Origin of the sequence: Polymorphospora sp. NPDC050346 (assembly GCF_040655695.1) — a bacterium.
GTDB classification, from domain to species: Bacteria; Actinomycetota; Actinomycetes; order Mycobacteriales; family Micromonosporaceae; genus Polymorphospora; species Polymorphospora lycopeni.
The window spans coordinates 5154-61600 of sequence record NZ_JBFAKM010000031.1 but is presented as its reverse complement, the minus strand read 5'-3'; the positions used below and the strand labels follow the sequence as shown (position 1 = coordinate 61600).

Here is a 56447-nt window from a genome sequence, read left to right as displayed (position 1 = left end):
CTGACCAGCGGGCCGAGCAGCTCCAGGCCCGCAGGGTCCTGGTCGACTACCTCGCCGGGCTGCGCCGCGGTGTCGAGGTCGACAGCGATCCACGCTGGAGCGTGGTCGACGGCATGGTCGACCTGGCCACCGCGCTGGCCACCCGGGCCGCCGACGCGGCGAAGCCACGCCAGGCGTAGGCAGCGCGCGGGCCTAGTCGGTGACCATCACCAGTCGCGTCGCCGGGTCGTCGCCGAACTGTGCCCACAGCAGGGTCAGTTGACGGCGGCGGTAGCCGACAACCTCCTGGTGAGGGGTGTCGGCGACCCTGCCGGCCGACCAGGCTTCGGCCGCGTCACGGCTTGCCCGCGCCAGGTCGGCGACCACGGTGGACAAGCCCGGGACGGGCTCGGCGTACCAGCTCGATACCGCCCGGCTTCGGGCCATGAGCTGGCTGGCGACGTGCGGCCAGTCGTCCCAGGCCCTGCGGGCCGAGGTCGCCCAGACCACCAGGTTCGTCCCCGGCCGAGGGCCCCGGCGACTCGCCGCCGAGGTCGCCAGCACGTTCCAGGCGGGATCGACGACCCATGCCGGCACGGCGATCGCGGCCACCATGCGGGCCAGGTGGTCCGGGTCGGCGGGGACGGGAGCCTGACGAGGCGGGTCGGTCAGCCTGGCCAGGTGCCGCCGGCCGGCGGTGTCGAGATCCAGCGCCGTGCCGATCGCGGCCATCGTCACCGGCCAGGCGACCCGGCCGGCCTCTACCGCCTGCAGGGCGCGCACGGTGATCCCGGCCCGCAGCGCGGTCTCCGCCTGGGTCCAGCCAGCGGCCCGCCGGACGGCGGCGACCCATCCCCCGGCCGGACTCGGGCACCCGCCGGGTCTAGGCGACACAGGCGGGGCAGACATCGGCGGCGGCGACATCGAGCGTCGGTGGCGTGTAGCCCGGCGGCGGCAGGAACGCGACAGCGCGGCGGCCGTCCGCAGGAGACGCCGAGACCAGGACCACCATGTCCAGCGGTACGCCGGGGTGGTCGAGACCGGAGCCGGGTGGGCGGACCATCCGTCGAGCGGTGGGCGGCTCGTCGACGACCCGGCTGGACGACCACTGGGCGGCGAACTCGGGGTTCTTGTGCAGCTCGCGGATCAGCCCGACCAGGTCGTGGTCCGGCGGCAGCGCCGCGTACAGGTCACGTAGGCGACTGACGGCGGCTGAGGCGTGCCATTCCCAGTCGGTGAACGCGTGCCGGGCATGACGCCCATTGAAGATCCACTTCGCGATGTTGCGATCCAGGGGCGGCAGAGTCGAGAAGTCGACGAACCAGAGGGCCACGGCCTGGTTGGCGGCCAGCACGTTCCAGGCGGCGTCGGTGACATAGGCCGGTCCGGGCAGCAGGTCACACAGACGTGCCAGACCGGGATCGGTGTCGACGACGTAACCCGCGGCCGGGCGGGCGGTTCCGGTCGCGGCCAGCCATAGCGCGCGCTGCTCCCGCTCGTCCAGCCGCAGCACCTGGGACACCGCGTCGAGCAGGCCGGGGCTCGGCGTTCGCCGACCCAGCTCCAGGTCCTGGTAGGCGCGTAGGGAGTAGCGAGCGGCGATCGCAACGTCCTCCTGGGTCAAGCCCTTGCCGCGCTGCCGATACAGGCGGTCGGGCAGGCCAACCTCGGCCCGGGTCACCCGGCGCCGCCATCCCCGCAGCAGCCGGCGAGTCAACTCGGGGTCCATGATCACACCTCCGATGGGGTGGATCGTACGCAACATCGCTTCACGTTTTGGTCATTCGTGCAGGTAGGAAGCCTGGCGACCGGCTGATCCACGCGTCAGGGTGATCGCTGACCCACTCAGAGCCACGGGGGGCGGGAGTTGGGTCCGGTGCGGGTGGCCGCCCTCGTCAAGAGGTCCGCACCGGACTCGACCCCCGCAAGGCTCGATTCCGCCGGCGCTGCGCGCCGGTTCGGCGTCTCGGCTACATGACCACCGCGTCCGCCCACAGCGGACCGGTCTCGCCTGCGCCGATGTCCACCCTCAACGAAGAGGAAGGCACATCCGATGATCACTTACACCGGCGCCATGGGCACCTGCGCGGGCGTCGGCCTGCTCCTGCTGGTCGGGCTCGGCTACCGACTCGTGTGGCGGCCCGGACCACTGCCCGGCTGGGAGGGCTGGGCCCTGTCGCTGGGCAGCCTGGGCGCGATCAGCACCGCGCTCGGCCTGCACATGACCCTCACCTGGCCCCTGACGCTGGAGGGTGAGGTCTACAAGAACTTCGTGTTCGGCGAGCCCATCCTGATCCTGGGCGTGCTGCTGCTGGCTGCCGCCCGCTGGGTCTGGCGGCGCGGGCCCGAACTGGCCGAGGGCGTCGACGGCCTGGTCGACGTCGTCTACGCCGCCTGCCGCCCCGTCGCGGTCATCATCCTCGTGCAGGGCGCGGTGCTGGCGTCCAACCTGGTCGGCGCCGTCAACTACAAGATCTTCTCTACCGCGCCGGTTCAGGAACCGATCTTCGGCACCTGGCCCGAGCCGGTCGTCTCGATCGGCCTGTATGCGATCGTGCTGGCCCTGCCCGCACTGGGGGCGCTGCTGCTGCCGGTCGGCGTGTGGCTGCGTAGCCGGCCGGTGCTGGCCACGGCCGGGGCGGCTTGGGTCGCGGCGGGCGTCGGCCTGACCCTCGCCGGGGTCGTCGTCTACGGCGCACACATCGCCATGGATTTCAATTTCCGCAGCTAAACGACGTCGGGCCACCCCGGAAGCTCCGGGGTGGCCCGACAACACGCCGCGATCAGGACGGTGGAGGTGGGACCAGGCGGTGCAGTGGGAAGGTGGCAGTCGACTCGTCGGGGAACCGCACCAGGGCGGTGACGCTGCCGGTCTCGGCGTTGCTGTCGGTCTGGACGATGGTGACCCGGGGACCGCTGTCGGGCAGGTCGACCTCGTCGCCGCTCCGGGGCCAGATCGTGTACGTGTCCGGGGTCGGCAGGGCCACCATGCGGTAGCTCATGTCGGTGACCCAGGCGCCCCGCTTGGTCAGCACCAGGCCACCGATCTCGATCGTCTCGTACCGGTGCCACACGTGCAGCACGTCCAGCGAGACCCCGGCGCGCAGCGGTTCCATGGTGTGGGTGGACTTGGCGCCGGCTCCGGGGTGGACGGTGATCCGGTCGCCGTATTGCGGCGTGCGCGGGGCCTCCGTCGGGACATCCTCGAGCCGGCCGGCCGCGCAGCCCTGCGGGCACCGGCCGCCGTCGCCGGGCGTCACCGCCTTGCCCGAGTACGCGCACCAGTCGCCGTCGTCGTTGCTGTGGCTGTTCCAGATCATCTTGGCTGCTCCGTTCGGGGGATGGCTCCCCGTGCCGGTGGCCGGCACGGGGAGCCGGGGATTCGGTCAGGCGGCGACGGGCAGCGCGGTCAGGACCCCGAAGTTGTCGGGGCGGAAGTCGTAGCCGTCCACGCGGGCGGCGGTGGCGTACAGGTGGAGGCCGAGGTCGTGCAGCCGCTGGTACTCGGAGTAGTACCGGATCCACTCCTGGCCCGAGACGACGCTGCCGTACTGGCCGGTGTAGTAGTCGCCGAGCGCGGCCAGTGCCGCCTCGCCGAGGCCGCCGGGCTCGTTGGTGCCGAACAGCCGGCGCTCGGCCGCCGCGATGGCGTCCTCCACGCCGGCGGCGTTGAACTCGCGCCAGGAGTGGCGCAGCTCCAGCGCCGCCAGGATCAGCACGACTCCCGGCGAGCTGGCGTAGCCCAACTGGAACGAGCACCGGTCGTGGCACGAGGCCGAGCGGTGGGCACCGCAGCAGACGCAGCGGTCCATGTGGTCGAGGATCCGAGGCAGACCGGGGATAAGCTGGGGCATTGGACACCTTTCATCAGGGGCAGTCCGCTTCGGGCTCGGCTGGTGTGGCTTCACCGGCCGGGCCCTTCCTTACCCCTCTATCGTACAGAAAAGGGTACAGAAAAGGCTACCCCTGGCGCACCCTTTCTTGGACCCTTTTCTGTACGATGGGGGCATGAACGACAACGACACTCGCCGTCGCCCCGAGGTCGCCGCCGGGATGGCCGCCGCCCGCGCGCTGGGGGTACATGTCGGCCGGCCACGGGTACCGGTGCCGGCCGGGGCCGTCAGGGCCGACGAGCTGCGCACGCAGGGCCTGTCCTACGCCGCCATCGCCGCGATCCTCGACCGCGAGCAGGTACCAACCCCATCGGGCCGGGGGCGGTGGTCGAAGAGGTCGGTCCAGTACGTGATCGATCGCTTGCGGGGGCAGTCCCCCGCCTGACTGCGGCCCCCGACCTCGGCGCCGACCACCACAACCACCCACCACCCGCAACCCCCAACACAAGGGCAAGCCGACCCGGACCACAGGCGCCCCAAGGGCGCCGAGGACCGGAAGCGGCGCGGCAGCCGGGGCGCCCCACACACGACGAACACCAACCACACCCGCGCCCCGCAAGGCCGCAACCACCCACCCGGGCGCCCCACACCCCACGAACACCAACCACACCCGCGCCCGCACCACCGCAACCGCCTACCAGGCCAGCCGGCCGGTCACCGTGCGTATTTGCTCTGGTGCGGGCCCGCGACTGCTTACTACGGTGTACGCCTCACCGGATCATGGGGGACCACAATGAGCGAGACGGTTGTCGACGCCCAGCCCACGGAACTGCCCGAGATCATCGAGCACCTGCAAGAGCAAATCGACCTCTTGACGAAGGTGCTGGAGAACCACCAGAACCTGTTCGAGCGGCTGCGGCAACGCGGCGTGCTCATCGCCGCTGACGAGGACGGGGACCGCTGATGGCCCCCGAGGCACCGCGGCTGGCGGCCGCGGGTGAACGCGTCGCCACGTCCGTCGACCGGGCCGCTGCGCTACGCGACCGGTCGGCGTCACTGGCCCGCCAGGTCGCCGGGCGGACCGAGGCACGGCCCGACGGTGGCCGCGAACGGTTGTACGCGGCGCACGTCGTCGCCGCCCGCTTCTACCGGGTGGCTTTGGCCAGCGAGGCCGGTTCCGGAGCGGTCGGGTATCTCGCCCACCGTGGGGTGCCGGCCGACGGGCCATGGGTGGTCGGCTACGCGCCGGACCGGCCAGCCGGGCTGGTCAACGAACTGCGCCGAAACGGGTTCACCGACGCCGAGATCCGCGCGTCGGGGCTGGCGGCCACCGGCCGCGGCGGCACGCTGGTCGACCGGTTCCGTGACCGGGTGGTGGTCGGCATCCGCGACCAGCGGCGGCCGGACACCCCAGTGGTCGCGTGGTCGGGGTACGCGCCGCCGGGCGCGGCCGCCGACGTCGACGAGTACGTCACCAGCCCGGCGACCTGGATCTACGAGCCGGGCGAGGTGCTGTTCGGGGTCGCCGAGCAGTCGGAGCGGACCGGTGGTCCGGCCACCGTGGCGGTCGACCCGTTGCAGGCGATCGCGCTATCGGCCGCCAGCGTCGACGACGCCGTGCCGCCGCTGGTCGTGGCGCCGGCCGGACCGACACTGACCCCTGGGCAGGTCGCCGCGCTGACCGCCGTCATCGACACCGGCGCCGGCGTCGACTTCCGGCTCGGCTCGGGTGAGTCCGGCCGGCGGGCCGCCGAACGCGCCCACCACCTGCTGCACCCTGCGGTCGCGTGCCACCCGACCCGGCCCGGCCGGGTGTGGGCGGTCCGAGGCGGGACGTCGGAACGGCGGCCGCTGGTCGAGGTAATCGTGGCCGCGAAGGCACGGTGGGCCGCCGCCCGCATCCGCACCGCTGACGGTCGCGCCTCGGCGGCGCGTACCGCGCTGGCGATGCTGGTCGGGCAGCCGGCACAGGTGGTCAACCGGCTGACGTCCTACGTCGCCCGGGTCCTGGACCTACCCGTCCCATCGGCACCCGAGCCCGAACCCGCGCCCGCCACGACACCACCAGCACCAGCGCCCGAGGTGCTGGCCGGCGCCGCCACACCACACGGCCCTCCGCAGCAGCGCGACGACCCCGACACCACCAGCACGCCACCCGAAGACCTTCCCCCGCCGCCACCACCGCAGGCACCCAGGCAGGCTGCGGCCAGTCCGGCCCAGCAGTCACTGTTCGACGTCGACGCAGGGCCCGACGAGACGGCCGAAACGTCGTACCTGCCCGAGATCCTTGGTCCTGCGGTCCACACCGACGGCGTGGTCACGACCTTCGTCATCGAGCCCGGCCAGCCGCACCGCGACGAGCAGTCCGGGCCAACGCAACAGGAGATCGACGATGAACCAGTACGCAGTGCAGGCCCGCAACCACTGGGAGAGGACCGCCCCGGACCGGCTGGCGGAACTCGAGAACCCGGAGGCGTACTTCGCCGAACTGGGCAAGGAAGCAGCGGCGGCGATCGAGCACCTGGCCCGGGAACTGGCCGGACCGAGCCCGGACGGGGAGGGCTACATGGCCAGGCTGCGCCGGCTGAACTCGGCGCAGATGACGGCCCGCGACCAGGTAATGAGGACGATGGTCCTGGCGCCGCCGCCAGCGACGTCGACGGAGTAGATGATTCGGCGGAATCGCCGCCCCCGTTCGACGGTGGTGGCCTGGTCGCGTCGACCGTCAACTTCCGCCCGACAGGGCAGGCCGATCTGGCCCCCACCGGGGTCAATGCCCGCATCGACGCGAACCTGGCGGCGATCCGGACGCTGCAAGCCCAGCAGGCCGAGCAGCGTCCGGCGACGCCCGACGACCAGCGTGTCTACGCCCGCTGGTCGGGGTGGGGCGCCACCCCACAGTTGTTCGACGACCGGCCGCAGCACCGCGAGCAGTACGCCGCACAGCGCGCCGAACTCGTAGCCCTGATCGGCGAGGACGGTTTCCGGGCCGCCCGGCGCACGACCCTCAACGCCCACTACACCGACGCCGCCCTCGTGCAGCCGATCTGGCTCGCGCTGGCCGGACTGGGCTTCACCGGAGAACTCGGCCGCCGGCGGATGCTGGAGCCCGGCTGCGGCAGCGGGAACTTCATCGGCTTCGCCCCGCCGGGCGTCCGACCGGTCGGGGTCGAACTGGACCCGATGACGGCCGCGATCGCCACGGCGTTGTACCCCAGCGCGGAGATCCGGAGCGAGTCGTTCGCCGACACCCGGATGCCCGACGGCACCGTCGACCTGGTGATCGGCAACGTCCCGTTCGGCAACTACCGGCTCGCCGACCCGGTCGACAACCCCGGACGCCGGCAGCCGATCCACAACCACTTCATCCTCAAGGCGCTGCGGGCCACCCGGGTCGGCGGCCTGGTCGCGCTGATCACCTCCCGGTACACCCTCGACGGCTCCGACGAGGTCCACCAGGACGCCCGGGAGCGGATGGCGGCCATGGCCGACCTGGTCGGCGCGATCCGGCTGCCGACCGACGCGCACGCCGCCGCAGCCGGCACCGAGGTCGTCACCGACCTTCTGATCCTGCGCCGACGCACCGAAGACCCCCCGGAGCAGACGCCGGACTGGGTCCGGGTCCGGCAGATCGAGCTGCCCTTCCAGGACCACACCGAGACGTTCCACATCAACGAACACTTCGCCGCCAACCCGGGCATGGTGTGCGGACAGACAGTCGCCGTCAGCGGCCGCCACGGGCCCGTCCTCGCGGTCACCGGCGACGGCCCGGCCGCCGCGGCGTTGACCGCCCGCCTGGACCAGGTCGTGGACTCCGCCGTCGCCGCCCGTCTGACGATGACCGACCCGGCCCCCGGCCGGGACGAGGTCGTCTTCCACGGCCCGCTGGACACCCCCACGGAGGGCATGTTCGTCGACAAGGGCGACGGCACGTTCACCCAGGTCATCGACGGCATCGTCCGTTCCCACGCACCGGCCAAGACCCAGGTCGCCGAACTGCGTGCCCTGATCGGGCTGCGGACCACGGTGCTGGAGCTGCTCGACGAGGAAGCCGCGAACGCGGCCGACACCCCGCGCATGCAGCACCTGCGCGAAGAACTCAACCGCCGCTACGACGCGTATGTCGCCGCGAACGGCCGCATCAACCGCTTCAAGATCGCCGAAGGTACCCGCACCGACCCGGAGACCGGCGAGGTCACGATCACCGAGCGGCGCAACTACCCCCGACTCGGCGGTTTCCGCGATGACCCGTACTGGCCGTACGTCGCCGCACTGGAGAAGTTCGACGACGAGACGCAGGAAGCCAGCAAGGCGGACATCTTCGACGGCCGGGTGGTGGAGCCGGCGACCCCGGTCGACCAGGTCGACTCTCCCGAGGACGCCGTGGTCGTCTGCTGGGACACCCACAACGAGATCCGGCTGCCCGAGATCGCCCGACTGCTCGGCCTGGACAGCACCGACCAGGCCCGGCAGGCGATCGACAGCCTGGTCTTCGAGGAGCCCGGCACCGGCGCGCTGATCCGCCGCGCCGACTACCTGTCCGGCAACGTACGCCGCAAGCTACGCGACGCCGAGCAGGCCGCCGAGCAGGACCCACGGTTCCAGGCCAACGTCACCGCGCTGCGGCCGGTCATCCCCCGCGACCGAACCCCGGCCGAGATCGGCGCCCGGCTCGGCTCCCCGTGGGTCCCGGCCGGCGACGTCCAGCAGTGGGTCCGTGAAATCCTCGAAGACACCGGCGTCACCGTCACCAGCCTCGGCGCCCGCTGGGCCGTCAAGGGCGGCAGCCGCACCGGCGTGCTCGCCCGCACCGTCTACGGCACCGAGGCCCGCTGCGCCCAAGACCTGATCACCAACATGCTCAACAGCCAGACGGTCGAGGTCACCATGACCGTCGGCAAAGGCGACAGCAAACGCACCGTCAAGGACCCCGAGGGCACCGCGCTCGCGCAGGCCAAGGCCATGCAGCTCGACCAGCACTTCCGGTCGTGGCTGTGGGAGGACCCGGACCGCGCCGAACGGCTGTCGGCCGCCTACAACGACAAGTTCAACGCCCGCGTGCCCCGCTCGTTCGCCGGCGACCGGGCCACCGCGCCCGGCATGTCCTCCGCCTACGAACTGCACCCCCACCAGCACGCGGCGATCGCCCGGATCCGCAACAGCGCCGGCGTCGGCCTCTACCACGGCACCGGCGCCGGCAAGACCCTGGAAATGATCGTCGGCGGCATGGAACTACGCCGCCTCGGCCTGGTCAACAAACCCTGCTACGTCGTACCCAAGGCGGTCCTCGGCCACTTCCAGCGCGAGTTTTTGCACGCGTACCCGAGGGCGCGGCTGCTGGCCGCCGACACCGAGGACCTGCGGGGCGAGAAGCGGCGACGGTTCGTCGCTCGATGCTCGACCGGCACCTGGGACGCGATCATCATCAGCCACGACGCGTTCAAGGTCATCCCGGTCAGCCGCGAGGTCCGGGTCGCATACCTCAACCGACAGCAGGAACGGCTCCAGGCGCACCTGAACAACGCCGAGGGCGCCGACCGGCACACCGTCAAGGACATCGAGAAGCAGGTCGCCGACCTCGAAGAACGGATCAAGGCCGAGCTGGAGAGTCCGTCCGATCCCGGCGTGGAGTTCGAGCGCACCGGCATCGACATGCTGTTCGTCGACGAGGCCCACGTCTACAAGAACCTGCGGGTGATCAGCGCCATCCAGGAGCTGTCGCACCACGGCAACCAGATCACCGGCGACCTGGACATGAAGCTCCAATACCTGCGGCGCACCGGAGCCAAGCGGGTCGTGGTCATGGCCACCGCGACCCCGTGGGACAACTCCCCGGCCGAGGTCCTGACCGCGATGAAGTACATCGCCCCCGAACTCCTCGAAGACATGGGCATCCAGGAGGACGACCAGTTCCTGGCCACGTTCGTGCAGGCCCGCCGCCGGGTCGAGATGACTGCCGACGGCAGCCGATTCCAGAGTCGCACCCGCTACGCCCGCTTCGTCAACATTCAGGACCTGAAGCAGGCGACCTACGTGTTCGCCGACGTCGTACTCAAGCAGCACCTGAACCTTGACGAACCGACGATCGTCGGCGGCCGGCAGGAGATCCTGTCCGTGCCCTCCTCCCCCGACCTGGCGATGTACCTGAATACCCTGGCCGGCCGGGCCCGCGGCGTCACCAGCGGCAAGCCCGACTTGAAGGTCAACGCCAAGGGTGAGCTGCGCAAGGACAACATCCTGTGGATCTCCAACGATGGGCGAATGGCGTCACTGGATCTGCGTCTGGTCGGCCGGAGTACCAGCGACCCACAGAAGATCGACGTGGTCGCCGACCGAATGGCCCAGCTCTGGCACGCCCACAAGGACGACCGCTACTTCCTCGACGACGGAACCGAGGAACCCCGCCGGGGCAGCCTGATCCTCGGCTTCTGCGACCTCGGCGTACCGAAGGCAGCTTGGAACGTCTACGACGCGCTACGCGACGAACTCGTCGCCCGCGACGTACCCGCCGACATGATCCGATTCGCGCAGCACGCCAAGAACCGCCGCGACCGCGAGCAACTGCAACGCGACGCCCGCGAAGGCAAAATCGGCATCCTGCTCGGCAGCCGGCAAGGACTGGGCACCGGCGTCAACGTCCAGCGGCGGGTCATCGCCGTCGTACAGATCGACCCAACCTGGAAGCTCACCCCACTGACCCAGAGCCTCGGCCGCGGCCAGCGGCAGGGCAACGCCAACCCCGCCATCCACCACATCCTCACGGTCACCGAGAAGTCCTACGACCCGTTCTTCTGGCAAAAGGTCGACGACAAGGCCCGCTGGACCAACCAACTGCTCGACCCGACGGACACCACGACCAACGTCATCGAACTCGACGAGGACAGCGACAACGGCCAGATCAACCCGGCGGTGATGTTCGCCGTCGGCGCCGGCAGACCCGAACTGCTCCAGCTCCAAGCCCTCGAACAGGTCGTCGCCGAACTCAGCCAGGAACAACGGATCTGGTACGACGAGCAGTTCACTCTCAAGGCCAGCATCGCCCAGAACCAATACCGGGCCGACGACATCGCCGACCGGATAACACAGGCCGACGCCGTCCTGCCCAAGATGGTCGACGTCAGCGGCGACGCGTTCGCCATGACCGTGAGCGGCGCCCGCTACGACAAACGCACCGACGCCGGCCAGGCCCTAATCGACACGCTGAAGCAGGCCGCGAACTGGACCGCACAACAGGCGACGCTCGGCGAGATCGGCAACATCCCACTCACCGGCACACTGAGCCGGCCGACAATCGGCGCCGCCTACGTCACCCTCACCCTCACCGCCGTACCGGCCGGTTTCATCACCATCGACATGCCCGACCTGAAGGACGAAACCCCGGTCGGACTGATCCGCCGGTTGGAAAACCGGCTGGCCGCCGTGGCCACCGACCGCGCGAAAGAAGTCGAACGCCTTGACCGGATCCGCGCCAACATCGACCGAGCCCGCAACCGCATCGGCCTGCCGTACCCACAGGAGCAGGCACTACAGGACAGCGTCCAGCGGCTCGAACAACTCCAGAAAGAGCTGACCAGCGAGGATTCCACGGCAGCGCAAGGTCAGGAGGACCACCCGGCCGCCGACGAACCCACGGCGCAAGGCCAGGAGGACCACCCGGACGCCGACGAACCTACGGCGGTCACCGAACACGGCGGCACCCCGGCCGCCAACGACGTCGACACCGACGTCGACACCGAGCCCGCCACCAGTGACGAGCCTGACCCGGCCGACACAGACACCACCCCAACGGCCGTACCCGTCGACGTGGCGCAGGTGCCGGCCGTCGCGTTGCCGGCGGTGCTGCAACCGTTCGTGGACGGCGTCGACCAGGTCCGCGCGACCGCCCTCTCGAACGCCGACCTGCTCCAGATCGTGCGCGTCAACGTCCCCGACAACGCCCGGCTCGCCGTCGAGCCCCGGATCGAAGACCACATGGCCGACCTCTACGACGATCCGGACTCCGCAGCGGTGGCCAAGGCCTTCTTCGCCACCGACGCCGGTTTCCGGACCGCCCTGGTCGACCGCATCATGGCCGACCTGACCCACGCCGTTCACGGCACGCCACCAGCGGCGATCACCACAGAAGAACCCGCCACCCCGATGGCAGTGCCGCCAGCGGCACCGCCATCGAACACGCCAGCAATTCCGCCAGCCGAAATGCTGGCGACACCCCCGCCGGACGAACCAGCTCTTCGGGCCAGCGACGAAACCCCGCCGGTCGACGCCGGCCCGCCGCCGGACCAAGACGGCACCGACGCGCCGGCACCGCTCGATCCGGCGATCGCCGCCACCATCCGACTCCTGACCGACGTCGGGCCGTCGGTGACCTCGGAGTTCGACGGCGGCACCCCGTACACCAGCCGCAACCGGATCCGCGGTCCGCTGCGCTCGGTCAAGACCGCCTGCAACCAGCTCCTGCGGGTACGACAGTGGCGGCCGGGCACGTCACCGCTGAACACGCTGATCGACGACTTCAAGCGCGTCAGCATCGACGACACCGCTCCTGAGGAACTGCTGCGCCAGTCAGTCCTGCTCGCCCGCGAGGCACGGGCCCTGCGGGACCAGCGCTGGCACCCGGGCGTCGATCCGTCCCTGGCCATGCTCAACGAGCTGGCCCGCATCTCCTCCGGCTTCGCCGCCGACCTGGTCGCCACCGCCCTCAAGCGCGGCCGGTGGGAACGGGTCTTCGGCCGCCTCGGCCCGAACCTGCACGCCAACCCGGACACCTACGCCCAGATGGCGGCAGCAGCGGCCGCGTCGCAACTCGCCGCCGGACCGGCGTCGCCGGTGGTGGCCGACCAACTGCCCTTCGACGCCGGACCTGACCGGGCCGGGCAGGACCTGGCCACCACGACGTCGGACCTCGCCGGGCCGGCGGCCGACGAACCGGTCGCCGATGTCGAGACGGCAGCACAAGGCGCCCCTGCAACCCACACCCACTACGCCAGCTTCGCCGAGCACGACCGGGCAGCCGGCTGCGCCGACCAGCTCGGCCGCGAACTGTCGCAGCAGCCGGCCGCGACGATGCTCGACCCGCACACCGAGCTGGGCTGGGTCCTCACCGTCGCGCACCCGCACCCCGGCAGCGACGAACTCCTGCAAGACATCCGGTACGAGGTCGAACAGATCGTCGAACGGCACGGCGGCGCGTACGACTGGAGCGACGGCGCCGAGTTGCCCCCGAACGACGAGGCCCTGGTGGACTACACCTTGGCCGAAGTCCAGCACCGGGCGCGGCAGGCCGAACAGCCACAGCCGGCGACGGTCACACAGCCGGACGACCCGGAGCTCGAACCGGACGACGTCGACAGCGGGGACGACGATTCCACGGCATCGGCGGCGGAGCCGGTCGACCCGGCCGCCGAGTTCGAGACGCCGGCGCCGACCGGCCATTGGACGGACCAGATCGTTGTCGAGGAAGCCGGCAACACCGTCACCGTCACCGGCACCACCGGCGCACCCCGCGAGCAGGGGCTACGGGACCTGCTCAAGCAGCATCGGTTCCGGTTCACCGACGGCACCTGGACCTTCCGCGGCCGGCGCCGAAGCACCGTGCTCGGGGACCTGGACGACTGGCGGACGAAGGAGCTGGCCGCCACCGCGCCAAAGCCGGCCGGCGGCGGGCACCGGCCCACCGAGCAGCAGCAGAAGGTGGTCGACGCCTACCTCGCCGGCCAGGACATCGCCGTCGCCGCCCTGGCCGGGACCGGCAAGACCTCCACCCTGGTCATGCTCGCCGCCGCCCGCACCGACAAGCGGATCGCATACGTCGCGTTCAACCGGTCGATCGCTGACGAGGCCCGAGAGAAGTTCGGCCGCAACGTCACCGCGAAGACGTCGCACGGCTTCGCCCGCGCCGGCCTACAGAACACCCCGCTGCGGACCAAGGTCGGCACCGCCGGCCCCTGGCACCCCGGCGCCCGATTCCCCGAACAGTGGGCTCGGATCCTGGGCATCGAGGACGTCGACGAGTTCCCGGCGGACAGCCTCGCCCACGCGGTCAAGGCAACCCTGCGCGCCTTCCGGCAGAGCGACCACGACACGGTCGGCCGCCAGCATCTGCCGGCACGCTTCCGCGAGCCCGGCGCCGAAGCCGTGGCCACCGCCGTCATCGGCCACGCCCGTGCCGCCTGGGCCGACATCAACGACCCGGACGGCAAGCTGCACTTCGACCACGACGACTACCTGAAGATCTGGGCCCTGACCAGGCCCCGACTGCCGTATGACGTGATCTTCTTCGATGAGGCGCAGGACATCAACCCAGTCCTCGCGCGGGTCATCCAGGACCAGCCGGTCCAGACGATCGTCGTCGGCGACTCCAACCAGTCGATCTACGGCTTCCGGGGCGCGGTCGACGCACTGAGCCGCTGGCCCGCCGACGTCGAGCTGCCGCTGACCCAGAGCTGGCGGTTCGGGACCGCCGTCGCCGACGTCGGCAACCAGTTCCTCGGCCTGCTCGGCTCGAAGTGGACGCTGACCGGCAACCCGGCGCTGCCCACCACGATCGGTCAGGTCGACGACCCGGACGCGGTCCTGGTCCGCACCAACGCCGGGGCCGTCGCCGCGGTGTTCGACGCGTTCGACGCCGGCCGGGCCGTCGCGTTGGTCGGTGGCGGCAGCGCCATCGAGGACATCGCCAAGGCCGCACTCGCCCTGCAGAACGGCCAGCCGACCAAGCACCCCGAACTCGCCAACTTCGCCAACTGGTCCGAGGTACGCGAGTACGTCGAGTCCGACGAGCACGCCCAGGCCCTGCGCTCGTTCGTCCGGCTCATCGACCGGCGGGGAGCACAAGCCCTGCTCAACATGGTCGACCAGCTCACCGACGAGGGCGCCACGCACCCCAACGGCGAACCGGCCTACGACGTCATCGTCTCCACGGTCCACAAGGCCAAGGGGCTGGAGTGGGCGAACGTCCGCATCGGCGACGACTTCCCGGCACCCGACACCGACCCCGACACCGGCAAGGTACGACTGCCAGCCGCCGAGGAACTCCGGCTCGCCTACGTCGCCGTCACCCGGGCCAGGGGACGCCTCGAACTGAACTCGCTGGGCTGGATCACCAGCCTCGACCCCGCCGACGTCGAACCGTCGGACCAGCACGAACACCACCGACCCCCGCAGACCCTGACCGCCCTGGCACAGGCCGTACCGGCCGACGCCGAACCGTTGCCGGCCTGGCTGACACCGGCCCGGCACGCCCAGCTCGTCAAGACGATCCACGACTACGCGCCCCGCTACACCGCCGCGAACACCAACGGGGCCATCAACTCCCCCGCCCGCTACGTCGCCGAGGTCCACGTACCCGGTGGAGCCAGCCGCGACGAGTGGAACTGGATCGCCGACTACATCCGCCGTCACCCCGAGGTCGCCGACGGTAAACCGCTGACCGACGACGAACTCAAGGCCCGCGACCGAGCCGAATCCGGCGTCCGGTCCCAACGCGCCATCGAGGCGTTCAACGCCGGCGACACCGACACCGTGCTCGCCATCATCGACCAGGCCGAACCGCTCTACGGCCACGTCGAGCCGTGGGCCGACTTCCGCACCTCCGTGATCGCGAAAGACGGCGTCTTCCAGCCCCAACAGCCCGCTCCGGGCGACGTTCCACAGCAACGCGACCAGCCCCCGGTCCAGGCCGCAGCCACGCCACCGGAGTCGCCGTTCACCGCCGTGGAACAGGCCCTGATCCGCAACGCGGTCTCCGACTACGCCGGCGGCTACTACGGCGGCGTGCTGGGATTCGGCGCCGACGAAACCGCCCGCTACACCAGCGAGGGCCACCTGCACGGCCTGGTCCGAGAACACGGCCTAGGCCCGGTGTGGGAGGCGGTAGCCACCGTCATCGCCGCCGACCCCACCGTCCTCGAACGCGGCCCAGACGAACGCGACCAGTTCCGCGCCGAACGGGAGGCCCGAGCCGACCGGCTGGCCCTCGACGCCCTGGCCGCGGTCAAGGTCGGCGAGTACGACCTGGCTGGTCGACTCGTCGACCAGGCCGAGCTGATTGACCCCCTCTACCGCCCCGGCAGGGGCGAGCACCGGCCGTACGGAGTGACCTGGAAAGAGGTCCGCGAACTGTTCAACCATCGCCGTGAACAGCAGCGTCTCAACTCCGGTCAGATCGTCGAGCCGTGGCCTCCCGGTACTCCATCCGACCGGCACGAGGCCGAACGGGCGGCCACCGTAGCCGCCCTCGCCTTCCCATCCCGCCACACCAGCACCCCGGCGACCGCTCCAGCAACCGGCGTACACCGGCCAAACGCAACGGACACTGAACGCGGCGACGCCCGCTGACCTGGCTACCGACCGCCCTGCTCCGGGGCCGCGCCTGCCGTACGACCCACGGCAGGCGCGGCCCCGCCTGACGTTTGCTGCGCGCTGGACGTTCCGCCAGCGGCGGCTGCGGCGACCGCCTCGGCCGTGGGCACCGGATACGCCACCGCAGCCGCATCGGTTCTGGTCTGCGTAGCCGACGGCCCGGGACCGCCCTGCTCGTCGACAACGGCCTCCTCCGGCGACGCCTTGGCCGTGGTCGACGCTTTCGGCCGGGCCGACGCCGTCGCCTTGGTCGCGGCAGCGGCGGCCGGCGCCTGGGCCGTCCCCAGGTCGACCACCCCGCCCACTGCGTCCTCGACCGACCGGTATGCGAAAGCTGCCGGGGTGTGCGCCCGGTCGACGAACTCGGGCACGGCCCGCAGCAGCGGCTCGACGTCGTTACCGGCGTCCTCCAGTTCCCCGAGCAGGTGCACCAGCGCGCCCCACGCCTTGCAACCGATGACCCGCTCGGCCCGGTCGGCTGACCACACGGTCCGCACGTGCGCGGCGGCGCGGTCAGCCCGTTCAGCCTGCTCGCGGGCCGCTTCCGCCGCTCGCTCGGCACGCTCGTCGCGCTGCTCGACGATCTCCCCTTCGACCACCGCTCCCGGCTCGGCCATCCCCGGGTCAGCCTCGGGCGCGGGCCCGGCCGGCGGCCGCGGCGGCGCACCGGTCGACCGGCCCGGCTCGCTGGCGGCCGCCTTCGCCGCAGCCCGGTCGGCGGCGGCCCGGTCCAGCGCGTCTGACAGCCACGCGATGTCGTCCGGGGTCGGCTGCCGACCGGCGGTCGGGTCGACCCGCACGCCACGCTCGGCGAGTCGGTCGACCATCACATCCCGGGCCGCGGCGGCCCTCGGGTCGACGTCGCACCACTCCCTCGCGGCCCGCCACACCCGGGCGATGTCCTCCGCCCCGGCGGTCCGCCACCACTGCGGCCGCATCGCCTCCCGCCACACCATCGCGTCAGCCTGGTGCCGCATCCGGGCCTGCTCCCGCAGCACTCGGGCCTGCTGCTCCCGCCGCTGGGCCACCGCCTGGTCCTGGTGGGCCTGGTCGCGGGCCGCCTCCCGCAACGCGGCGATACGAAGCTCCACGATCACGAGCGCAAGCTGCGTCGCTGACTGGATCATCGCCACCATCACGCCGGACATCCGCTGCCGGGCCTCGTCTACCTCGGTCATCTGCCCTCCCGCTCGTCGACCGCGATCGGCCGGGTCTCGACCGGCCTGCCTACGTCCTGTCGCCACCGCAGCGGCTCGCCCACCTGGGTGGTCGTCACCGTTGCCGCCTGCCGAAGCAGCGGCATCACCCGCTGCGCCGCCACCCGGGCGGCACCGGCGGCGTGCACCTGCTGCTGCGCCTCGCGCAGCCTGGCCAGCGCCACGATCAGCCGAGACGCGGCCACCACCAGCGCCACGATCACCGCCGTCTCCACGCTGTGCCGCGCCACCCCAGCCACCGTCATCGCGTCCGCGATCCGCCCCAACTCCTGCGCGATCGGACTGTCCACCGGTGGCGGCGGGTCACGCCGTGGCGGCGCGGCCGCCCGCGCCAGGATGTCCGCCGCCCGCGACACCGGCCCAGACCCGGCCGGCTCGGCGACCACCGCCGTCGCCGCCAGGGTGTCCGCGCACGCCCGCGCGATCGCCGCCCACTGCGGCGAGTCCGGCGGCACCGCCTCCAGGCGCCGCACAACGTCGTCGAGCGCAGCCGCCGACGCCCGCCACACCTCAATCCGGCGCGGACCCGCCAGCGCCAGACGCTCGCGCGGCTCGACCGCCGCCCACTCGGCCGGAGACAGCCGCGGCCCGTCCGGCCACCGCTGCCGCACCCGGTGCAGGCTCAGGTCACCGTCGAGCAGCCGCCCGGACAGCCAGCGCGGCTTGCCGCCCGACGAGGGTGGCATCGACACCGCGTACCCGACCGTCACCTGCGGATCGTCCTTGTGCTTGCGTGCCGCAACCCGCAACCCGGCAGCCTTCATCCGGGCGATCCATTCCCTTTCCGAACGGGCGCCAGCCAGCGCCGCCCGCACCTCCCGACGCAACGCCTCGCGGTCCGTGACCGGCTTGCCGGCACGGCGGGCCTGGTCGACCTCCGGGCGGCTCGCACCCCGTCTGCGGGTCGCACCCACCCGGCCCGGAGAGTCCTTCCGTAGCCCGAACTCCGTCTCCAGTTCGTCACAGACCTGCTGCGACTGCCGCCATTCGCCACGCAGGTACACCGGCGCACCATCCTCGGTCGCCCGGGTGACGACCAGGTGGATATGGTCGTTTCCGCTGACCGACTGGCCGTGGTGGACCGCGATCCACCGACACCCGGCCCGGTCGCCGTCACCAGCGAACCCCATCTTCTCGACGTACCGGTGCGCGATCCGGCCCCACTCCTCATCAGAGATCGGCCGCTCATCGGACCTGACCGACAACGACACCTGCAACACGTAGTCGCGTAGCCCTCGCTCGCCGAGCGCCGTCTGTGGGGCGTCCAGCCGAGCCGCCAGGTCCGCCAGATCCCATCGTGTTGGATCGTCAGGATGCTGCGGCGGCGCCAACACCGACGGGTCGTCGTAGCCGGCCACAATCCGCGGATTCTCGTGTTCGTCCGACTTTCCTGGCCCCCACAGGTACTCCAGCAGCCCTCGGGTACGGGTGCCTTTGGTGACGTTCGGGTTCACCGGCGCTGCACCGCAGCCAGCGCCTCGTCGACGGCCGTGGTCACTCGTCGGATGTAGTCCGCGATCGCCGGCAGTTCGTCCACCGGCTGCCCCAGCGAGTGCAGCTTGGCGACTGCCTGGTTGAGATTGGTGCACGCCCCACGTAGCTGCCGATGGATACCCATCAGCTCCAGCAGCAGCATCCGACGCTGCTCATCCACACCCGGCTCATCCTCCACAACCGGGCCGGAACCGGTCTCCGAACCGGCCTCACCGATCGCACCGACCTGCCACGCCGACGGCCGCAGACTCGCCATCGCCACATACGCAGCCGGCGCCAAGCGAGCCGCCGCCGCGTACGCGAGTACCTTCCCCAACTCCTCTTTCGAGTACCAGGCGGTGACCCGCTCATCCCTCGGCACCGCGCTCCGGGGACGACGGCGAGCCCGTCCCGCCGTAGGCTGCACAGCTCCCCGACGCAGCCCTTCAGACCCACCCATGCTTCCTCCCACGAAGCGCAGCGACCCGCCGTATCGGCGCCTAACTCGGAGTTACCTTTTAGCTTGCTCCCGCGCCGGAGGCGCGGATTCGGCCCGCAAGCACCGACGTTGGCTCAACATGAAACCGCCTCGTGCAGCCGCCACGAACGCGGCGGCACGGACGGCGGTAGCCACCCGCCACCTGGTGCCGGCCCGACGAACCGGGACGCACCGACGGCGGGCAACAACCCACCCCGAAGGCGGGCGGCCGGACACGGTAGCCGGCCCTGCGCCGCCCGGCGTCAAGGGCGCTGCGCGTCGCTACGCGATGGGCCTTCGGCCCACCCTGGACACCGGTCGACCAGGCCGGCTGGCTCCTACGGCGCCCCCACCCCGGGGGGCCGGGGGTGGACATAGGGGCTCCCCCTTCTCGATCTTCGCGAGTACGCTCAGCCGCCATACGCGCACAACCCGCAACACCCCACGGGAGGCAGACATGGCTGGGCAGACCGCGCGAGGCACACGACAGCAGGTAGAGCGAGCCGCGCTGGACCTGCTGCGCGACAAGACCGCGCTGGTCGGGCAAGCCGCCACCGACCAGCACGCCTGGCAAGAACTCGCCGGCAAGACCGCCGACGCTCTCGACACCTACGCCGCCAGCTACACGACCGCGCTCGACGGCGGCTGGACCGCCGAGGAACTCGACAAGCTCGGCCTGAAGACACCCCCGAACCAGGGCACCAACCGGCGGCGCCGGACCCCTCGGCAGCCGGGCCCGGACGACGTCGACGAGCCGGCCGTCGACACCACCGCCTAGCGCGTCCGGCCGGGCCGTGGACCGTCCGTGGGGCGCGGCCCGGCCGGCGCCGGTCACCACCGGCCCTGCCCCAACGGAGCACCCTGGGCACGCATCCACGGGACCGGGTCGACGGAGTTTGCCGACGTCGCGTTGTACGGGCCCGGCGGCACATTCAGGTGCACCTCGAAGTGCAGGTGCGGGCCCGACGAGTTGCCGCTGGAGCCGACGAAACCGATGACCGCGCCAGCGGCGACCTGGTCGCCGATCCGCACCTCCGGGCGCTGGATCATGTGGCAGTACCGGGTCACGATGTTGCCCGGATGCCGGATGTCGACGTACCAGCCGCAGCCGCCCACCTGCGGAGAACCGTCACGGTCACAGGTGCCCGTCGACGAGTCGCACTTGACCTGCTCGACCAGGCCGACCGACGCGGCCCGGATCGGGTCACCACGCACATCGGAGCGGGCCAGGTCCACGCCGGCGTGCATCCTGCCGCCACGCGGACCGTAGTTGCTGGTCACCAGCGCCCGCACCGGCTGCACCCACCCGCCGGGGCCGACCGGCACCGGCCCCAGATCACCGACACCGCACGGCGCCGTCGGAGCACCACCACCGATCACATCGATGTCCGGCAGGCCAAGCACGTGCGCGGCGAGCTGCTCCGCAGCCTCCTCCCACTTCTGGTACGCCTCCGGATACGCGCTGCGCTGCACCGCTTGCGCCGCAGCGGTCAGCCGCATCCGCTCCCACCCGTCAACACGGACCAGCGACTCGTAGAACTTGGCGGCGGCGTACGACGGCGTCATCCGTTCCCGCACGCTCCCCCAGCTCGGCCGCTGCTGGAACAGGCCGACCGAGTCGTGGTCCTGGCCGACGCCGTCGTGCGGGAGCGACAGCGACTCCGGTACCGACGAGTTGGCGAGGTTCTTCAGGGTCGACTCCTGCATCGCCGTCGCCAGGGCGATCACGAACCCGCGCGGTGGTACCTGGCGTTGCCGGCCGACCGACACGATCGTCGCCGCGTGCGTCACCTGGGTCGACGACCACTCGCCGACACCGGGCACCTCGCCGTCCGGATCGGAACCCACCTGGCACGACGCCGCCTCGGCCTGCCACGCGCCGAACATGGCCACCGGCACACCGACCACCGACCCGCACAGCAGCAGCACCGCGGCGACAATCGCCACCGCCAACGACACCCGCCCCCGGGTCATCGGACCGACCGAACGAAGTCGTTGCCCGTCACCAACCACCGACCATCGACGACCCCGACGGTCACCATCAACGAGCCGGCGTCCGTGGCGACCTCGAGCACCGCGACCCCGTCGGTCGGACCCGACTGAAGCACCGGGTCACCGGTCACCCGCGAGGCCGGAACCGCGGCCGGGTCGACGGTGCGGAGCAGCTCGGCAAACGTCGCCTCGCACCACCGCGACACCTCCTGCCACCAGCCGTCCGCCGGCACCGCCGGCCGCGCCCACGCCGCCGCGAACCCGGCTACCACCGGTAACGCCTGCTCGATCGGTGGCACCGGCCCAGCCGGCACATCGTGGTCGTCGGTTCCGGGTTCTTCCGTCGCTGGCGAAACCGGTTGGGCCGTCGCCGTCGGATACACCGGACCAGCCCCCGCCGGATCCACAGTGTCCGGGCCGGAACCCCCGCTACAGCCGGCCAAAGCGGCAACGACGAACGTCGCCAACACCACGCGAAATCCGGCCGTACGCAGCCGTGCAGACATGCACATACCTCCCCCGTACCGCCGTGACCAGCGGAGACAACACCATAGATCTCTGGGCACAGTCAGTGCTACTGTCTGCACTCGCTGATGACCTTGACGGGGAGAGGGCATCTGATGACACGCCGTAACACGGCGAACGACACCCGACAGCCACCGATCCGACGCCATGACGTCGGCGATCACATGCTGCCCTTCATGCCGATTCCACGGCATCACCTCGATGGCGGGTGGCCCGCGTTGTGGTGGGTCGGGTGCCACGGTGGAGCGGGCGTGACCACCCTGGCACAGCAGACCGGGATCGGCGTCGACCTCGGCACCGCCGCGTGGCCGACCGTCGAGCAGGACATGCCGCTCGCCTCGGTCGTGCTGGTCTGCCGGGCCACCGCCCATGGCACGTGGGCCGCGACCGGGGCGGTCGAGCAGTGGCGCCGCCGCGTCACCGGCTCCCAGGTCCGACTGCTCGGCGTCGTCGCCGTCGCCGCCTCCCAGAAGCGGCCGCCGCGCATCGCCACCGAACGCCTGCAACTGCTCGCCGGCTGGGCGCCGAACGTGTGGCACATCGGCTGGACCGAAGCGCTGCTCGCGGCCGACCACCCCACCGACATCGGCGCGCACCCTCCCGACGTCGAGCACCTGCGCCACACACTCGCCGGCGCAGTCCACGCACCCCTGGAGACACGATGATCGACGTACTCGCGCAACTCGCCGCCGTACCCGACCCCGGCGGCGGCGTCGCCCCGCCCGGCGTCGAGGGCAACGTGCTGCTGATCCTGCAATGGATCGCGTGGCTGGCCACCGCCGCCTGCGTCGGCGGCCTCATCGTCACCGCGGCCCGGATGGCGATCGCGCACCGCCGCGGCGACGACACCCACATCGGGCAACTCGGCTGGATCGCCGGCGCCTGCATCCTTCTCGGTAGCGCATCAGGACTCGTCGGCGCCCTGATCTAACCCCTCCAGGGAGCCCCCATGACCTCGCCACCCCCCGACTACGCAGGGCGGCCACCATGGACCCGGCCCGGGTTCATCGCGGCCGCCGTCCTCGTCGCCGTGGTCCTCGTCATCGGCCTGGTCGTCGCGCTCCAACCCCGCGACGACCCGCCGCCGCCCACCGTCACGCCACCCACCGCCGGCCCGATCGACCCCGGCCCGGCCGGCACCGCGACGGCCGCACCGCACGCGATCCCGACCACCGCCCCCGACGGCATCACCTGGGAGCTGGTCGGCCAGGTCGCCGTGCCCGTGCACCCCACCGCCGGGCCACGAACCCGCACCGGCGGCACCGCCGCCGGCTACGCCCACGACCCGGTCGGCGCGCTCGTCGCCGCCGCCCAGATTGCCGTCCGCGCCGGCATCTCCGCCGGCCGCGACTCGTGGGAGCCGACCATCGAGCGGCAGTTCGTCCCCGGCCCCGACCGGGACCGGCTACTCGACAGCCTGCTCACCGCCGCCGACGCACCATCCCAGCCCGGCGAACTCAGCCAGATCGCCGGCTACTCGTATCTGTCGTACACCCCAGACACCGCCGTCATCGGCCTCGCGCTGCGCGCCCCGTCCGCCGGCAGCCCGCGCTACCACGTGCTGACCCTGACCCTGCTGTGGCGCGACGGCGACTGGCGGATGCAGGCCCCGCCCGGCGGCGCCTGGACCGCCGTCAACCGCATCGCCAGCGACCTGACCGGCGTCGTCGAGTGGGGACCACGCTGATGTGCAACCCCCTCGACCCGTTCTGCTCCCCCATCGGCCAGGTGGCCGGCGCCAGCGCCGAACGGTTCCTCGAAACCCTCGCCGAGCAGGCGTCCGAGGCCGCCGCCGAAATGCTCAAGGCGATGGTCACCGGCTGGCTGACGATCCCCGCCCCCTCCGTCGACCAGGAGTCCGGGCCCGTCGCCTACCTGCGGACCTACACCAACTGGGCCGTCGCCGCGATCGCGGTCGGCGCCGTCCTCATCGCCGCACTCAAAATCGCGTGGGAACGCAACGGCCGCGAGGCCGGTGAACTGGCCCGGGGACTGGTCGCGCTCGTCGTCATCACCGGCGCCGGCGTGCCGGCGATACGGCTGCTCACCCAGACCGGCGACAGCTACTCGAACTGGATCCTCAACGCCGCCGCCGACGGCGACCTCGGCGAACGGCTGCTGCTACTCGCCCCCAGCGCGGCGTTCACCGGCATGCCGTCGATGCTGATCCTCGGCCTGAGTCTGTTCCTGTTCCTCGCTGCCCTCACGCAGCTCCTGCTGCTACTCGGGCACGGCGGCGGTCTGATCCTGCTCGCCGGCCTGGTCCCAGTCGCGGCCGCGGCCGGCATCACCGGAGGCGGTCGCGCCGTCCTCGGCCGCTACCTCACCTGGGGCGTCGCGCTCATCCTCTACAAGCCCACCGCCGCGACCATCTACGCCGGGGCGTTCTGGACCATCGGCAAGGCCCAGGACCTGACCACCCTGCTCACCGGGCTGGTCATGATCTGCATGGCCATCGCTGCCCTGCCCGCCCTGCTGCGACTGCTCGCCCCACCCGTGGCGATGCTCACCGGTGGAGGCGGGTCCAGCGGCTCCGCCGCGGCCGGAATCGCCGCCGCCGGGCAGCTCGCCACCGGCGCGATCCGCCTCGCGAGCAGCGGCGGCGGCGGCAAAGCACCGACCGCACCGGCGTCCTCGACGTCCGCGTCCGATGGGCCGACCGGTTCCACCCCGGCCGCGCTGCCGGCCGGCGGTGGCCGGCCCGCCCTGGGCAGCTCCGGCAAGACTCCGCTCCCACCCGGCGGAAGCTCGCCAGCCCTGGGCGGGTCCCCCCTGTCCACGCCCCCACCAACCGGACCAGCTCCCACCCCCGTCGGCGTCCCACCCACCGGCCCCATCGGATCCGCAGGCGGTGGAGCCGCTGCCACTGCCGGCGGTGGCGGGGCGGCAGCCGCTGGTGTAGGCGGCGGTGCGGCGGCCGCTGCCGGCCCGGCCGGGCTCGCCGCCGGGGCCGCGATCACCGCGGCGAAAGCCGGCCCGCAAGCAGTCCGCAAGGTCGGCGGTACCGCCGCGACCGGCGCGGCCGAGAGCGAGAGCACATGAGCACCGGAGTCACAGACCGGCCATCCACCCAACCCCGGACCTACGGCAACTGGAGGCTCGGACGCGGCGCCGGCCTGTTCGGGCTCGGCCCGATCGGCACCGGCGCGGCGTTCGCGTTCGCGGTCCTGGCGGCCGCGATGCTGCCCGTGTCGACCTTCGCCGCGCTGCTCACCGCAGTACTCGGCGTCGCGATCCTGGCCCCGCTGGCCATCCGCATCAACGGCCGCAGCGGCCTGCAAGCGATCACCGCTCGGATCGCCTGGTGGAGAGGCCGCAGCGCACGACAGCACGTCTACCTCTCCGGGGTCGCGTCCCCTGTCACTGGCAGCCACCAGCTCCCCGGCGTGCTGGCCCGATCCGAGGTCTGGGAGGTCGAGACCGGACGGGCCGGAACCGCCGCCGTCGTCGTCATCCCGCAATCCCGCCACTACACGATGACGCTGCGGGTCGCCCCCGAAGGCATGGACCTGGTCGACCAGGAGGTCACCGACGCCCGCGTCGGACACCTCGCCGCCTGGCTGGCCGCACTCGCCCGCGAGCCGCACCTGGTGCAGGCCGCGATCACCGTCGAGACCACCCCCGACCCCGGCACCCGCCTGGCGTCCGAGGTCGCCGCCACCACCGTCGACAACGCCCCCGACCTGGCCCGCCAGGTCCTCGCCGACGTCGTCCACACCTACCCTGCCGGGTCGGCGACGATCGACACCCGGGTGTCGCTGACCTACACCGCACCGCCCGGCCGGCCCACGCACGCCGACGTGTGCCGCGACGTCGCCGCCCGGCTCCCGCACCTGCACGCCGGCCTCACCGGCGCCACCGGCGCCGGCATCGCCCCGATGTCCGCCCGCAGCCTCGCCGGTGTCGTCCGCGCCGCCTACGACCCCGCCGCCGCCACCGACCTGACCCGCGACCCGCACCTGACCCCGGACTGGCCCCAGGCCGGACCGGTCGCCACCCGCGAAAGCTGGGACTCCTACCGGCACGACTCCGGCGTATCCCGCACCTGGTGCATGGTCGAGGCCCCGCGCGGCGTCGTGTTCGCCTCCACGTTCGCGCGGCTGCTACAGCCCGACCCGCAACTGCTCCGCAAGCGCGTCACGCTCCTCTACCGGCCCTACCGGCCGCACGAGGCAGCCCGCCTGGTCGAGAACGACAAGCGCGACGCCCGGTTCCTGGCCAGCAAGAAGTCCCGACCCAGCGCCCGCGACCTGACCGACCTCGCCGCCGCCACCCAGGCCGCCGAGGAAGAAGCCGCCGGCGCCGGCGTCATCCGTTTCGCCGTCCTGGTCACCGCCACCGTCGCCGAACCCGACCAGCTCGACGAAGCGACCGCCGTCATCCGGGCCCGCGCTGGCGAGGCCCGGCTCACCCTGCGCCCGATGCACGGCAGCCAGGCAGCCGGATTCGCCGCCGGCCTGCCCGCCGGTGTCGTCCTGCCCACCCACGCCACAATCCCCTGGTGAGGCCACCGTGAGCAGCAGGCCACCCGTACCGCGCCCCCGCACCGCCCGCCGGCCAGGCCGGCTCGGCCACACCGGCCCCGGCGGCGGCCGCTGGTCCTACGTCGAAGCACCGACGGAGTACCGGGGTACGACGGTGCAGGTGTGCGGGCTGAATCCGTTCGCGCTCGGCTCGTCGACGCCGATGATCGGCGTGCCCCTCGGCCGCCACATCTACAGCGGCAGTGCGGTCTGCTTCGACCCGATCTCCTGGTACACGAGGGCGAGGTTGATCAACAATCCGAGCGTGTGGATCGAGGGTGAGCCCGGCATGGGCAAGTCGACCGCCGTACGCCGGATGGTCCTCGGCCTCACCGCCCAGGGCGTCACGCCGCTGATCCTCGGCGACCTCAAGCCCGACTACGCGCAACTCGTTCGCGCGCTCGGCGGGCAGGTGCTGCGGGTCGGGCCCGGCCTGGACCGAATCAACCCCCTGGATGCCGGGCCGTGGCGGCAGGTTCTCGAGCGCGTCGACGAGCGCACCGCCGCGACCGTCCGGGCCGCGGTCACCGACCGCCGGCTCAACATGGTCGTCGCGCTGGCCACGTTGGTCCGGCGAGGCCCGGTCAGCAGCGACGAGGCCACCGTGCTCGCGGCCGCGCTGCGGTACCTCGCCGACCGGGAGACATCGACCCAGCCGGTGCTGTCCGACGTCCTGGCCGTCATCCGCGACGCACCCGCCGACGTCCGGGCGGTCACCCTGTGGCAGGACGACACCGACATCCCGAAGTTCCGCGAGGATGTCGCCGACCTTCAGCGGACCCTGCTCGCGCTGCTCCACGGTCCGCTCGGCTCCACGTTCGAGGGCGCGACCACCACCGCGATCGACCTGGGCACCCCGGCGGTCTGTGTCGACATCTCCGGGATTGATGACACCGACGAGCTGCGTACCGCCGCGACCCTGCTCGCCACCTGGTCCTACGGGTTCGCCCAGGTAGAGGCCGCGCACCTGCTCGCCGACCTCGGCCTCGCCCCGCCCCGCACGTTCTTCACCGTGCTCGACGAGCTGTGGCGGGCGCTGCGCGTCGGGCACGGCCTGGTCGACCGCGCCGACGGCCTCACCCGCCTGAACAGGCAGAAGGGCACCGGGACCGCGTTCATCACCCACAGCCTGGCCGACCTGGAGGCCCTACCGACCGCCCACGACCGGGCCAAGGCCCGAGGCTTCGCCGAACGCTCCGCGGTGCTGATGATCGGCCCGTGCTCCGAACAGGAACTGGACGCGGTCAGCCGCGTCCGTACCCTGTCCCGCGCCGAACGCGCCGAGATACTGTCCTGGTCCGCACCACCCTCCTGGACCGCCGACCAGGGCAGCGTCACCGTCGGCCGAGGCAACTTCCTCATCAAGGTCGGGGCGCGGCCGGGCATCCCGGTCCACCTCGAACCGACCGAGATCGAGCAGCGGCTCGGCAACACCGACTCCCGCTGGACCATGGCGTGAGCAGGCCGGTCGGCCCCCGAGGCGGCCACGACGACGCCGGCCTACTCGTCGGCGGAATCGCCATAACGGCCCTGGTCGTCGCCAGCACGGTCTGGCTGCCGATCACCTTGACCGACGCCCCCGGCTACACCGGCGGCGGCCCGATCGCCGCCGCCACCGGCCTGCTGCGCGGCGAGATCCGCTGGACCACCGCCTGCACCCTCGTCGCCGTCGCCGAGGCCGCCGTCCTGGTGCTGCTCGTCGCCGTCGTCCTGCTCGCCCGGCGGGCGATCCGCCGGCGGCGGACCCGGGTCGACGGCGCCGCCCGCAAGATGGCCAGACGCGCCGAACTGGCCCACCTCGGGCCGGCCGGCGTCACCGAGAGCGCCCGCCGGCTACGGCCCAGCCTCAACGGCGTCGACCAGCCAGGTCCCGACGAGACCGGCGTCCTCATCGGCTACACCGTCGCCGAGGGGATGCCGCTGCGGCAGTCCTGGGAGGACATGGCGGTTGGCATCTGGGGGCCGCGGACCGGCAAGACGACGTCGCTGGCCATCCCCGCCATCGTCGCCGCGCCCGGCCCGACCCTGGTCACCTCCACCAAGGGCGACATCGTGGAGGCCACGTACGACATCCGCGCGGCTCGCGGGCAGGTGCGGGTCTTCGACCTCCAGGACATCTTCGGGCACGGGCAGCACATGTGGTGGAACCCGCTGCGTGGCATCAACACCATCACCGACGCCCGCCGGCTCGCCGAGCACTTCGCCGCCGGTGAACGCCCGCCCAACGCCTCCCGTGACTCGTTCTTCGACCCGGCCGCCGAAAGGCTGGTCGCCAACCTGCTGCTCGCGGCCGCCGTCTCCGGCCGCGACATCCTGGCCCCCTACCGGTGGTCGGTCGACCCCCGCGACGACGAACCCGCGCTGCTGCTCCGCGAGCACGGCTATGACCTGCCCGCCGCCTCCGTCACCGGCTCGCTCAACCTGCCCGACAGAACCCGAGGCGGCGTCTACGCTGGCGCCCAGGGCCTGCTGGAGTGCCTCACCGAGCCCGCCGTCAGCCGCTGGGTCACCCCGCCGTCCAGGCTCGACAAGGAGGTACTCGAGTTCGACCCGGCGGCGTTCGTCGACAGCACCGACACGCTGTACCTGCTGTCCGAGGGCGGCGCCGGCAGCCCCGCCCCCCTGGTCGCCGCACTGACCGACGCGGTCATGCACGCCGGCGTGCTACGCGCCCGCAAGTCCGCCGGCCGCCGCCTCGATCCGCCGCTGCTGGCCGTCCTCGACGAAGCGGCCAATATATGTCGCCTCCGTCAACTCCCGTCGCAGTACTCGTACTTCGGATCCCACGGGCTGGTCGTCATCACGATCCTCCAGTCGTACCCGCAGGGCATCGACGTCTGGGGCCGTGAGGGCATGGAGAAGCTGTGGAGTGCGGCCAACGTCCGCACCTACGGCGGCGGCGTCGCCGACGACGCCTTCCTCGAAAAGCTCTCCCGCCTCATCGGCGACCACGACGTCACCACCAGGTCGACGTCGACCAGCGGCACCGGCTGGGGCCAACGCTCCGTCTCCCACTCGCCCCGGCGGCAACGGATCCTCGACCTCGCCGACCTGCACGCCCTGCCCAGGGGCCGCATGGTCATCTACGTATCCGGCGCCCGGCCCGCCCTCGCCCGCACCGCCCCGTGGAAGACCGGGCCGTACGCCGACGCCGTCCGGGCCTCGATCGCCCGCTGGGATCCCACCGGGGAGACCTACCAGCGCCTGCTCGACGACGTCGTCGAACCCGACGACCAGACAGACCCGGAGCCGAGCCCATGACCGAACCCGACGAGGACCCGGTCGCCAACCTCGCCGACCTGCTCGACCAACTCACCGGCACCGGGACCGCACCGGAACCGCCGGCCACCGAACCCGACCCGGCCGGCGACGACCCGGAACCGGTCTTCGGCAGCGTCGACGAGTTCGTCGACCGGTACCTGGCCGTTGTCGTGGAACGCCGGGTCGCCGAGCGCGGCGCCAGCGGCGTGAACTGGTGCTCCATCTGGTGGGGTCATCCCGAGGCGATCTCCCGCATCTACGCGCTCTGGCGGGCGTGGGAAACCTTGCGCGTCTCCGACCCGCAGACCGGCATGTCGGCCTGGTGGCGCGACCACCTCGACCCGCACCTCAACGTCCTGACCAGCGAAAACGGGCCGTTCACCCGCTGCGAACCCGGCCGGCATCGCCCACTGGATCCCCTGCCCGTACAGCCCGCGCCCGCCGCCGTCCTCGCCGCGCTACCTGACTCGAAGTAGCCCATGTCCGACATTGCAAGCAAGCATGCATGCAAACTCTGCTAGCAAGCTTTCCAGAGTTGTGGTCCACCAACAGAGTTTGCTGAACTTCATCAGCTCGACTGCATCTCAATCCGTGAACCTTAATCTAGATGCTCATCAAGCGATGCATGTTCTAGAACCTGGAAAGTACGTCGCAGGAAGTAATGAATTAGAGCATCTCCTTCAGCAACCTATCTAGAGATGCAAGGAACTTTGCTGGAGCGATAGAGTTGTTGAAAGGTGCTGTGCGACCGAACTCGTCAGTACTCTCAACGAAAGTAGTTCTCAGCACAGGTGCAGGAGTTAGGAAACTATGTCATCCTTGACGAGATCCTGTGCGTAGATACACAGAACCCCGCTCCCTGGTTTGGAGACCGGATGGGAGCGGGGCCTGTGGGTCGAAGGGACAGGATGTTGGTTCAGAACGGTGGTGGTGGCGCCTAGATGGGGCCACCACCGCCCAACCAAGGGATCGCGCTGACCAGGGAGTATGTCGTCAACTGCCCGGCAACCTCGATCAGGCCAGTGGCGAGGACCAAGGTCCACGGCGAGTGCAGCAGGCGGTGCAGCCGACTCCGGCGTTCGTCGCCCTTGTCCGGCTGCACCGGTTGATCATCCTCGGCCATCTCTCCTCCTCTCTTTTCAGGGCACGGCAAAGCCGGCCCACTGAGCTACATGGAACGGTTGCGGATTCACCGTAACCGAAAGGAAAGAGTACACCCACGAGTCGGTGCGGACACAAAAAACCTGTCGAGATCGCAGTGTGTAATTGGAGCGAAACGCAATATCAGCAGGCCACCCAGGCGGTGCGGCCCGTCTGCTTTTTGGGTCGATCTGCCCAGAGACGCCCCTGTTCGTCGGCCCCGAGGTCGACGCGGGTCCCTTCCGGGCAGGGGCGGCTCGTCGTGCACGAGGTCAGCGCTGCCGGGAAAGCCGGACCAGGCGGGCGATCACGTCGGCGATCGCGACGCTGCCGTCCTCGGCGCGGCCCAGGGTGCCGCGGCGCACGAGGGTTCCGACCGTGTCGCGGGTGACTCCGAGTACCTCAGCGGCTTGACTGTGGGTCCATCCGCCAGGCTGCCGCGCCGCCCATGACGGGGCTATGGCAAGGCCGAGCGGGGTACGCCACCAGGACAGATCGGGGTCGCCGTGGGGCCACAGCGCGTTCAGGATGTCGAGGGCGACAGTGTCCACGTCGGCGCCATCCTCGAGTTCGCCGATCAGTCGGTCGGCGGCCTGCTCGGCCCGGACGGTGAGCAGCTCGACGAGGTCGGCGCCGAGGATGGCGGCTAGCTGCGTGGCGACGGCGCTCAGCTCGTCGACGAGCTGAGCGCCGGCCATCTCGGAGGTGGTCACAGGTGGACCACGTCGCAGCGCCACTGCATCTCGCCGGTCTCGACCCAGTCGCCGACGCGGCGGTACCCCTGGCGCGTCAGCTCGGCGTCGGCGCGGTCGTTGTCCACCTCGTCCTCTCCCCAGGGCTCCATCGTGGTGCCGTCGATGGCCTTGTTGTCCTCGATGGCCTGCTCGCTGTCGAAGATCCAGAGGGCGGCCTCGTAGACGTCGAGCGTGGCGGTAAGCCGGGGTTCGATCATGGCGGGTCCTTCCGAGCGCTGGGAGGCGGCGCCCCCTCGTGTCACACAGCATTGCGTGACATCGGAACCATGTCAAGCAGATCTGCGTGACAAGCAAGCGAGAGGGGCGGGTGAGACCGGCCGTCGCGACATCTCGCACACTCAGCGGATAAGTACCGTTATCCACTGAGAACCCGTAGGATCTCAGTGGATAACGTCGGCAGGGCAAGGGCGCTAAGCCGGCGAAAACTCAGCGGATAAGAGGGAGAGCCCGTGAGTGACGATCCGACCAGGGCGGACGGGACCGACGCTACGCCGCCACTGACGACCCGTGGCGGCGACGGCAAGACCCGCGCCGTCGTCAACGTGTTCGACCCCGGCCATCTGACCGACGCGGTCGGGCAGTACGAACTCATCCTGGTCGACACGCCGCCAGCGCCGGCACACCTCGAAAGGCGCTGGGTACAACTCGACGACTTCGACGCCAAGACGTACGAGGCCATCGACGCGCTGACCGCTGTCGTCGAGCACCCCGAAGCCAGCAACTACGCACCAAAGCGCGCCGCGCTGCTCGAAGCGCTGAACTGGCTGGAGCTGGACGCGACCTGCGGCGACTGCGTCGAGGGCCGCTGCCACTTCGGCGGCGCCCGGTCGCAGGCGTCGATCGAGGCCGCCAACGCCGGCGAAGAGTACGACGACCCGACATTCGGCCGCTGCGGGTGCGACCGCCACGCCGTCAGTGTGGAGGCTCGCCAGCGGCGGGCCCGGCTGAGGGCCGCGGGGATCCTGTCGTGAGCCCCGTTGACGACGGCGGGGGCCGGTTCGACGTCGTCGACGGACGCCCGGACTTCGACACCGTCTACACCCGTTGCCCGACCTGCGGGGTCGTGGCGGCCGCCGGCAGCGCCGACTACCCGCTGACCGCTGGCGGCGACGCGGACCTGTCCGGGGAGATCCGGCTGACCTGCGCCCCGGCCGGGCACCGGTACACGGTGACCAGCGCGGCGTTCTTCGCCCGCGACGCCGTACGCACCTGCGCCCGGCCAGGCTGCGGCACCACGTTCGCTTGTCCGGCCGAGGCCGACGAGGTCGTCTGCCCGACCTGCCGGTTGTACCAGCCCGGACCGTTCCTGCACGCCGACGACAGACGCCGTGACTACGTACGCCGGGTCCACCACGACTACCTCGATGACGTCCGGGCCCGGCTGCACCGGCCTTACGGAGATCCGCAGTGACCGCGAAGGTCATCGCGCTACGTCCGGCCACCGAGGGCCCGGCGGCCGCCGGCCGGGCGCTGGAGGCAGTCGGCCGCTACCTGGACCGGTGCAAGCTCGCGCCGAACACGGTGCGGGCGTACCACAGGCAGACCAGTGCGTACGTGGCCTGGCTCAACGCCCACACCGCCCAGCACCCAGACGCGTTCGTCGACGTCGTCGGCGCCGAGGCCGCCGTCACCGCCTGGCGCCGGCACCTGCTACGCCGCAAGGCCAGCCCGGCCACGGTCAACCAGGCCCTGGCCGCCGTCGACCTGCTCTACGAACGGGCCGGCCTGCACATCCAGGTCAAACGGGCCCAGGTGCCCCGGCCCGGCGAACCCGATGCGCTGGAACAGTCCGAGCAGAACGCGGTCGAGCGGGCCGCGACCCGCCGCGGCGTACGCGACGCGGCGATCATCGCCCTACTGCTGTACTGCGGGGCCCGGGTCGACGAGGCCGCCCGGCTCGACATCGACGACGTGGCTATCACCGCCCGCACCGGCAGCGTCCGCCTGCACGGCAAGGGCGACGAGGTCCGCGACGTACCGATCCCGGCGGTCGCCCGGGAGCGGATCGCGGCGTGGATCCGGATCCGCAGTACTGACCCCGGTCCGCTGTGGGCCGGGCAGCGCGGGCCGCTGACCGCCTCCGGCATCACCCAGGTCGTCCTGGCCGTCGGCGCCGCCGCCGGCGTGCAGGGCCTGCGCCCGCACCGGCTCCGGCACACCTTCGCCACCCGGTTGCGGCAGGCCGGGGCCGACCCCGCCCAGATCCAGGCTCTGCTCGGCCATGCCCGCGCGGAGACGACCGCCCGCTACTTCCGGGCCGGGGCCGCGGAGTTGGCCGCCACGGTCGAGGCCGCGTTCGAGTAGAGCCCGACAGCACCACGGCCCCGCACCTCCAAGGTGCGGGGCCGTGGCTGGTCGGTGGCCGATTCCGTGGAAACGCCCCGGTCACTGCACGGGCGGAGCCTGCGGGTCGTCGGTGGCGGATCGGAGATAGGTAGCGACGGCGGGGCACTCGTCGACGATGACCGTGTTGCCCTCGCGGAGGGCCTTCTGCCGGGGGTCGTCGTAGACCTCGGCCTGCCGAAGCTCGATGCCGGCCAAGAGCAGGCTGACGATGTTGCTCTTGCCGGCCCGTACGGGCCCGGGCGCCTCGTCGGAGACGATCGGGACGAACTCCGTCGGCAGGCAGTACAGAATCTCGGATCCCTCAGCGTCGATGACGATCGGGATTCCGTCCGGCGTGGTCTCGGGGGTTCCGGGGTCGCCCATGATGGCTCCTCTCGATATCAGTGCAGGCTACTGCGGGCGGGTGGGCCGGTCGTAGTGTCCGGCAACCCAGACCTCGTCCTCGTACTGCCAGGACCACCGCAGGTTCCGGGCAGAGAGCCAGTCGCCGAGGCCCTGGATCAGGCGTTCGTGGACGGCCCGGTCGGTGGCCGGGGCGAGGGCGGCGGTGCCGAAGCCGACCAGGACGTAGCCGGTGGGGGCGTCGTCCTCGGCGTCGGCCGGGTACCAGCCCCCTCCGGCCGCGTAGTGCACGCTGGTCAGCGGGGCCTGCCTGGTGGTGGTTTGCAGCATGTGCACATTGCCGAAGGTCGACCGGCGCCAGGTCGTGGCGCCGGCAACAGCGCGAGCGGCGGCGAACACCTCGTTGGGGTCGGCCAGGTCTTGCACGACGATCTGCGAGGTAATCACGCTCCCATCGCCACCTCGGGATTGGTGACGGTCGGTCGGTCGTCGGTCACTGTTCTCCTTCCATCACGATCGCGGTACGCCAGCCCCAACTCCCGCGCGGGAAGTGGGGCTGCCAGTCGGTGGTGCGGCGCAGGCCGGCGGCGGCGAGGGCCGCGTCGGCCTGGTCGAGGGGTGGCTCGGGGGCCGGGGTCAGGGTGGCGAGGTGGTCGTCGAACCCGAGCCCGAGCGACCAGGCCGCGTCAGGAGTGCGGGACGAGCGCCAGATGTGTGCCAAGGTCGTGACCTGCTCCGGCCGGTCGACGCTGGTGTACGCCGCCGGGCCGAGGCAGGGGAAGCACCGGTCGCAGTCGGGCAGGTCGTCGATCCGTCGCCGCCACGGCGGGGCAACCCTCCGCTCGGCATACCACAGGTCCAGCTCGACCTGGTCCATGGCGGCGGCCTGGCCGCAGGCGGTGACACCATGCCAGCCAGCCGGCCCGAGAAGCACGTCAGTGCCGGTCGTGACACGCGTGCCCGGCCGGTGCCGGTGGTCGACGGCGGCGGTGGTGCAGGTGATGCCGCCGGCCGGCCCGGCCACCTCGTCCGGGCTGAAGACCAGCGCGGTGCCGCTGTCGGACAGCCGCACCGTGGCCGGCAGCACGCCACCGTTCAGGGCGGCCCTGATCGTGGCGAGGTCCGAGTCGGACCAGCGGACGGGGCTGGTGGTGGCGCGGTCGTCGGTCATCGCTCTCCTTCCCGCGAGAGGCGTTTTGTCGGCTTGGTCCATGCAGGACTCCGATCCGAGACGTAGCAGGGAGATGGGCACGAGCAGGTATGCCGGCCACAGCTCCCGCAGGAGGCCAGGAAGGGGGCCTGTCACCGCGAGGCCGGTGCACCTACGACGACTCTACGAACTTCCGAGAAGAGTTGCAACCATCAAAGGATGCTCCAAAACTTCATCTGTGCACTAATACGGTGATCAGTGTTAGCCTTCATCTGCGCTACTGATGGCCCGATGATCTGGATGGAGACCGCGTGTTCGCTGTGCACGTCAACAAGACCTGGCCGCTCGTCGAGCAGAAACGCATGACCCCGGCCGACGCCGTACTCGGCCGCTGGCCGATCAGCGACGAGAAGATCGGCGAGTTCGGCGACGTCGTGCTGGGCGTATTCGAGAACGTCGTCGTGGCGGCGTACGACATCACCGGCCACAGCCGTGACGCCGAGAACAAGGTGATCTTCACCGGGACGCCGTCGACGACCTGGGCGCACCTGATCGGCCAGCCCACCCCGGCCGCGCCGTGGGGCAGGCGGGGTGACGCCTGGCCCGTCCGTACGGTGGCCACCTCGGTCGTCGCCGGCGGCGATGTGCCCGTGGAGGACACCCCCGCCGGCCGGCGGGCCGTCGTGGACGGGGTGGTGCTCACCGTCGACGACGACCGGCACGTCACCGTGATCCTGCCGGCCGGCCGGGCCATCACCGTCCAGTACGCCACCACCTGACTGGGAGGAACCCATGTATCAGCCGGTGAGGCGGGGGCGCCGCGTGCGGGTGCTAGGCGACCTCTACCACGGGCGTGTCCCCGACGGAGCGGTCTACGTCGGCCGGGGTGCCCCCGGGCTGCGGGCCAGCCGGTACGCCAACCGGCACCGGGTCGGTCTCTGTCGCGTGTGCCAGGTCGACCACGATCGGGCCGGGGCGGTGCTGGCGTACGGCCAGGAGCTGGACCGGCAGCCGGACGCCGTGGCGGCCGCGCGTCGCGAGCTGGCCGGCGCGGACCTGGCGTGCTGGTGCCGGCCCGGCACCGGCCCCTGCCACGTCGACGTGCTGCTGCTGGTTGTGGCGGGCGATGATCCCCTGACCGCCACGAGGAAGGTGTTGGGTGGGTCGGCGTATGTTCAGCAGTCCCTGCCGATCGTGGGTGCCGGCACGGGCGGTCAGGGCGGCTGACCAGCCACGCGCTGTTGTGCAACAAACCGGGGCGCCCGTTCGGGTGCCCCGGTTCGGCAGCTCTGATACCCCAAGTGGGGCGGGCGACCTGCGACTCCCTGCTCGGCCAGCGTACGCAGGCCGGCGGATTCAGCGCCAGGTCGACGCAGACCGGTGGGCCGGGGCTGTCATCGAGAGCAGGACCTGGCGGGCGGCCTGGGCGTCGCCCAGGGCGCGGTGGCCGGCGCCGAGGCGCTGCCACCGCGAGGTGCGCTCCCAGTCGGAGCGGGCGAGCATGACGCAGCCCCACCGGTCGGGTTCGGCGAGGTGGCCGGGGCGTCGGCCGGCGGCGGCGGTGTCGGCCAGCACGACGCCCTGGTCGTAGTCGGCGTTGTAGGCCAGGATCTGCCGGTTCTTGGTGACCCGCTTGAGCCGGGGCAGCACCTTGTCCCAGGTCGGTGCTCCGGCGAGGTCCGAGTCGGACAGTCCGTGGACGGCGGCCGCGCCGGGCTGGATCGGCTGGTCGGGGCCGGGGTGCACGAGGGTATTGAGCAGGGTCTTGCCGGTGTGGGCGTCGACGGCGGCGATCTCGATGATCGCGCCGTGCAGGTCGGCGGTCTCGGTGTCGACGATGACTGCGGCGCCGGGTTCGAGCATCGCGCGGGCCCAGTTGACGGCGGCACCGGCGGCGGTGGCCACCACAAGGTCACTGCGGTACTGGGCGGCGACCGGGTCGGCGTCGATCGCCTCGATGATCTGCTCGCGGGTCGGGCCGCCGGGGATGGTTTCCCAGTCCAGCTCCCAGTGCCAGCCGGTCCAGTACAGCCAGGTCTCGACCCGGAAGCGGGCGCCGATGTCGGCGGCGATCCGGCGCAGGACCTGCGCCCGGGACGGGGGTTTGCGGACGTACTCGCGCAGCGGTGACGGCCTGCCGGGCGGTGTCTCGCGGACCGCGTGCCAGTCGACGCCGGGTACCTCGCGCACCGCGTCGACGTCGCCCTGCCGGTAGAACGGGACGGTGACGGTGCTGCGGCGGCCGACCGGCACCTCAAGGTAGGTGGCGGCGGCTAGCCACCCGGCCGCGACCGCGTAGTCGAAGTCGGTGCGGCGTACATCCAGGTGCTCGGCGGCCTGGTTCGGCCCGAGTAGCCGGCCGGCGACGAACTCGTCGTCGGCGGCGAGCCGGTCGAGGTCGGCGACCGCGTACCGGCCGAGCGGGCCCGCCGTCACGCCGGCGGCGGCCGCGTCGGCGACCCACCGCTCGTGACGCCAGGCAAGCCTCGCGGCGGCGTCCCACTCGGACACGCTGGCGGCCAGCCACTCCTGCCGGTCGGCGACGATGCGGGCGACCCGCGGGTCGTCGACGAGGGCGTCGACGTCGCCGAGCCGGTAGAGGGTGTACCCCTTGTACTCGCCGGCGGCCGCCAGCAGCCCGGCGTCAACGGCGGTGGTGATGTCGACGTCCCGGACCTTCAGCCCGGTGCGGTCGGCGAGGTGTCGGGCGCACCGGGCGGCGCCGAGGGCCTGCTCGGCGTCGAGTTCGGCACGCAGCTCGGCTACCCGTTTGGCGATCGCCGCCGCGGTGGCCTCGGACCAGCGACCGTCTTCCAGATCCGGATCCGGGACCAGGCCGTGCTCGTGGGCCCGTTCCATCTCGCCGCGGTACAGGCCGAGCCGGTCGGCGAGTTGGTGCGGCCCGTAGCCGACTACTTCTTCGGTCGTCTCGGTGGTCACCGGCGCCGCCGCAGGCCGCGATCGTCCCGTACAGCGACGGCCCGGCCCACGGTCGACGGCACCCGCACCGGGCCGGCCGATGCCGGCTGCCAGTCCGGCATCCGCGCCATCGCGTAGACGTGCACGAACCCGCCACGGTCCTTGGTGGTCGACCGCTGCACCTCGACCCCGGCTGCCGCGAGCCTTTCCAGCAGCGCGTCGGCCTCGGCCGGGTCACCCTCCACTCTGATCTGCAACATACCGACCACAGTAGATCCCACCGGAGCGGCGGTCAAGCATTCTTGCAGCATAAAACCGCAGGTCAGAGCGCATCTAATAGGCGGTTAGGTTTCAACCTTATTGACTTCGAGGGAGGCTCTGATCGCCTCGCGCAGCACCATGCCGGTCGTCACGACCTGCGCGGCCAGCCGGTCGCGTTCCGACAGGTCGGAGTGACTGGGGCCGGCGCCGATCCATCGGGCGTCCGGGTCGTGCAGCCGGCCGCGCCAGTGGTCGCCGTGCAGGTCGTACCAGGCTTGGAGCTTGTCCACGGCCGGCTTCGAGACCCAGTAGCAGGCCCGGACCAGTAGTTCGGCGACGTCGTCGGGGAGGTGCAGCGCGACCCGGGCGTCGAAGCCCTGGTCGTGGGTTCCCCACGGCCGGCCGGCCGGCTGCCGCGGCACGGGCCTCCACCGACGCACAGTCCAGCCCTTGGTCTGCAGCACTGACCGCAACGCAGGCAGCACGAACGCGGTCCTGGTGCCCACCAACACCCCGGCGGCCCGCAGCCGGTAGAACTCGGCATTCAACTCGCCGAGCAGCACCCGCCGTTTCGCGGCCGACAGGTCCTCGTCGAGCACCCGCAGGCGCACCTGTTCACGTCGCTCCTCCAACCAGCTCCGCTCGGCAGCGCGGGCTGCGGCCACACCGACACCCAGCTCCCTCGCCATCGGCTTCGGACAGCGCACGTTGACCACTCTCATGCCCGGATCTTAGCCAGTAGGCCGGCTATCGCTCGCACATAAGGTTTCAAACTTTCCGCGATTGGGAGCTGGGCGGCCGGGGTGGGTAACGCCGCGGCCTGAACACGAAGCGGCGGCCCGTACCCGGATCTCGGGTACGGGCCGCCGCGTCAGATGACAACCCGGGGGTCGAAGACCATCGTCTTCCACTTGCCGGTGCTGAAGTTGTAGTGCCTGATGGCGATGTTCAGGATGATCCGAACCTGGCTACCGGGGTGGTCCACCGCGACCCGCTTCGCGTACTGCCGGGCCTCTTCGAGGTCCTTGGTGGTCTCCCAGGCCAAGCCGTGGATCTGGTTCCACTCGTTCCGGCCCGGGTGCTGAATATCGACGTGATACGAGCGCTTCGACGACGACATGACAGTGTCGCCAAGGGCCATGCTGGCCTCCCTGTTCAGTTTTCAATGTCCGCTGAGGACTTCCCCAACACCCAGAACACTACCCTAGGGTCAAAGTCGAATCAAGACCCTAGGGTAGCAATGCTGAGTGATGGCGGTCAGTCGGCTTCCGGGTCGCGGTGCGCAGCCCGCATCGCCTCGATCAGCTCGGACAGCGTCGCGGCCGCGTCATCGGCGACGGCGACGGCGACGGGGCGCCAGTCTCCCGGCCGGGTCAGGGTGACCTTTCCGGGCTCGGGCTGATCCACCAACAGCAGGGTCAGCTCTTGCTGCCCCTGCTCGTCGACGGCCATGACGGTCGGCAGAGCGCTGTCACTCATGCAGCGCCGGATGGCGTCTTCGGCACGCTCCTCCCCCAGCGCGGTGGTGATCTTGTGTCCGCGTGGCACCAGGTCGCGCAGGATCTGCCCGCCGAACGGGTCGTCGATCAGCGCGTCCACCCGCTCTTTGGCATGCTCCAGCCGGGCACGGTCGGGGGTCATCTCGCGCAGCCTGGCCCTGTGCTCGGATGCGAGCTTGCTGACCGCCGCGACGCCGGTGTTGAGCTGTTCCGCGATCTCCGGTCGACTCAGGCCCTGTCCCCTCGCCGCGTGGACCGCCTCCGCGCGTACCAGGCCGGCCATCTGCCGCATGCCCGCGTCGACCAGCAGGGTGGCGACCCGGGCCCGCCGGATCGGGTCTCCGATCGCCTTCAGCGCGGCCTCCAGGTCCTCGACCGTGGCCGGCAGGTCACCGAACATCTCCCGCTCGACCACCTCGTACCGTGCCTCGACGGCCTGCCACGCCTGGGCGAAGAGGTCGTCCATCTCGTCACCGGCCGGCAGTGTCGCGTCGACTGGGTGCACGAACTCTGCGGTGTCCGGCTGCCAGGTCACCCCCTCTGGCAGTAGGGCGTCGAGTTCGGCACGCAGCACGGTGAACAGCCGGTCGGCGAGCACGTTCCGCTCGTGCCCGGTCAGGGTGCTGTCGCCAGCGACGTACTCGAGGATGCCGTCGCGCTGGGTGGCGTCGCCGTACTTGCCGCCGTAGGACGTGCTGGTGGTCACCGGGGGAACTCCTCTCAGGTCGGAGCCCACGCCGCAGGGTGGTCGACACCGGAGGCTGGGCTGGTGGGTGATGGCTGCGAATCCGGCACCATCCCCAATCGAAACGCTACCCTAGGGTCAAAGTGACTACAAGACCCTAGGGTGCAAGGTGTGATGTAGGTCGGCCAGCCGAGGGACACGTCGGCGTCCGACAGCGAAGGCCCGGGACGCTAGCCCCTCACGCGGTTACCGTGCACTGCACAAGGGCTCGGCACATCGAGCCGGACCTGTTTGGACACCAAGTGGATCTGCAAGAGGAACTCCCGGCCTTCTTGGCCTGGATCGACGACCAGCCGACGCGGCCCCGCGAGGCCGTCGACGTCAGCGCGTACCAGGCAGACGAGGAACACGCGTTCGAGCTGGTCAGGATATGCGCGGCCCGGGACTGGGTGAGAAGTTTCTCGTCGAGTGACGGACCGGCCGCGAGGCTCACGGCCACCGGCCGGGCGTTGGCGGAGCAGCACCGCCGCAAGGTCAAGGATCCGGCCCGGCGGGCGAAGACGACGCGGACCGTGCTGTTGCGGTGGATGTACCAGCAGCACGTCAACGGGGTGGACTGGCCGGACACGATGGACGTACTGCACAGCGCCGAGGCGGTCTACCTCGGCGACCGGCTGACCGAGCACGACATCGACCAGGCGGCCCTGTACCTGTGCGAGCAGAAGCTCATCGAGGGCATCATGACCGGCCAGACGGCGGGCCCGGTGCGGGTGAAGCTGACCAGCGACGGCCGGGACTGCGTCGAACAGTACGAAGGAGATGTGGTGGCGGGCCAGCAGGGCCAGCGGCGCGGGCACACCGTCAACAACTTCGAGTCAATCGTCCAAAACAACGGCGCGATGGCGATCGCCAGCCCCGGGGCCACCCTGAACACCACTACCACGGGCATCGACCCAGCCGGCGTGGCCAACCTCGTGCAGACCCTGCTCGCCGCCCTCGACAGGCTGCCGCTGGCCGACGAGACCAGGACCGGCGCCCGCACCCAGCTCGAAGCGGTGCACCACGAGGTCCAGCAGGCGCAGCCGGATACCGGCCGCGTCACCGCCGGGATCGGCCGTGCCGTGGACTACCTCATGGCGGCCGGGCAGCCGGTCGTCACCGCCTTGCTCCTGCACATCGCGGCGGGCTACGGGCTGCCGCCGGCATAGCGCCACTGGAGATGCCGACGCCCCGGCCGATCACACGGAATCGGGCGGGGCGTCGACGGTGGTGAGGGTCCGCTCCCCGCCGGACGATGCAGCCATCGTCGAGTCTGGGCGCCGGCCGGGGCCGGCTGCGTCGAACTCCGCTGCGCGCAGCGGCCGAAGGAGGCGACGTCACGCCTTCCAGGTGACGGTGACCGGCTTGTGCTGGGCGAGCGCCCAGATGGGACCGGCGTTGCCGACGTCGAGGACGAAGCCATCGGCGTCGGCGCTTTCAAGGCCGGCCTTGTTGAGGGCGGTCAGGATATTGCTGGCCTCGTTCATGCGTCCGATGCGGGCTGAGTCGACGCCTGGCCGCGGGCGGTTGCCGGTGTACGGGTCGATGTCGTCGTCGCCCTCGTCGGGCGCGTCCCCGGTGAGTGCGAGCGTGACCCTGGCGGGGTGCGCTTTGCTGCCGGCGTCGATCTTGTAATCGTTGCGACTGATGCCGGCCGTGGCGGTCGCGGCGTGGATGGTACGAACAAGGTCGGCGACGAGGGTTTCCCGCAAGGCCATGTCGGAGACTCCGGCTTGTTGGGCGGTGGCGCGGATGTCGCCGCCGTTGGTGGCGGCGAGTTCGCGGAGGATGGCGGCGCGAACCGCGCGAAGCTGCTGTCCTTCGCGTCGGTTCTCGTCGAGAAGATCGAGCACCGCCGCGTGGGCGGCGGCGGGGTTTGCGGGGAGGTCAGCGCGGGTGGTCATTTGGCGGACTGCGCTTCGCGGATTCGCGTCTCCCAGCCGTCTAGGTCTTGGGCGACCTGGGAGACGGTGGCGTCGGTGAGGCCGGCGGCCCAGGCTTGTTCGGTGAGTTGGCGGGCGTGCTGCTGCTCGCGTTTGGTGAGTTGGTTGAACTTGGGCATTGGTGACTCCTTGGGTTGCACCTGCAATACGTCAAGGGTAACCCTTGATATCCCCGCCATCAAGGGTTACCCTTGATGGCGGCCGGCCCCGCACCCTGGTCAGGGTGCGGGGCCGTTCTGGGGGGTGCTGCTATCGGGCCTGGCTGAGTTGCGCAACCCGCTGGTGGGTACCGAGGCCGGTGGTGGTGGCGACTCGGTTGCGTGCCTCAATGACGGTAATCGGTTCGCCGGCGTTGGTGGCGGCGTCGCGTTGCTGCTTGACCATCTTGGCGACCAGCTCTCCGCGACGTGCCCGGATGTAGGAGACGAGGGCCTGGACCAGGACCTGCTCACGGGTCAACGCCGTGTACAGGACGAGGTCGTCGGTCTCGTCGAGCAGGTCGCCGCAAAGCATCTGGAAGAGGCCGGCGACGTCGTCGGGTTCGGCACCGTAGCCGAGGGTGTCGCTCATGGTGTGTCCCTTCAGTTCCAGGCGTGGGCAAGAACGGTGAGGTCCACGCCGTCCGGTAGGCGGGTGTCGTCGACCGTGCACTGGTAGTCGGTGTGCCGGCGGGCGGGCGGGCCGTCGGGCTGCCGGCCGGGGATGGAGACCAGGGCGTCGAGGGTCTTCCACGGCGCGACGCCGTACCGGTCACGGTGGGAGAAGACGTACAGGCCGCACAGCGCCATCACGCCTCGGGTCGCGGTCCGGTCCAGCTCGAAGATCAGTTGCATGGTTCGCCACAGCGCGGCCAGGTCGTCGGTGGTGACGCCGGTCTTCGTCGCCCGGGACGGGGAGTAGAACAGGTTGCCGCGGTACAGGCCGTACGGGATGGTCCACTTCTGGCCCAGCTCGGTCCGCTCCCCCTTGTCGATGTCGGCCTGGCGGCTCTGGGTGACGCGGGTGATGGCGTGGTCGACCGGCATGACGGGGTCAATGCTGCGCGAGAACGTCACCTGGACGGGGCCGCGGATCTGCGCCGCCGGCTTGCCCGGCCCCTGGGTGAGCACCGCCCCGAACATCCGGGCGTCGTAGTACATCGCGGCGACCTGGGCGGCCGGGTCCGTGGCCGCGCCGGCTCGCGCGATCGCCTGCGCGAAGCGGGTGTTCAACGCGATCCCAGCCTCCACGAAGATCGAGTAGCCGGGCTCGTCGGGGTAGAGAACGGGGATCGTGTCGCGGATCTTGCGCTTGATGGCGACGTCGGTGACCAGGCCGTGGCCGGTCTCGTCGTCGGTGCGGGGGGCGTTGTTGCCGTCCGGATCGCCGTTGGGGTTTCCGTCGGTGACGTCGAACAGGAAGACGACGTCGTGCCGGCGGTCCGGGTCGAGGTGGGGGTCGGTCATCAGTAGACGTACTCCGTGTTGTCGTCGTTGATCTTCTTGAGTGCGAAGCGGCCGAGCAGCGGCTCGCCGTCGCTGCCGGTGCCGACCGGCGTCGGCCGGCCCATGGCCACGTACATCTGCCGCTCCCGGAACGCGCCGAACAGGAAGCTGACGAAGTCGATGCCGCGCATGTCGAGCACGACCGCGCCGTCGGGCATGATCCAGGCCGGGTAGACGGACAGGCCGGCTTCGAGCCGGTCGTCCCGGCGGTTGACCGATCGGTAGCCGCTGCGCGCGAACCCGTACCGCACGAATACGCGACGGCCGTCCCGCTCGCACTCGGACCGCCGGCGTTCGTTCGCCTGCCGGGCCCGCTCGGCGGCGGCCTGCTCCTCCGCCTGCTTCCGGGCGATCTCCCGCTGCCGGGCGGCCCACTCCGGGTCGACCTGCATGCGGATCTCGCGGGCGATGTCGGGGCCGGCCCAACTCTCCTGACCGTCGAGGCGGATCAGGTAGAGAGGCTGGCCGGCGTAGCTGGTCTTCTGATCGATCAGTTCCCAGCGACGCCCGGCCGCTGTCTGCCCTGTGACCTGCACCGTCAACGTCATAGCCAACACAGTATTCAATCTCTAGCCCGAAATTCAAGGGGGGGCTTGAATTTGAATTGTGGACGCTTTTCGCGGGCTGCCGCTGCCGGGGAACGGTGCCCGGTTGGGCACGCCGACCGGCGGGTCCCACCTCGGGACTTACGCCGACGCCCCGCCGATCACACGGAATCGGCGGGGCGTCCGGAGCGGGCCGCTTGGGCGGCAGGGCTCCGCGTGGGGTCAGGCGGCAGGCCGGTCGGCCTGGTGACGGTCAGACTGGATGGCGTGCGCGACCGCGCGGCGGATCGCGGCCACGGACACCGTGGCGTCCTGCGCCAGTTCGGTGAGGCCGAGTTCGATGAACTCGCGAATCAGGGCGGACTGCGTCACGCCGGCGGCCTGGGCCGCCTGCTCGACCCGCCGGTCCAACTCCGGCGGCATGCGCAAAGCCCGCACCACCATCGGTTCGGTGTCCGGGGTCGGTGGCAGCTCGACCTGGGCGGTGTCGTCGTACTCGACCTGTCCGGCGGCGAACGCTGCCGCCGCCCGTACCACTTCGTTGTTTCCGTCGCTCATGCGCCGGCCTCCTCCCATGTCTCGAACCGCTTGAGCTCCTCGGCGGTCATCTCCCGGGCCCCGATGATCTGCTGGTCGAAGTCGTCGACCTTGCGGACCGCGACAACCAGCGGTCGACCGGTCCGAGTGCGGCCCATCACCGCCACGAACCACAGGCCGCCGCTGGTGGCGGCCAGCGGCAGCCGCCGTGGCGCCCCGAGGACCTGCGCCACCTCGTACGGCTCGACCCCGGACAACGCGGCCAGCGCCTCGGGCAGCCAGTCGTAACCCATGCCCCCATCGTAGAACGTTCGTATAACGAACAGGGCCCAGCGGCGACCTACCGCAGGTTGACGGCAATCGTCAACCTGCGGTAGGTTGACGGCAATCGTCAACCGGAGGTGTGGAAGTGGATCTGACCGAACTGCGGCTGCCGAAGGGCATCTACGCGCGAGTGCTTGGCGGCCGGGACGTCCGCGGCGTGTACGTCGCCCGTGTTGTGGTGTGGGCGGACCGGCCGTACGACCGGTGCCCAAGCTGTGGCCAGGCAGTGCAGATGAACAGCGACTGCCCGGTCGGACTGAACCTGGGCGAGGCGGGCGGGCAACTACAGGAGCACGACAAGCAGCACGGCTGCGGAGAGTGGCTGACCGTCGACTGGGACGAGGTCACCGGCACCAGCAAGCCGGACTCGGACGACGAGATCGTGCCGGGGATCGGTCCGGCTGACGTGGTCGCGGCCGCCGAACAGCTCGCCGAGGTGACGCGGGGCAAGCGCGCGGACGGGCGGGCCCGGCTCGAACAGCGGCTGCGCGACGACCTCGCGGCCGCCCTCGACCGGCTGGCCGAACCGCTCGCCGCCGGGGAGACCGACCAGGACCGGGCCGACGAGGCCCGGACCGGCAGCGAGGTGGAGCCCGGGGTCTACCGCGAGGGTGACCTGTGGCTGGCCTGGGACTACGCACCGGGCACCGACGACGTCGTCACCGTCACCGCAGACGACCTGGTGGCGGGTCGTGGCTGACCACGCCACCACGCTGGCCGAGCAGATCCGTACCGAGGTAGGGCGCGTCGTCGCCGCCCTCGACGGGCTGCTCGGCCCGGCCGCCCCGCCCACCGCGGCGAAGCTGCCCGCGTGCGCGGCGGCGTGGGCGGCGCAGCTCGACACCGACGGCTACTACGCCGAACGGGTCGCCAGGCACCTGGTCGACGTGCTGTGGCCGACCGTCGACCCGCCCACCGAGTGGTGGCGCACCCCGCTCGGGCGGGCCGTCGCCCGCACGATCGGCCACCCCCGCGCCGAGGTCGTCTCGTATGCCGTCGCTGGCGCGATGACCGGCGTGAGCAAGCAGTACATCGGCAAGCTCGTCGCAGCCGGGCGCCTGTCTCCCGGCCCGGCCGGCGGCGTCACCACCGCATCCGTTCACGCCCTCGCCAAGACCGCCAGCGAGTAGGGAGGAACTACACATGTCCACCACCGACGCCTGGACCCAGCTCGCGGCCACACTGGCGGACATCGCGGCCAGCGACCCGTCCCGGCACGGCCATACCGGCCCGGACACCCCCGAGATCACCGCCGCATACGCCCGACGCAACGCGCTGATCTGGGCCTCGCTCAGACTGGCGCACCAGGCCGGGATCCCGGCCGGCGTCGGCTACGACCCGACCGATCCCCGACCGGTCGTGGTCTACATCGAGCTGCCCGACGTCGGTCAGGTGTCCTGGCACCTGCCGGCCCACCCCACCGCCTGGGACGGTCACACGACTGCGGTCAAGTACGGTCGCGTCGACGCGTTCGTCGCCGCGGCGGTGGCCGACGGCGCCCGCGACGACCTGGTCGAACGACGAGATCGCCCCGGGTATCGGGTCGGCTGACGTGGTCGTGGCCGCCGAACAGGTCGCCGAGGTGACGCGAGCCAAGCACGCGGCACCGGACACCCCGAAGATCGCCTACACCGGCTGCAGCGCGCTGATCTGGACGGCGCATCAGGACGGCGCGGCCCTGGCGGTGAGGACCTGGCTGCGCCGGGCAAGGTGGTCGAGACCTTGAACTGGCGGCGTTCGTTGACCGTCACCGGTGACGGCTTCTCGCCACCGCGGCGTTGACGGTTGGTGGATTCCCCAGGTCGAACTCGACGGACCGGTGCAAAGTCCTGCGCCGAACGGTGGTCTGTCGCGCGTTAGCTGGCAGGGCCGGAATGCGGTGTGCCAAACTGGTGCCGGGAATTCGGACACCTACGCCATGCTCACATGGCGTATCATGCGTGTCCCCCAGTGAAGGAGAACGCCCCGCCCACGCCTGCCAGCTTGCAGGCGGGACGCCTCCCGTGGTGGCTCCGCTTAGGCGGGGCCACTTCCATTTGCAGCGAGTACCACCTGGACGATCACGATGGCGATCCGGATGACGAGGTAGGTCACCTCGCCGACCTGTCGCCACCGGCCGGTGGTCCTGTGCCGGGCACGCCGACACCCCTTGGGGCACTGCCGTTCGACGGACAACCCTTTCTCCCTGCGCTCCGGGGGCTACCTCAGCCCCCTTCCTCGTGATGGACATCGAGAGGCTGGGAGCCTGGCCCGGGCGGCAGGGCCGGCGGGGTCTTCCGTCGGGAAGCAACTCTACTGGCTCTGGCCCCGGGGTGGACCACGCACAGAGCGAGTCGCCACACGCGGGCCTGGCCGGGCCGGAAGCTACGTACAAGTAGGACCGTCACCGCGGGCCGGGTAGGACAGTTGTACGGCTACGGGATCCGACTTTCCGGACGGCCCCGACTTCGGGCGAGCGGCATTTTGGAGCCGTTGTACACGCCCACCCCGTTGCGGACCGGACCTCGTCAGCCATCGATGCGGTTCGGGCGGCGACCAGGGTCGTACCGGCAGCGACAGTTTACCGGGCCGACGTCAACAGATTCTCCCGAGTCGATATCACGCTCCGCAATATCGAACGGAACGCGAACCATCCTCATGCGCGGCGGACGTGCACCAGATCCCCGCGCGCGTGGGGGCGTTCGTGCTGGACAAACCCGGTGTGTGACGAACGTCACTGGACTCAGGCGTGGCACCTGGGGACGGAAACGAAACCTCGCAGGCGTCACCATCAGTGACTACGGTCCGTGGTTCTTATTTGTGCCCCTTCCTGCACCGGCTCCACAGACCTCCGCCAGTCCGGTCGGCGAGGTCGTCGCGGGGTATGTCCATGTCGGACACCTCTGGCACAGTGACGATCAGCGATCGGCATGTCACGGAGGGGTGTGGAGTGGGTAGTAGACCTGGGGAGTCGCGCCGGCTGGGACTCGGCGCGGTCGCGGAATTGCTGGGCGAGCCGCGGCTGACCGCGTGGTGGTGGCACCGGTACCGGGGGTTGACGCCGACCGGGATCGAGGACGGCACGCCGTGGTGGTCGCCGGACGACGTCTACGCGTGGGCGCTGGCGCACAAGGGCGGGCAGCTCGTCGACCGGGTGCCGGTGACGGCCTGGACGCCGAACCGGCACCACTTCCGGGCGGTGTACGGCAGGGCGGTGGCCGACGACGGCCTGGTGGTGATGCGCTGGCACACCAGCCGTGGCCGGGTCAGTGTGCTGTGGCCGCTGGACGACGTCGACGGGCCGCCGGTCGGGCCGCCGTCGCCGTTGCCCGGGGACGCGGCGACGATCGCGGTCACCGGCCTGTGGATGGACGGTCCGGAGCTGACCGGGGTCCTGCCGGGGATTCCCGGGCGCACGTACCCGGTGTCGTGGAAGACGCTGTCCCGGGTGCTCGACCAGCCGCTGCCGTGGTGGCCGGTGCAGATGCGCCAACACCGGCTGCTGTCGGCGTGGCGGCCCGGCGACGCACCGGTGACGACGCTGGCCACCGCCGATCTGGACACCGAGGCGCTGCTGGCAATGGCGGCCACCTATGAGCAGGCCGCCCCGACCGCCCGGACGCTGGTCCACCTGGCCCGGGTGGCGTACCGGCAGGCCGCCGACAGCGCCGCCCACGACCTGGAGCTGCTCGACGACACCGACCTCGGTGACGACGAGGTCGTGGTCGCGGCCCGGCCGCTGCCGGTCCCTGACGCCGGCGACGTCGACGAGACGGTGCGCCGGGCCGGCTGGCTGGAACTGCTCGACCGCGACGACCAGCTCGCCGCCCGCTGCGTCCGCGCCGCGCGGCGCTGGAACTCGGGCAAGGACCTGCCATACAGCCGGGTCGCAGAGTTCGCGGCCAGCAGCCGGTGGGCGATGGAGTGGGGCGCCCGGCTGGAGCCCGGCAAACGCACCGCCGCAGTTGAGGTACTGGACCCCGACGGCCTTGCCGCCGTCCTGGTCGACCCGCAGACCGGGGTGCCCGCCGTACGAACCACCGACGGGATGATCCGCGCCGCCGTGCCGCAACGCCTGCCGGCCACCACCCCGCTGCACCAGCTCGTGCTCGACGGACCGATCTGGATCCGAACCGCCGACGGCACCCTGTGGCCGGCGCCGCAGGACCCCTACTACGGCACCAGTTGGGGCTACAGCGGCTCCGGGCCCGCCAGCCTGTCCCGGCTGGTCGACCGGCTGCTCGACGACATCAACGCCGCAGCCCCGGCCAGCCTCCAGGGCGCCCCGAAAGGACTGCTGACGCTGCTACAGCGCAAATGGCCGGCCGGCACCGTCCTGACCCGGCAGCAACTGGAGGCCGCCAGGCTGGGCAAGCCGGTGGCCGTCGACGACCCCCGCGACGAGGACGAGGACGACCGGTGACCACAACGAAAGACCACGCCGAACAGGTCGACGAGCCGATCGTCGACACCGACGACGGCGACTGGCGCACCATGCTCGACAAGTGGGGCCGCCACCAGTGGCACCGCTTCCACCGCCACCGCGCCGACGAAGACGAGTGGCCACCGCCGTGGGGCGCCCCGATGCTGACCGCCGCGGCGATCCTGCTCGCGCTGCTGCTGCTGGCCCTGGTCGTCATCCCGATCGGCGGCTGGGTGCTCGAGTTCGCCCGCTCGGGCGTCGCCGGCGGCGCCGGCTGGCTGCGCGACTGGGCCGGTGTGACTGTCGTGCTCGACCCGGTTCGGGAGTGGACTGGCCAGCATGCCGGCGGGCTGCCCGTCGGCGGCGACACCCTGTGGTGGACCTGGGCCGCGACCGGCGTCGTCTTCTTCCTGCTGGCCTGTACCCGGGCGGTCGGCGCCCGGATCGGCTGGACCCTGTTCGGGGCGGCGACCGTGGCGATGGTCTACGACGCCACCACCGGCACCGGCCGCCCGGCCGCGGCCGCGATCGCCGCCCTGTGGTGGGTGGCGTTCAGCCTGCCCGCCTTCCGTCGCTCGTCGCAGACGCCGGTCCTCACCGCCCGGCTGCCCGACCTGTACCTGCTCGACCAGCGTCTTCGACGGCGAACGTAGACGCCGATTCCGTGGAAACGGCGCCGCCACCGACCTGGTGGCGGCGCCGTTTTCGGTCAACCGGCCGGCGGCTGGAACCTCACCTGTGGCGCCGGCCCGCGCTGCGCGGGCACGGGTGGCGCGGGCACGGGCGGCCCCGACCAGCGCATCCCGAGCCGGTCGAGGGCCTGCCGGCGGTCGGGCGACAGGGTGGCGGCCCGACGGCGAAGGTTGTTGATCCAGACGCCGAGCCGGATCCCGTCGCCGGTCACGTGCTTCTGCGGCACCTCCAAGTGCCCGTACTCGGCGTGCCATACGGTGGCGGCGCGTAGGTGCTCGCGCCAGGTCTGCTCGTGCGGTGACAGCATCTGCCAGTTCATGCCGATCGCGTCGAGCAGGTCGCGCTGCTCGGCGGTCAGGTCGTCGCGGGCCTGGCGTTGGGTGTGCAGCCACTCCCCGAGCCGGTGCCCGGAGGAGGTGACGTGGGTCCGCTTGACGTCCAGGTGCCCGTTCGCGGCGCGGAAGGCGCGGGCCTCGGCGAGACCGCGGTGCCAGGCCAGCCCGAACGGCAGGTGCCAGAGCGGGTCGAGGGCGGCCAGCCGGGTCCGCCGCTCGGCGGGCACCTCATCGAGGCGGCTGCGCTGGTTACGCAGCCATACCCCGAGTCGGATCCCGCTGGCGACCTCGCCGACGGGTACGGCGAGGTGACCGTGCTCGGCCGCCCAGGCCGCCGCTGCGGCGAATCCTTGCTCCCACTGGCTTCGGCGGGGCGACCAGACGATCCCGAGCGTTTCCAGGGCCTCGGCCCGTGCTGGGGGCAGGCTGCCGCGGTTGTTGAGCCACCGCTGCCAGTCCACCCAGGATCCCAGTCGGAACCCGCCCGGGGCGACGTAGTCCTGGGGCGGGTTGAGACTGCCGTGGACGACGTGCCATCGGCGGGCGGCGGCGTACCCGGTGCGCCACTCGACGCTGCGGGCGCCGACGGTGCGGACGGTGATGGCCAGGGCGAGGTCGTCCGGCTCGTCGACGCCGAGCAGCCGCAGCCAGGACAGGTCCGCCGACCGGGGGCCGTCTCCGTCGGGGATGGAACGGGGGCGAGTGCGTAGCAGCCAGTCGTTCAGCCGATCGTCGTGGGCGCGCAGCGCCCGCAGCGTGCGCCACAGCGGCTGGTACGCCGACGCGTCCAGGATCGCCTCGGCCTGCTCGTCGGGGCCGACGAAGACCGGCACGACGATCGTGGCGACCTTGTCGGTGCGGCCGCCGGTCCGCAGCGCCCGGCCGACCGCCTGCACGGTGTCGATCACCGAGCCGAACGGATCGGCGAACACCACGCCGTCGGTGGCCGGGGCGTCGATCCCCTCCCGCAGCACCCGGGCGTTGGCGAGCACAGCGAGCTGGTCGTCGCCGGCGGCGAAATCGGCCAGCAGTTCGCGCCGTAGCCGGGCGGTCTGCTCGCCGGCGATCCATCTCGCCCACAGCCGGCCGGGTCCACGCTCGTCGACCGCGTCCCACGCGGTGGTCAGGGTTTCGGCGAACGCCCGCGCCGACGCGACCCGGGTGTGATAGGTGATGACCCGCCGCAGGTCGTAGGCGGCGGCGGCCCGCAGCGTCGCCACCTGTACCGCCAGCAGCGCCGGATCAGCCTCCGCCCCCGGCCGCAGCAGCCGGTGCACCTCGGCGTCGGTGACCACCGGGACCACGACCCGGTAGTCGGCCAGCAGCCCGGCCGCGATCGCCTCGCCGAACCCGAGCCGGTGCACGACCGGGCCGAAGGTCTCCGGGTCGTTCATCGAGACCAGGTCCGCGTCGTCGTCGCCGAGATAGACCCGCGGCGTTGCGGTCAGATACAGCCGGCGGGCGGCCTGGATCTGCCCGTCGTGGTGGACCTGCGCCCACGGCTTGCCGATCGTGCCGGCCGTCCGGTGCGCCTCGTCGACGACGACCACGTCCCACCGGCGCAGGTCGTGATCGGCGTGCGCGGCCGCGACCACCGGCAGCGACGCGTAGGTGCACAGCACCGTCACCGGTTCGTCGGCACGCAGCACCGCCGCCAGCGACGCCGGCGACGTCGTCACCGCCACCGTGTGCCGGTCGCCGACCGCTTCCGCAGCCGAGCAGACCGCGACCAGGTGCCGGCCGGGCCCGTGCTCGTCCCGGTAGACGGCCAGGGTCTGCGCCAGCAGGTCCAAGGTCGGCACCACCACCAGGATCCGGCCCCGGCCGGCCAGCCGGCCGGCGGCCGTCGCCCCGACCAGGGTCTTGCCGGTGCCGCACGCGGCGACCACCGTCGCCCGGCCACCGGCGGCGAGCACGTCCGACGCGGCCGCCACCGCCAGCCGCTGATGCCGCCACAGCCGGGTCATCCGTGTACCACCTCGACGTCGGAGATCGAGTGCAGCGGCCGGGCCACCGCCGGCCGGTGCCATCCGGCCGGCCGCAGTCCCCCGGGGGCAAGTCCGATAGCGGTGTTGGTCACCGGTCGTCCTTGGGCGCGTAGACGATCGACAGATTGGGCACCTCCTGGGCCACCCGAGCAATGACGGCCCGGTGCCAGGAGGCTGGCCGGTCGACCTCGGGATGGGCGGCGCGCAAGTCCTCATCGGTCCGGTAGGTGACCACCGCGACGTCTCGCGCATCCCTCAGTTTCTCGACGAGTACCCCGACGAACTCGCCGGCCTCCTGCTCCAGACGCTCAAGCGCCAAGCGGGCGGTATCAGGAATCAGGTAGGTCCCGGTCTCCCAGTGGCGCAACGTCCGGGGAGTGACGCCGAGAAACCCGGCAAGCCAATCGCCGGTGACACCGAGGTACTCGCGGACGACCTTGAACTCGGCGTCAGTCATCCGCTCGTCCTCGGGCATGTCCGGCGGGTCGGTGTGGATCACAGTCACGATGCTTGGTCTCCTGATGGAACGGCTGCGGCCCCCGGGATCCCGGGGGCCGCAGGTGACGGGCAGGGTCAGGCGTCAGGGTCGTGCTTGGCGACGATGGCCCAGAAGTCGATGGAGTCGATGATCGCCTTGATGTCCAGTTCGCCGTGCTCGTTGTGCGGGTAGCCGGCGAACTGCTGGTCGGCGGCGTGCGCGGGGCCGTAGAACTCGTCGCCGTTCAGGGTGACACCGGGCGGAAGTGCCTCGTTGATGGCCTGGTGGTAGTCGGCGGCGATGGCCGCGATGTCGAAGTCCCCGCCGTGGTCGCCAAGCGCCTCGGTGATGCCGTGCTCGAAGCCGGCGGAGAACCGGTCGACGACGGTGGTCCAGTTGCCATAGGTGGTGGTGGTCGCCACGACCGACTCCCTCCAGACGGGTCTTGGGGGGCTCCCCTGACCTTCACCCAAAGCCTAGCTTCCTAAATTAGGAAGCACAAGGCAGATGGTGGAGCGGCACGGGGCCGGGCTGGGCAGACGTTCGACCAATACCTACTGTCGGACAGGTGAGTGGCGCGTACGACCCTGCTACGGCCGCCGCCAGCGTGCGGGAGCTGGCCGCGCTGAGCGACGTCGACCTGGCGGACGGCGTCCGCGCGGCCGCCGCGGCGGTGGTCGAGCTGGCCGCCGCCTGGCGGCGCACCGGCCAGCCGCTGGGCGACTACGAGGGCGACGCGCTCAAGACGGTCGACGACGTTGCCGCCGTACTGAACCGGCTGCCAGCCGACAGCACCCTGAACATGGTCGTCGACGCCGTCACGCCGATCCTGCACCGGTGGTGGCCACGCTGGCCGTTCGACGCCTACGCCCTGGCCGAGGCCGTCGAACGGCTACGCATGGCGGCGCTCCACCAGCCGACACTGGCCCGCAACGCCCGCCGGCTGGTCGAGGCCGGTCTGGTGTAGCTCGCCAACCGCAGCAGCCTGGCGGACTAGCGGGCCGGCTACGCCTGCCGTAGCTGGTCCGGATCCAGGCGTCGCTCCACCAGCCACTCCCCCAGCTCCGCGACCGTCCTCGGACGGCTCAACGGCGACGACGACACCTCATGCCCGTCCAGCCGAAACACCCGGACCGTGCCCGAGCGCCACATCTCGATCCGCCACGCCTGCCCCCACCAATCCGGCGGCGAGACGAACACGAGCACCCCTCGACGCTACGACCGGATTGACACCGTGATCAGCCAAAACGGCGTGAAGGGCAGGTGCTGCCGCGCCGCTTCCGGTCCTCGGCGCCGAGGCGCCTGCGGTCCGGGTCAGCTTGCCCCCGGACTCTCTCGGTCAGGGTGAACGATTCGCAACCATCTCGGCGGGCCGTGTTGCCAGCGATTCCGCCAGCGGAAATGCTGTCCGCGACGCTAGCGGTACCTGAACCTGGGGGGTCATGTGACAACGACTGTGTACGACGTGCTGCGCGAGCTTGGCGTGGACAACTTTGAGCTGCGCTGGGATCCTCGCACCGAGACGATCGTCCTGATCGTCTTCTCCGAGAAGGGCGGGGTCGGCAAGACCGCGCTGGTGGTTGCTCTGGCCACCGTCATGGCCGAGAACGGCAAGACCGTCCTGGTCATCGACCTCGACCCTCGGGCGACCGCCACGAACGAACTCGGGATCGACACCCCGGAGTGGTCGGTGAACGACCTGCTCTACATCGACCCAGACGACCCCGCACCGGTCTCCCCACGCGGGTTGGCTGCCCAGGCGATCCTGCCCAGTGGTGAGGACTGGCCGGACAACATCCACGTGCTCGCCGCAGAGCGGGCGCTGGGCCATCGCGAATCGGACCAGACCCCGGGGATGGAGAACCGCCTCGCGCTGGCGCTGGAGGGGGTCGCCGAGAAGTACCACCTGGTGCTCATCGACGTTCCGCCACGGCCTGGAGGAAAGCTCGTCGCCGCAGCCGTGCAGGCTGCCACACACGCGCTGCTGCCCGGCACGCTAGAAGAGGACGGCTACATCGGCGTCCGCGACGCGGTCGTGTCGATCCGGCGATCCCGACTCACCAACGGGCGGCCCCTGGTCCCGATCGTGGGCGTGCTGCGCAACATCGTCGACAGGCGCAAGACGGGCATCACCGACCTATACGACGAAAAGTTCGGCCAAGAATGGCCTGCGAACAGCACTGCACGGTGCGACGACTGCCAGAAGACCCCCACCGACCCCGTCACCTGCCCGCACGTTCCCCGCCTGATCGACGGGGCAGCCGTACCGAAGTACGTGGTGCGGCAGGAGTCGCGGGCGGCCAGGGTCCCGTTCACCGGGGCCGGGACGCCCGAGGCAGCGAGGCTACAGCAAGCCTGCGTCAAGATCCTGAACCACATCTCGGAGGTGGCGTGATGAGCAAGCTGCTCAGCCAGGCCCGGAGCAAGACCCTGCGGCGAGCGGGCGACGCCGAACGCGACCCGGCCGACACGGTCACCCCAACAGCCGACACGACCGCTGGCGAACTCGCCAGCCAGTCAGCCAGCACGACCGCCGGCACACAGGCCACCACCACCACCAGCAACACCACCAGCGAACCCGCCAGCAATCCCGCAAGCCAAAAAGCCAGCCAACCCGCCGGCACTACCGCCCGCACAGACGATGGCGGCGACGACATCCAAAACGCCATCCAGGCCGCACGCCAACCAGCCAGCGGACTAAACAGCGGACCAGCAAGCACGCGGGACAGCCTCAGCGCCATCGAAGACGCTGGCCTTGTCGCCATCCCACCCGCACGCGAACCCGAGAGCGGAACAGCCGACACGACCGCTGGCGAACTCGCCAGCCAGTCAGCCAGCACGACCACCGGCACACAGGCCACCACCACCACCAGCAACACCACCAGCGAACCCGCCAGCAATCCCGCAAGCCAAAAAGCCAGCCAACCCGCCGGCACTACCG

59 protein-coding genes and 1 pseudogene (1 of these 60 only partly in view) are annotated in these 56447 nt (G+C 71.2%); 29 read left to right on the top strand and 31 right to left on the bottom strand.

All coding sequences use genetic code 11. The features are described from left to right. Positions 1 to 179, top strand: partial view of a winged helix-turn-helix domain-containing protein gene (locus AB0I42_RS27060; protein ID WP_357541384.1) — the end only. 289 nt of this gene lie to the left of the window's left edge; only the last 179 of its 468 coding nucleotides appear in the window; the start codon falls outside the window, past its left edge; the stop codon is at positions 177 to 179. Positions 180 to 192: 13 nt separating this feature from the next. Here AB0I42_RS27060 and AB0I42_RS27055 read toward each other — a convergent pair whose 3' ends face one another. Further along, a complete protein-coding gene (locus AB0I42_RS27055) occupies positions 193 to 762 on the bottom strand; it encodes a hypothetical protein (RefSeq protein ID WP_357541382.1) in 570 nt (189 codons plus the stop codon). A 100-nt stretch (positions 763 to 862) separates the two neighbouring features. Then, positions 863 to 1708 (bottom strand): helix-turn-helix domain-containing protein, encoded by an 846-nt coding sequence (locus AB0I42_RS27050; RefSeq protein ID WP_357541380.1) that lies wholly within the window; start codon positions 1706 to 1708, stop codon positions 863 to 865. A gap of 324 nt (positions 1709 to 2032) precedes the next feature. Between AB0I42_RS27050 and AB0I42_RS27045 the strand changes: the two genes are divergently transcribed. Then, on the top strand, positions 2033 to 2710 hold the full coding sequence (locus AB0I42_RS27045) for a DUF981 family protein (RefSeq protein ID WP_357541378.1): 678 nt from the start codon (positions 2033 to 2035) through the stop codon (positions 2708 to 2710). Positions 2711 to 2762: 52 nt separating this feature from the next. Here the strand turns inward: AB0I42_RS27045 and AB0I42_RS27040 are convergent, their stop codons facing one another. Together AB0I42_RS27040 and AB0I42_RS27035 are read right to left on the bottom strand one after the other, a co-directional pair. Beyond that, positions 2763 to 3299 (bottom strand): hypothetical protein, encoded by a 537-nt coding sequence (locus tag AB0I42_RS27040; protein ID WP_357541376.1) that lies wholly within the window; start codon positions 3297 to 3299, stop codon positions 2763 to 2765. A 66-nt stretch (positions 3300 to 3365) separates the two neighbouring features. Next, on the bottom strand, positions 3366 to 3833 hold the full coding sequence (locus AB0I42_RS27035; RefSeq protein WP_357541374.1) for a hypothetical protein: 468 nt from the start codon (positions 3831 to 3833) through the stop codon (positions 3366 to 3368). A gap of 154 nt (positions 3834 to 3987) precedes the next feature. Here AB0I42_RS27035 and AB0I42_RS27030 point away from each other — a divergent pair, with 154 nt between their 5' ends. From AB0I42_RS27030 to AB0I42_RS27020, 3 genes are all read left to right on the top strand, one after another. Further along, a complete protein-coding gene (locus AB0I42_RS27030) occupies positions 3988 to 4257 on the top strand; it encodes a hypothetical protein (protein WP_357541372.1) in 270 nt (89 codons plus the stop codon). Between the two features lie 348 nt (positions 4258 to 4605). Continuing rightward, positions 4606 to 4776 (top strand): hypothetical protein, encoded by a 171-nt coding sequence (locus tag AB0I42_RS27025; protein WP_357541370.1) that lies wholly within the window; start codon positions 4606 to 4608, stop codon positions 4774 to 4776. Next, the gene (locus AB0I42_RS27020; protein WP_357541368.1) at positions 4776 to 16148 is read left to right on the top strand and encodes a UvrD-helicase domain-containing protein; all 11373 of its coding nucleotides are present in this window, start codon (positions 4776 to 4778) and stop codon (positions 16146 to 16148) included. Before AB0I42_RS27025 ends, AB0I42_RS27020 begins: the two co-directional genes overlap by 1 nt. A 5-nt stretch (positions 16149 to 16153) precedes the next feature. Here AB0I42_RS27020 and AB0I42_RS27015 read toward each other — a convergent pair whose 3' ends face one another. Genes AB0I42_RS27015 through AB0I42_RS27005 form a run of 3 tightly spaced genes read right to left on the bottom strand, consistent with a single transcriptional unit; the run spans position 16154 to position 19043 of the window. Then, positions 16154 to 17350, bottom strand: coding sequence for a hypothetical protein (locus AB0I42_RS27015; RefSeq protein ID WP_357541366.1), 1197 nt, complete (start codon positions 17348 to 17350; stop codon positions 16154 to 16156). Continuing rightward, a complete protein-coding gene (locus AB0I42_RS27010; RefSeq protein WP_357541364.1) occupies positions 17347 to 18843 on the bottom strand; it encodes a relaxase in 1497 nt (498 codons plus the stop codon). Before AB0I42_RS27010 ends, AB0I42_RS27015 begins: the two co-directional genes overlap by 4 nt. Next, complete coding sequence (locus AB0I42_RS27005) at positions 18840 to 19043, bottom strand: hypothetical protein (RefSeq protein ID WP_357541362.1); 204 nt, start codon at positions 19041 to 19043, stop codon at positions 18840 to 18842. Before AB0I42_RS27005 ends, AB0I42_RS27010 begins: the two co-directional genes overlap by 4 nt. 754 nt (positions 19044 to 19797) lie before the next feature. Between AB0I42_RS27005 and AB0I42_RS27000 the strand changes: the two genes are divergently transcribed. Further along, the gene (locus AB0I42_RS27000; protein WP_357541360.1) at positions 19798 to 20118 is read left to right on the top strand and encodes a hypothetical protein; all 321 of its coding nucleotides are present in this window, start codon (positions 19798 to 19800) and stop codon (positions 20116 to 20118) included. 53 nt (positions 20119 to 20171) lie between these two features. Here the strand turns inward: AB0I42_RS27000 and AB0I42_RS26995 are convergent, their stop codons facing one another. Beyond that, entirely contained in the window at positions 20172 to 21314 is a 1143-nt protein-coding gene (locus AB0I42_RS26995) for a M23 family metallopeptidase (RefSeq protein WP_357541358.1), read from the bottom strand. Then, positions 21311 to 21604, bottom strand: a complete 294-nt coding sequence (locus AB0I42_RS26990) for a hypothetical protein (RefSeq protein ID WP_357541357.1) — start codon at positions 21602 to 21604, stop codon at positions 21311 to 21313. Before AB0I42_RS26990 ends, AB0I42_RS26995 begins: the two co-directional genes overlap by 4 nt. A 504-nt stretch (positions 21605 to 22108) precedes the next feature. Between AB0I42_RS26990 and AB0I42_RS26985 the strand changes: the two genes are divergently transcribed. From AB0I42_RS26985 to AB0I42_RS26950, 8 genes are read left to right on the top strand one after another with little or no spacing between them, the layout of a single operon-like run. Then, positions 22109 to 22522: a hypothetical protein gene (locus AB0I42_RS26985; protein WP_357541356.1), complete on the top strand. Its 414-nt coding sequence runs from the start codon at positions 22109 to 22111 to the stop codon at positions 22520 to 22522. Continuing rightward, positions 22519 to 22788, top strand: coding sequence for a hypothetical protein (locus AB0I42_RS26980; protein WP_357541355.1), 270 nt, complete (start codon positions 22519 to 22521; stop codon positions 22786 to 22788). Before AB0I42_RS26985 ends, AB0I42_RS26980 begins: the two co-directional genes overlap by 4 nt. Before the next feature lie 18 nt (positions 22789 to 22806). Beyond that, the gene (locus tag AB0I42_RS26975; RefSeq protein WP_357541353.1) at positions 22807 to 23544 is read left to right on the top strand and encodes a hypothetical protein; all 738 of its coding nucleotides are present in this window, start codon (positions 22807 to 22809) and stop codon (positions 23542 to 23544) included. Continuing rightward, a complete protein-coding gene (locus tag AB0I42_RS26970) occupies positions 23544 to 24899 on the top strand; it encodes a hypothetical protein (RefSeq protein ID WP_357541351.1) in 1356 nt (451 codons plus the stop codon). Before AB0I42_RS26975 ends, AB0I42_RS26970 begins: the two co-directional genes overlap by 1 nt. After that, complete coding sequence (locus AB0I42_RS26965) at positions 24896 to 26362, top strand: SCO6880 family protein (protein ID WP_357541349.1); 1467 nt, start codon at positions 24896 to 24898, stop codon at positions 26360 to 26362. The genes AB0I42_RS26970 and AB0I42_RS26965 overlap by 4 nt, the downstream gene beginning before the upstream one ends. Positions 26363 to 26369: 7 nt before the next feature. After that, entirely contained in the window at positions 26370 to 27839 is a 1470-nt protein-coding gene (locus AB0I42_RS26960) for an ATP/GTP-binding protein (protein WP_357541347.1), read from the top strand. Next, positions 27836 to 29641 (top strand): TraM recognition domain-containing protein, encoded by a 1806-nt coding sequence (locus tag AB0I42_RS26955; protein WP_357541345.1) that lies wholly within the window; start codon positions 27836 to 27838, stop codon positions 29639 to 29641. Before AB0I42_RS26960 ends, AB0I42_RS26955 begins: the two co-directional genes overlap by 4 nt. Continuing rightward, positions 29638 to 30117 (top strand): DUF4913 domain-containing protein, encoded by a 480-nt coding sequence (locus AB0I42_RS26950; protein ID WP_357541343.1) that lies wholly within the window; start codon positions 29638 to 29640, stop codon positions 30115 to 30117. Before AB0I42_RS26955 ends, AB0I42_RS26950 begins: the two co-directional genes overlap by 4 nt. Before the next feature lie 461 nt (positions 30118 to 30578). Here the strand turns inward: AB0I42_RS26950 and AB0I42_RS26945 are convergent, their stop codons facing one another. From AB0I42_RS26945 to AB0I42_RS26935, 3 genes are all read right to left on the bottom strand, one after another. Then, positions 30579 to 30764: a hypothetical protein gene (locus AB0I42_RS26945; protein WP_357541341.1), complete on the bottom strand. Its 186-nt coding sequence runs from the start codon at positions 30762 to 30764 to the stop codon at positions 30579 to 30581. 289 nt (positions 30765 to 31053) lie between these two features. Then, entirely contained in the window at positions 31054 to 31494 is a 441-nt protein-coding gene (locus AB0I42_RS26940; RefSeq protein WP_357541339.1) for a hypothetical protein, read from the bottom strand. Next, a complete protein-coding gene (locus tag AB0I42_RS26935) occupies positions 31491 to 31733 on the bottom strand; it encodes a hypothetical protein (RefSeq protein WP_357541337.1) in 243 nt (80 codons plus the stop codon). The genes AB0I42_RS26940 and AB0I42_RS26935 overlap by 4 nt, the downstream gene beginning before the upstream one ends. Before the next feature lie 252 nt (positions 31734 to 31985). Here AB0I42_RS26935 and AB0I42_RS26930 point away from each other — a divergent pair, with 252 nt between their 5' ends. Genes AB0I42_RS26930 through AB0I42_RS26920 form a run of 3 tightly spaced genes read left to right on the top strand, consistent with a single transcriptional unit; the run spans position 31986 to position 33840 of the window. Next, positions 31986 to 32507, top strand: coding sequence for a hypothetical protein (locus tag AB0I42_RS26930; RefSeq protein WP_357541335.1), 522 nt, complete (start codon positions 31986 to 31988; stop codon positions 32505 to 32507). Next, positions 32504 to 32947, top strand: coding sequence for a hypothetical protein (locus AB0I42_RS26925; protein WP_357541333.1), 444 nt, complete (start codon positions 32504 to 32506; stop codon positions 32945 to 32947). Before AB0I42_RS26930 ends, AB0I42_RS26925 begins: the two co-directional genes overlap by 4 nt. Then, the gene (locus AB0I42_RS26920) at positions 32944 to 33840 is read left to right on the top strand and encodes a tyrosine-type recombinase/integrase (RefSeq protein WP_357541331.1); all 897 of its coding nucleotides are present in this window, start codon (positions 32944 to 32946) and stop codon (positions 33838 to 33840) included. The genes AB0I42_RS26925 and AB0I42_RS26920 overlap by 4 nt, the downstream gene beginning before the upstream one ends. Positions 33841 to 33921: 81 nt before the next feature. On the opposite strand, the gene AB0I42_RS26915 is transcribed toward AB0I42_RS26920, so the two are convergent. The 3 genes from AB0I42_RS26915 to AB0I42_RS26905 are packed head-to-tail and all read right to left on the bottom strand — an operon-like array spanning position 33922 to position 35395. Next, positions 33922 to 34245, bottom strand: a complete 324-nt coding sequence (locus AB0I42_RS26915; protein WP_357541329.1) for a hypothetical protein — start codon at positions 34243 to 34245, stop codon at positions 33922 to 33924. A gap of 27 nt (positions 34246 to 34272) precedes the next feature. Continuing rightward, a complete protein-coding gene (locus AB0I42_RS26910) occupies positions 34273 to 34671 on the bottom strand; it encodes a hypothetical protein (protein WP_357541327.1) in 399 nt (132 codons plus the stop codon). Positions 34672 to 34717: 46 nt separating this feature from the next. Continuing rightward, positions 34718 to 35395: a hypothetical protein gene (locus tag AB0I42_RS26905; RefSeq protein ID WP_357541325.1), complete on the bottom strand. Its 678-nt coding sequence runs from the start codon at positions 35393 to 35395 to the stop codon at positions 34718 to 34720. A gap of 290 nt (positions 35396 to 35685) precedes the next feature. On the opposite strand from AB0I42_RS26905, the gene AB0I42_RS26900 reads away from it, so the two are divergent. After that, the gene (locus AB0I42_RS26900; protein ID WP_357541323.1) at positions 35686 to 36153 is read left to right on the top strand and encodes a hypothetical protein; all 468 of its coding nucleotides are present in this window, start codon (positions 35686 to 35688) and stop codon (positions 36151 to 36153) included. 43 nt (positions 36154 to 36196) lie between these two features. Next, positions 36197 to 36601 carry a DUF4326 domain-containing protein gene (locus tag AB0I42_RS26895; RefSeq protein ID WP_357541321.1) on the top strand — a complete coding sequence of 135 codons (405 nt, stop codon included), beginning with the start codon at positions 36197 to 36199 and terminating at the stop codon, positions 36599 to 36601. A gap of 129 nt (positions 36602 to 36730) precedes the next feature. Here the strand turns inward: AB0I42_RS26895 and AB0I42_RS26890 are convergent, their stop codons facing one another. The 5 genes from AB0I42_RS26890 to AB0I42_RS26870 all read right to left on the bottom strand — a co-directional run bounded on the left by AB0I42_RS26890 (position 36731) and on the right by AB0I42_RS26870 (position 40759). Next, the gene (locus AB0I42_RS26890) at positions 36731 to 38314 is read right to left on the bottom strand and encodes a 3'-5' exonuclease (protein ID WP_357541319.1); all 1584 of its coding nucleotides are present in this window, start codon (positions 38312 to 38314) and stop codon (positions 36731 to 36733) included. Beyond that, positions 38311 to 38553 (bottom strand): hypothetical protein, encoded by a 243-nt coding sequence (locus AB0I42_RS26885; RefSeq protein ID WP_357541317.1) that lies wholly within the window; start codon positions 38551 to 38553, stop codon positions 38311 to 38313. Before AB0I42_RS26885 ends, AB0I42_RS26890 begins: the two co-directional genes overlap by 4 nt. A gap of 84 nt (positions 38554 to 38637) precedes the next feature. After that, positions 38638 to 39276: a hypothetical protein gene (locus AB0I42_RS26880; protein WP_357541315.1), complete on the bottom strand. Its 639-nt coding sequence runs from the start codon at positions 39274 to 39276 to the stop codon at positions 38638 to 38640. A gap of 149 nt (positions 39277 to 39425) precedes the next feature. Next, positions 39426 to 39695, bottom strand: coding sequence for a hypothetical protein (locus AB0I42_RS26875; RefSeq protein ID WP_357541313.1), 270 nt, complete (start codon positions 39693 to 39695; stop codon positions 39426 to 39428). A 116-nt stretch (positions 39696 to 39811) separates the two neighbouring features. Continuing rightward, complete coding sequence (locus AB0I42_RS26870; protein ID WP_357541311.1) at positions 39812 to 40759, bottom strand: hypothetical protein; 948 nt, start codon at positions 40757 to 40759, stop codon at positions 39812 to 39814. Positions 40760 to 41040: 281 nt separating this feature from the next. On the opposite strand from AB0I42_RS26870, the gene AB0I42_RS26865 reads away from it, so the two are divergent. Further along, positions 41041 to 41946, top strand: a complete 906-nt coding sequence (locus AB0I42_RS26865) for a hypothetical protein (protein ID WP_357541309.1) — start codon at positions 41041 to 41043, stop codon at positions 41944 to 41946. Positions 41947 to 42114: 168 nt separating this feature from the next. On the opposite strand, the gene AB0I42_RS26860 is transcribed toward AB0I42_RS26865, so the two are convergent. From AB0I42_RS26860 to AB0I42_RS26830, 7 genes are all read right to left on the bottom strand, one after another. Further along, a complete protein-coding gene (locus AB0I42_RS26860; RefSeq protein ID WP_357541307.1) occupies positions 42115 to 42681 on the bottom strand; it encodes a hypothetical protein in 567 nt (188 codons plus the stop codon). Next, positions 42678 to 42839: a hypothetical protein gene (locus AB0I42_RS26855; protein WP_357541305.1), complete on the bottom strand. Its 162-nt coding sequence runs from the start codon at positions 42837 to 42839 to the stop codon at positions 42678 to 42680. The genes AB0I42_RS26860 and AB0I42_RS26855 overlap by 4 nt, the downstream gene beginning before the upstream one ends. A gap of 130 nt (positions 42840 to 42969) precedes the next feature. Continuing rightward, positions 42970 to 43290 (bottom strand): hypothetical protein, encoded by a 321-nt coding sequence (locus AB0I42_RS26850; protein WP_357541303.1) that lies wholly within the window; start codon positions 43288 to 43290, stop codon positions 42970 to 42972. Positions 43291 to 43301: 11 nt separating this feature from the next. Continuing rightward, positions 43302 to 44165 carry a type I-C CRISPR-associated protein Cas7/Csd2 gene (cas7c, locus tag AB0I42_RS26845; protein WP_357541301.1) on the bottom strand — a complete coding sequence of 288 codons (864 nt, stop codon included), beginning with the start codon at positions 44163 to 44165 and terminating at the stop codon, positions 43302 to 43304. Further along, complete coding sequence (locus AB0I42_RS26840; RefSeq protein WP_357541299.1) at positions 44165 to 44752, bottom strand: hypothetical protein; 588 nt, start codon at positions 44750 to 44752, stop codon at positions 44165 to 44167. The genes cas7c and AB0I42_RS26840 overlap by 1 nt, the downstream gene beginning before the upstream one ends. 219 nt (positions 44753 to 44971) lie before the next feature. Continuing rightward, the gene (locus tag AB0I42_RS26835) at positions 44972 to 45307 is read right to left on the bottom strand and encodes a ribbon-helix-helix protein, CopG family (protein WP_357541297.1); all 336 of its coding nucleotides are present in this window, start codon (positions 45305 to 45307) and stop codon (positions 44972 to 44974) included. Then, positions 45304 to 45579, bottom strand: a complete 276-nt coding sequence (locus AB0I42_RS26830; protein ID WP_357541295.1) for a hypothetical protein — start codon at positions 45577 to 45579, stop codon at positions 45304 to 45306. The genes AB0I42_RS26835 and AB0I42_RS26830 overlap by 4 nt, the downstream gene beginning before the upstream one ends. A 116-nt stretch (positions 45580 to 45695) precedes the next feature. Between AB0I42_RS26830 and AB0I42_RS26825 the strand changes: the two genes are divergently transcribed. From AB0I42_RS26825 to AB0I42_RS26800, 6 genes are all read left to right on the top strand, one after another. Continuing rightward, positions 45696 to 46310 carry a hypothetical protein gene (locus tag AB0I42_RS26825; protein ID WP_357541293.1) on the top strand — a complete coding sequence of 205 codons (615 nt, stop codon included), beginning with the start codon at positions 45696 to 45698 and terminating at the stop codon, positions 46308 to 46310. Next, positions 46303 to 46740: a hypothetical protein gene (locus AB0I42_RS26820; protein ID WP_357541291.1), complete on the top strand. Its 438-nt coding sequence runs from the start codon at positions 46303 to 46305 to the stop codon at positions 46738 to 46740. The genes AB0I42_RS26825 and AB0I42_RS26820 overlap by 8 nt, the downstream gene beginning before the upstream one ends. A 13-nt stretch (positions 46741 to 46753) precedes the next feature. After that, positions 46754 to 47161 carry a hypothetical protein gene (locus AB0I42_RS26815; protein WP_357541289.1) on the top strand — a complete coding sequence of 136 codons (408 nt, stop codon included), beginning with the start codon at positions 46754 to 46756 and terminating at the stop codon, positions 47159 to 47161. Positions 47162 to 47168: 7 nt separating this feature from the next. Further along, positions 47169 to 47336: a hypothetical protein gene (locus AB0I42_RS26810; RefSeq protein WP_357541288.1), complete on the top strand. Its 168-nt coding sequence runs from the start codon at positions 47169 to 47171 to the stop codon at positions 47334 to 47336. A 1203-nt stretch (positions 47337 to 48539) separates the two neighbouring features. After that, positions 48540 to 50012, top strand: a complete 1473-nt coding sequence (locus AB0I42_RS26805) for a hypothetical protein (RefSeq protein ID WP_357541286.1) — start codon at positions 48540 to 48542, stop codon at positions 50010 to 50012. Next, positions 50009 to 50665 (top strand): hypothetical protein, encoded by a 657-nt coding sequence (locus tag AB0I42_RS26800; protein ID WP_357541284.1) that lies wholly within the window; start codon positions 50009 to 50011, stop codon positions 50663 to 50665. The genes AB0I42_RS26805 and AB0I42_RS26800 overlap by 4 nt, the downstream gene beginning before the upstream one ends. Before the next feature lie 56 nt (positions 50666 to 50721). On the opposite strand, the gene AB0I42_RS26795 is transcribed toward AB0I42_RS26800, so the two are convergent. From AB0I42_RS26795 to AB0I42_RS26785, 3 genes are all read right to left on the bottom strand, one after another. Continuing rightward, positions 50722 to 53007, bottom strand: a complete 2286-nt coding sequence (locus AB0I42_RS26795) for a Helicase associated domain protein (protein ID WP_357541282.1) — start codon at positions 53005 to 53007, stop codon at positions 50722 to 50724. 109 nt (positions 53008 to 53116) lie between these two features. After that, entirely contained in the window at positions 53117 to 53527 is a 411-nt protein-coding gene (locus tag AB0I42_RS26790) for a transcriptional regulator (RefSeq protein WP_357541280.1), read from the bottom strand. A gap of 74 nt (positions 53528 to 53601) precedes the next feature. Then, positions 53602 to 53928, bottom strand: a complete 327-nt coding sequence (locus AB0I42_RS26785) for a hypothetical protein (RefSeq protein WP_357541278.1) — start codon at positions 53926 to 53928, stop codon at positions 53602 to 53604. 146 nt (positions 53929 to 54074) lie between these two features. Between AB0I42_RS26785 and AB0I42_RS26780 the strand changes: the two genes are divergently transcribed. Next, a complete protein-coding gene (locus tag AB0I42_RS26780) occupies positions 54075 to 54473 on the top strand; it encodes a hypothetical protein (RefSeq protein WP_357541276.1) in 399 nt (132 codons plus the stop codon). Positions 54474 to 54511: 38 nt separating this feature from the next. On the opposite strand, the gene AB0I42_RS26775 is transcribed toward AB0I42_RS26780, so the two are convergent. Next, positions 54512 to 54712, bottom strand: coding sequence for a hypothetical protein (locus AB0I42_RS26775; RefSeq protein ID WP_357541274.1), 201 nt, complete (start codon positions 54710 to 54712; stop codon positions 54512 to 54514). A 250-nt stretch (positions 54713 to 54962) separates the two neighbouring features. Between AB0I42_RS26775 and AB0I42_RS26770 the strand changes: the two genes are divergently transcribed. Further along, positions 54963 to 55901, top strand: a complete 939-nt coding sequence (locus AB0I42_RS26770; protein WP_357541272.1) for a ParA family protein — start codon at positions 54963 to 54965, stop codon at positions 55899 to 55901. Beyond that, positions 55901 to 56447 (top strand): annotated as a pseudogene (locus tag AB0I42_RS26765) (hypothetical protein); the annotation flags it as partial. The gene AB0I42_RS26770 and the pseudogene AB0I42_RS26765, both read left to right, overlap by 1 nt.

Bases quoted from the DNA above. Each gene is read 5' to 3' on its own strand.
- AB0I42_RS26945 (WP_357541341.1), bottom strand. From the start codon at position 30,764: ATGGCCGAGGATGATCAACCGGTGCAGCCGGACAAGGGCGACGAACGC.
- AB0I42_RS26830 (WP_357541295.1), bottom strand. From the start codon at position 45,579: ATGGGTTACGACTGGCTGCCCGAGGCGCTGGCCGCGTTGTCCGGGGTC.
- AB0I42_RS26875 (WP_357541313.1), bottom strand. From the start codon at position 39,695: ATGGCCCTTGGCGACACTGTCATGTCGTCGTCGAAGCGCTCGTATCAC.
- AB0I42_RS26835 (WP_357541297.1), bottom strand. From the start codon at position 45,307: ATGAGCGACGGAAACAACGAAGTGGTACGGGCGGCGGCAGCGTTCGCC.
- AB0I42_RS26880 (WP_357541315.1), bottom strand. From the start codon at position 39,276: ATGAGAGTGGTCAACGTGCGCTGTCCGAAGCCGATGGCGAGGGAGCTG.
- AB0I42_RS26855 (WP_357541305.1), bottom strand. From the start codon at position 42,839: ATGCCCAAGTTCAACCAACTCACCAAACGCGAGCAGCAGCACGCCCGC.
- AB0I42_RS27025 (WP_357541370.1), top strand. From the start codon at position 4,606: ATGAGCGAGACGGTTGTCGACGCCCAGCCCACGGAACTGCCCGAGATC.
- AB0I42_RS27045 (WP_357541378.1), top strand. From the start codon at position 2,033: ATGATCACTTACACCGGCGCCATGGGCACCTGCGCGGGCGTCGGCCTG.
- AB0I42_RS26795 (WP_357541282.1), bottom strand. From the start codon at position 53,007: ATGACCCGGCTGTGGCGGCATCAGCGGCTGGCGGTGGCGGCCGCGTCG.
- AB0I42_RS27035 (WP_357541374.1), bottom strand. From the start codon at position 3,833: ATGCCCCAGCTTATCCCCGGTCTGCCTCGGATCCTCGACCACATGGAC.
- AB0I42_RS26860 (WP_357541307.1), bottom strand. From the start codon at position 42,681: ATGACCACCCGCGCTGACCTCCCCGCAAACCCCGCCGCCGCCCACGCG.
- AB0I42_RS26935 (WP_357541337.1), bottom strand. From the start codon at position 31,733: ATGATCGAACCCCGGCTTACCGCCACGCTCGACGTCTACGAGGCCGCC.
- AB0I42_RS27020 (WP_357541368.1), top strand. From the start codon at position 4,776: ATGGCCCCCGAGGCACCGCGGCTGGCGGCCGCGGGTGAACGCGTCGCC.
- AB0I42_RS27030 (WP_357541372.1), top strand. From the start codon at position 3,988: ATGAACGACAACGACACTCGCCGTCGCCCCGAGGTCGCCGCCGGGATG.
- AB0I42_RS27050 (WP_357541380.1), bottom strand. From the start codon at position 1,708: ATGGACCCCGAGTTGACTCGCCGGCTGCTGCGGGGATGGCGGCGCCGG.
- AB0I42_RS26965 (WP_357541349.1), top strand. From the start codon at position 24,896: ATGAGCACCGGAGTCACAGACCGGCCATCCACCCAACCCCGGACCTAC.
- AB0I42_RS26850 (WP_357541303.1), bottom strand. From the start codon at position 43,290: ATGAGCGACACCCTCGGCTACGGTGCCGAACCCGACGACGTCGCCGGC.
- AB0I42_RS26915 (WP_357541329.1), bottom strand. From the start codon at position 34,245: ATGGGCGACCCCGGAACCCCCGAGACCACGCCGGACGGAATCCCGATC.
- AB0I42_RS26840 (WP_357541299.1), bottom strand. From the start codon at position 44,752: ATGACGTTGACGGTGCAGGTCACAGGGCAGACAGCGGCCGGGCGTCGC.
- AB0I42_RS26975 (WP_357541353.1), top strand. From the start codon at position 22,807: ATGACCTCGCCACCCCCCGACTACGCAGGGCGGCCACCATGGACCCGG.
- AB0I42_RS26950 (WP_357541343.1), top strand. From the start codon at position 29,638: ATGACCGAACCCGACGAGGACCCGGTCGCCAACCTCGCCGACCTGCTC.
- cas7c (WP_357541301.1), bottom strand. From the start codon at position 44,165: ATGACCGACCCCCACCTCGACCCGGACCGCCGGCACGACGTCGTCTTC.
- AB0I42_RS26815 (WP_357541289.1), top strand. From the start codon at position 46,754: ATGTCCACCACCGACGCCTGGACCCAGCTCGCGGCCACACTGGCGGAC.
- AB0I42_RS27015 (WP_357541366.1), bottom strand. From the start codon at position 17,350: ATGACCGAGGTAGACGAGGCCCGGCAGCGGATGTCCGGCGTGATGGTG.
- AB0I42_RS26980 (WP_357541355.1), top strand. From the start codon at position 22,519: ATGATCGACGTACTCGCGCAACTCGCCGCCGTACCCGACCCCGGCGGC.
- AB0I42_RS27000 (WP_357541360.1), top strand. From the start codon at position 19,798: ATGGCTGGGCAGACCGCGCGAGGCACACGACAGCAGGTAGAGCGAGCC.
- AB0I42_RS26905 (WP_357541325.1), bottom strand. From the start codon at position 35,395: ATGACCGACGACCGCGCCACCACCAGCCCCGTCCGCTGGTCCGACTCG.
- AB0I42_RS26970 (WP_357541351.1), top strand. From the start codon at position 23,544: ATGTGCAACCCCCTCGACCCGTTCTGCTCCCCCATCGGCCAGGTGGCC.
- AB0I42_RS26885 (WP_357541317.1), bottom strand. From the start codon at position 38,553: ATGTTGCAGATCAGAGTGGAGGGTGACCCGGCCGAGGCCGACGCGCTG.
- AB0I42_RS27040 (WP_357541376.1), bottom strand. From the start codon at position 3,299: ATGATCTGGAACAGCCACAGCAACGACGACGGCGACTGGTGCGCGTAC.
- AB0I42_RS26995 (WP_357541358.1), bottom strand. From the start codon at position 21,314: ATGACCCGGGGGCGGGTGTCGTTGGCGGTGGCGATTGTCGCCGCGGTG.